The 57671-nt window shown below is 71.7% G+C and carries 44 protein-coding genes, 1 tRNA gene and 1 pseudogene (2 of these 46 running past the window's edge); 28 read left to right on the top strand and 18 right to left on the bottom strand.

Features of this window, described 5'->3' with window-relative positions; all coding sequences use genetic code 11:
* Both QOL16_RS13400 and QOL16_RS13395 read left to right on the top strand, forming a co-directional pair.
* Positions 1-1005, top strand: the 3' portion of a protein-coding gene (locus tag QOL16_RS13400; RefSeq protein ID WP_071247763.1) for a Dyp-type peroxidase. Its footprint begins 276 nt before the window's first position; 1005 of the gene's 1281 nt are visible here — the last part of the coding sequence; the start codon falls outside the window, past its left edge; its stop codon occupies positions 1003-1005.
* Between the two features lie 113 nt (positions 1006-1118).
* Positions 1119-3047 (top strand): ABC transporter ATP-binding protein, encoded by a 1929-nt coding sequence (locus tag QOL16_RS13395; RefSeq protein ID WP_253181591.1) that lies wholly within the window; start codon positions 1119-1121, stop codon positions 3045-3047.
* Positions 3048-3351: 304 nt separating this feature from the next.
* On the opposite strand, the gene QOL16_RS13390 is transcribed toward QOL16_RS13395, so the two are convergent.
* The 3 genes from QOL16_RS13390 to QOL16_RS13380 all read right to left on the bottom strand — a co-directional run bounded on the left by QOL16_RS13390 (position 3352) and on the right by QOL16_RS13380 (position 8934).
* A complete protein-coding gene (locus tag QOL16_RS13390) occupies positions 3352-5679 on the bottom strand; it encodes a bifunctional UDP-sugar hydrolase/5'-nucleotidase (protein ID WP_065961321.1) in 2328 nt (775 codons plus the stop codon).
* A 116-nt stretch (positions 5680-5795) separates the two neighbouring features.
* Complete coding sequence (locus QOL16_RS13385; protein WP_071282177.1) at positions 5796-7610, bottom strand: thiamine pyrophosphate-requiring protein; 1815 nt, start codon at positions 7608-7610, stop codon at positions 5796-5798.
* 154 nt (positions 7611-7764) lie between these two features.
* Entirely contained in the window at positions 7765-8934 is a 1170-nt protein-coding gene (locus QOL16_RS13380) for a Gfo/Idh/MocA family protein (protein ID WP_071282175.1), read from the bottom strand.
* An 81-nt stretch (positions 8935-9015) separates the two neighbouring features.
* On the opposite strand from QOL16_RS13380, the gene QOL16_RS13375 reads away from it, so the two are divergent.
* From QOL16_RS13375 to QOL16_RS13335, 9 genes and pseudogenes are all read left to right on the top strand, one after another.
* The gene (locus QOL16_RS13375; RefSeq protein WP_071247776.1) at positions 9016-10440 is read left to right on the top strand and encodes a glucose-6-phosphate dehydrogenase; all 1425 of its coding nucleotides are present in this window, start codon (positions 9016-9018) and stop codon (positions 10438-10440) included.
* A 135-nt stretch (positions 10441-10575) separates the two neighbouring features.
* A complete protein-coding gene (locus QOL16_RS13370) occupies positions 10576-11361 on the top strand; it encodes a dienelactone hydrolase family protein (protein ID WP_071282173.1) in 786 nt (261 codons plus the stop codon).
* A 110-nt stretch (positions 11362-11471) separates the two neighbouring features.
* A tRNA-Arg gene (locus QOL16_RS13365) sits at positions 11472-11544 on the top strand.
* 336 nt (positions 11545-11880) lie between these two features.
* Positions 11881-13227: pseudogene (locus tag QOL16_RS13360) on the top strand (cytosine permease); the annotation flags it as partial.
* Between the two features lie 164 nt (positions 13228-13391).
* On the top strand, positions 13392-14948 hold the full coding sequence (locus tag QOL16_RS13355; RefSeq protein ID WP_071282171.1) for a hydantoinase/oxoprolinase N-terminal domain-containing protein: 1557 nt from the start codon (positions 13392-13394) through the stop codon (positions 14946-14948).
* Entirely contained in the window at positions 14945-16177 is a 1233-nt protein-coding gene (locus tag QOL16_RS13350) for a DUF917 domain-containing protein (RefSeq protein WP_302847171.1), read from the top strand. The genes QOL16_RS13355 and QOL16_RS13350 overlap by 4 nt, the downstream gene beginning before the upstream one ends.
* Positions 16174-17286: a DUF917 domain-containing protein gene (locus tag QOL16_RS13345; RefSeq protein WP_065964259.1), complete on the top strand. Its 1113-nt coding sequence runs from the start codon at positions 16174-16176 to the stop codon at positions 17284-17286. Before QOL16_RS13350 ends, QOL16_RS13345 begins: the two co-directional genes overlap by 4 nt.
* Before the next feature lie 90 nt (positions 17287-17376).
* Positions 17377-18480 carry a DUF917 domain-containing protein gene (locus QOL16_RS13340; RefSeq protein ID WP_175473026.1) on the top strand — a complete coding sequence of 368 codons (1104 nt, stop codon included), beginning with the start codon at positions 17377-17379 and terminating at the stop codon, positions 18478-18480.
* A complete protein-coding gene (locus QOL16_RS13335) occupies positions 18477-20021 on the top strand; it encodes a helix-turn-helix domain-containing protein (protein ID WP_065964262.1) in 1545 nt (514 codons plus the stop codon). Before QOL16_RS13340 ends, QOL16_RS13335 begins: the two co-directional genes overlap by 4 nt.
* 188 nt (positions 20022-20209) lie before the next feature.
* On the opposite strand, the gene QOL16_RS13330 is transcribed toward QOL16_RS13335, so the two are convergent.
* The 5 genes from QOL16_RS13330 to QOL16_RS13310 form a co-directional block, all read right to left on the bottom strand.
* The gene (locus tag QOL16_RS13330) at positions 20210-21304 is read right to left on the bottom strand and encodes an alkene reductase (protein WP_071282084.1); all 1095 of its coding nucleotides are present in this window, start codon (positions 21302-21304) and stop codon (positions 20210-20212) included.
* A 64-nt stretch (positions 21305-21368) separates the two neighbouring features.
* Positions 21369-21581 carry a hypothetical protein gene (locus tag QOL16_RS13325; protein ID WP_175473025.1) on the bottom strand — a complete coding sequence of 71 codons (213 nt, stop codon included), beginning with the start codon at positions 21579-21581 and terminating at the stop codon, positions 21369-21371.
* Between the two features lie 82 nt (positions 21582-21663).
* Complete coding sequence (locus tag QOL16_RS13320; RefSeq protein WP_071282079.1) at positions 21664-22110, bottom strand: MarR family winged helix-turn-helix transcriptional regulator; 447 nt, start codon at positions 22108-22110, stop codon at positions 21664-21666.
* A 180-nt stretch (positions 22111-22290) separates the two neighbouring features.
* On the bottom strand, positions 22291-24987 hold the full coding sequence (locus tag QOL16_RS13315; protein WP_071282078.1) for an MMPL family transporter: 2697 nt from the start codon (positions 24985-24987) through the stop codon (positions 22291-22293).
* 73 nt (positions 24988-25060) lie between these two features.
* A complete protein-coding gene (locus QOL16_RS13310; RefSeq protein ID WP_171898822.1) occupies positions 25061-25699 on the bottom strand; it encodes a TetR/AcrR family transcriptional regulator in 639 nt (212 codons plus the stop codon).
* 175 nt (positions 25700-25874) lie between these two features.
* Between QOL16_RS13310 and QOL16_RS13305 the strand changes: the two genes are divergently transcribed.
* Both QOL16_RS13305 and bla read left to right on the top strand, forming a co-directional pair.
* Positions 25875-27398 carry a mannitol dehydrogenase family protein gene (locus QOL16_RS13305; protein WP_071282076.1) on the top strand — a complete coding sequence of 508 codons (1524 nt, stop codon included), beginning with the start codon at positions 25875-25877 and terminating at the stop codon, positions 27396-27398.
* Between the two features lie 351 nt (positions 27399-27749).
* Complete coding sequence (gene bla, locus QOL16_RS13300; protein WP_254780151.1) at positions 27750-28688, top strand: class A beta-lactamase; 939 nt, start codon at positions 27750-27752, stop codon at positions 28686-28688.
* A 69-nt stretch (positions 28689-28757) separates the two neighbouring features.
* On the opposite strand, the gene QOL16_RS13295 is transcribed toward bla, so the two are convergent.
* Positions 28758-29750 carry an alpha/beta hydrolase gene (locus QOL16_RS13295; protein ID WP_071282074.1) on the bottom strand — a complete coding sequence of 331 codons (993 nt, stop codon included), beginning with the start codon at positions 29748-29750 and terminating at the stop codon, positions 28758-28760.
* Positions 29751-29950: 200 nt separating this feature from the next.
* On the opposite strand from QOL16_RS13295, the gene QOL16_RS13290 reads away from it, so the two are divergent.
* Positions 29951-32008, top strand: coding sequence for a transglycosylase domain-containing protein (locus tag QOL16_RS13290; RefSeq protein ID WP_071282072.1), 2058 nt, complete (start codon positions 29951-29953; stop codon positions 32006-32008).
* A gap of 159 nt (positions 32009-32167) precedes the next feature.
* On the opposite strand, the gene QOL16_RS13285 is transcribed toward QOL16_RS13290, so the two are convergent.
* From QOL16_RS13285 to QOL16_RS13270, 4 genes are all read right to left on the bottom strand, one after another.
* A complete protein-coding gene (locus tag QOL16_RS13285; protein ID WP_083394859.1) occupies positions 32168-33190 on the bottom strand; it encodes an ABC transporter substrate-binding protein in 1023 nt (340 codons plus the stop codon).
* A gap of 136 nt (positions 33191-33326) precedes the next feature.
* Positions 33327-34253: an ABC transporter ATP-binding protein gene (locus tag QOL16_RS13280; protein WP_254780138.1), complete on the bottom strand. Its 927-nt coding sequence runs from the start codon at positions 34251-34253 to the stop codon at positions 33327-33329.
* Positions 34250-35335 (bottom strand): iron chelate uptake ABC transporter family permease subunit, encoded by a 1086-nt coding sequence (locus QOL16_RS13275; protein ID WP_254780136.1) that lies wholly within the window; start codon positions 35333-35335, stop codon positions 34250-34252. The genes QOL16_RS13280 and QOL16_RS13275 overlap by 4 nt, the downstream gene beginning before the upstream one ends.
* Positions 35332-36483, bottom strand: coding sequence for an iron ABC transporter permease (locus QOL16_RS13270; protein WP_254780134.1), 1152 nt, complete (start codon positions 36481-36483; stop codon positions 35332-35334). The genes QOL16_RS13275 and QOL16_RS13270 overlap by 4 nt, the downstream gene beginning before the upstream one ends.
* A 28-nt stretch (positions 36484-36511) precedes the next feature.
* Between QOL16_RS13270 and QOL16_RS13265 the strand changes: the two genes are divergently transcribed.
* Entirely contained in the window at positions 36512-37339 is an 828-nt protein-coding gene (locus tag QOL16_RS13265) for a siderophore-interacting protein (protein ID WP_071247802.1), read from the top strand.
* Between the two features lie 40 nt (positions 37340-37379).
* Positions 37380-37757 (top strand): VOC family protein, encoded by a 378-nt coding sequence (locus QOL16_RS13260; protein WP_065964282.1) that lies wholly within the window; start codon positions 37380-37382, stop codon positions 37755-37757.
* Positions 37758-37861: 104 nt separating this feature from the next.
* Here QOL16_RS13260 and QOL16_RS13255 read toward each other — a convergent pair whose 3' ends face one another.
* Genes QOL16_RS13255 through QOL16_RS13245 form a run of 3 tightly spaced genes read right to left on the bottom strand, consistent with a single transcriptional unit; the run spans position 37862 to position 41168 of the window.
* Positions 37862-38776: a carbohydrate ABC transporter permease gene (locus QOL16_RS13255; RefSeq protein WP_065964280.1), complete on the bottom strand. Its 915-nt coding sequence runs from the start codon at positions 38774-38776 to the stop codon at positions 37862-37864.
* A 1-nt stretch (position 38777) separates the two neighbouring features.
* Positions 38778-39743, bottom strand: coding sequence for a carbohydrate ABC transporter permease (locus tag QOL16_RS13250; RefSeq protein ID WP_139197509.1), 966 nt, complete (start codon positions 39741-39743; stop codon positions 38778-38780).
* Positions 39744-39797: 54 nt separating this feature from the next.
* Positions 39798-41168 (bottom strand): extracellular solute-binding protein, encoded by a 1371-nt coding sequence (locus QOL16_RS13245; RefSeq protein WP_071247804.1) that lies wholly within the window; start codon positions 41166-41168, stop codon positions 39798-39800.
* A 264-nt stretch (positions 41169-41432) separates the two neighbouring features.
* On the opposite strand from QOL16_RS13245, the gene QOL16_RS13240 reads away from it, so the two are divergent.
* The gene (locus QOL16_RS13240) at positions 41433-42935 is read left to right on the top strand and encodes an alpha-N-arabinofuranosidase (RefSeq protein WP_071282070.1); all 1503 of its coding nucleotides are present in this window, start codon (positions 41433-41435) and stop codon (positions 42933-42935) included.
* Between the two features lie 429 nt (positions 42936-43364).
* Here the strand turns inward: QOL16_RS13240 and QOL16_RS13235 are convergent, their stop codons facing one another.
* Together QOL16_RS13235 and QOL16_RS13230 are read right to left on the bottom strand one after the other, a co-directional pair.
* Positions 43365-44426, bottom strand: coding sequence for a GNAT family N-acetyltransferase (locus QOL16_RS13235; RefSeq protein ID WP_083394857.1), 1062 nt, complete (start codon positions 44424-44426; stop codon positions 43365-43367).
* Between the two features lie 155 nt (positions 44427-44581).
* Positions 44582-45568 (bottom strand): LacI family DNA-binding transcriptional regulator, encoded by a 987-nt coding sequence (locus tag QOL16_RS13230; protein WP_083230223.1) that lies wholly within the window; start codon positions 45566-45568, stop codon positions 44582-44584.
* A 258-nt stretch (positions 45569-45826) separates the two neighbouring features.
* Between QOL16_RS13230 and QOL16_RS13225 the strand changes: the two genes are divergently transcribed.
* From QOL16_RS13225 to QOL16_RS13175, 11 genes are all read left to right on the top strand, one after another.
* Positions 45827-46762, top strand: coding sequence for a carbohydrate ABC transporter permease (locus QOL16_RS13225; RefSeq protein ID WP_065962218.1), 936 nt, complete (start codon positions 45827-45829; stop codon positions 46760-46762).
* The gene (locus QOL16_RS13220) at positions 46759-47724 is read left to right on the top strand and encodes a carbohydrate ABC transporter permease (protein ID WP_071282067.1); all 966 of its coding nucleotides are present in this window, start codon (positions 46759-46761) and stop codon (positions 47722-47724) included. Before QOL16_RS13225 ends, QOL16_RS13220 begins: the two co-directional genes overlap by 4 nt.
* A 197-nt stretch (positions 47725-47921) precedes the next feature.
* Positions 47922-49256, top strand: coding sequence for a sugar ABC transporter substrate-binding protein (locus QOL16_RS13215; RefSeq protein WP_171898759.1), 1335 nt, complete (start codon positions 47922-47924; stop codon positions 49254-49256).
* 69 nt (positions 49257-49325) lie between these two features.
* A complete protein-coding gene (locus tag QOL16_RS13210) occupies positions 49326-51257 on the top strand; it encodes a beta-galactosidase family protein (protein ID WP_071282064.1) in 1932 nt (643 codons plus the stop codon).
* Positions 51258-52036: 779 nt separating this feature from the next.
* Positions 52037-53047 carry a DUF1152 domain-containing protein gene (locus QOL16_RS13205; RefSeq protein WP_071282062.1) on the top strand — a complete coding sequence of 337 codons (1011 nt, stop codon included), beginning with the start codon at positions 52037-52039 and terminating at the stop codon, positions 53045-53047.
* 334 nt (positions 53048-53381) lie between these two features.
* Positions 53382-54482, top strand: a complete 1101-nt coding sequence (locus QOL16_RS13200; protein ID WP_071282060.1) for a hypothetical protein — start codon at positions 53382-53384, stop codon at positions 54480-54482.
* Positions 54475-55152: an ATP phosphoribosyltransferase gene (gene hisG, locus QOL16_RS13195; protein ID WP_139197512.1), complete on the top strand. Its 678-nt coding sequence runs from the start codon at positions 54475-54477 to the stop codon at positions 55150-55152. The genes QOL16_RS13200 and hisG overlap by 8 nt, the downstream gene beginning before the upstream one ends.
* Complete coding sequence (locus QOL16_RS13190) at positions 55149-55880, top strand: NTP transferase domain-containing protein (protein WP_065962205.1); 732 nt, start codon at positions 55149-55151, stop codon at positions 55878-55880. Before hisG ends, QOL16_RS13190 begins: the two co-directional genes overlap by 4 nt.
* Positions 55877-57106: an MFS transporter gene (locus QOL16_RS13185; protein WP_065962202.1), complete on the top strand. Its 1230-nt coding sequence runs from the start codon at positions 55877-55879 to the stop codon at positions 57104-57106. The genes QOL16_RS13190 and QOL16_RS13185 overlap by 4 nt, the downstream gene beginning before the upstream one ends.
* Positions 57093-57635, top strand: a complete 543-nt coding sequence (locus QOL16_RS13180) for a GNAT family N-acetyltransferase (RefSeq protein WP_171898757.1) — start codon at positions 57093-57095, stop codon at positions 57633-57635. Before QOL16_RS13185 ends, QOL16_RS13180 begins: the two co-directional genes overlap by 14 nt.
* 10 nt (positions 57636-57645) lie before the next feature.
* Positions 57646-57671 carry the 5' portion of a methyltransferase gene (locus tag QOL16_RS13175; protein ID WP_071282056.1) on the top strand. 802 nt of this gene lie beyond the right edge of the window, so the window shows 26 of its 828 coding nt (coding positions 1-26); it begins with the start codon at positions 57646-57648; its stop codon lies beyond the right edge, outside the window.

The following is a 57671-nucleotide window of genomic DNA, read 5'->3' as shown; positions in this document are numbered from 1 at the left end:
GAGCTGCAGGTCCTGCTCGCCCGGTGGTCCGCGGCGATCGCGCAGCTGCAGGCCGGTCGGACGATCGGCAGCGTCGAGCCCGCGCACGGGAACGGCGTCGGCGCGGACACGGGCGAGGCGCTCGACCTCGGGCCCGCGTCGCTCACGGTCACGGTGGGGCTCGGTCCCGGCGTGTTCGACGAGCGCTTCGGCCTCGCGTCCAAGCGGCCCGCGCACCTGGCGGCGATCCCGACCCTGCCGAGCGACGCGCTCGAGGACGGCCTGACCGGCGGCGACCTGTCCCTGCAGGCCTGCGCCGACGACCCGCAGGTGGCGTACCACGCGGTGCGCGACCTGGCGCGCATGGCCCGCGGCACCGCGACCGTGCGGTGGACGGTCATCGGCTTCGGCCGCGCCTCGGCCGGGCCCACGCAGTCGACCCCGCGCAACCTGATGGGCTTCAAGGACGGCACCCGCAACGTCACCACCGACGAGGAGTACGACCGCTTCGTGTGGCTCGACGACGACGCCGGGTGGATGGCGGGCGGGAGCTACCAGGTCGTGCGGAAGATCCGGATGAACCTGGAGACGTGGGACGCCGACGTGGTGAGCGACCAGCAGCGCGTGTTCGGCCGGACCAAGGTCGAGGGGGCGCCGCTGTCCGGCGGGAGCGAGCACACGACGCCGGACTTCCACGCCGCCGCACACGGCGCCGGGTCGGACGGCGGGACCGCGATCGACCCGCGGTCCCACGTCGCGCTCGCTGCGCACGAGAACAACGGCGGCGTGAAGATCCTCCGCCGCGGCTACAACTACACGGACGGACTGAACCAGTACGGCCAGCTCGACGCCGGGCTGCTGTTCGCGGCCTACATGAACGACCCCGAGCACTTCACGCGGCTGCAGCGGAAGCTCGGCGCGTCCGACCGGTTGAACGAGTACGTGTCGCACATCGGCTCCGGGGTGTTCGCCGTCCCGCCGGCACCGCGGAAGGGGTCGTACGTGGGGGAGCAGCTGTTCCGCTGACGCTGGCCGCGGCGCTCCCCGCCCCCGACGTATCCTGACTCCCTGGTCCCCGCCACGGGGGACGACCCGCGCCCCCGGACCACCCGGGTCGGTGGCGGCCGGAAGGGGACACCATGAGCATGGAAGGCGCGGCCTGGAGCTCGCTCTACAAGATCTCCACCGCGAGGGACGGGAAGCACGGCTTCTCGCGGGAGTCCGTCCGGCGCATCATGACGTTCGCGGTGCCGTACCGGGCGAAGCTCGTGGTGTTCATCGCCCTGTCCGTCGTCGGGGCGTTCCTCGCGGTCGCGACGCCCGTGCTCGCCGGTCAGGTGGTCGACGTCATCGCCGCTCGTGGGGCGGTCGGCACGATCGTCTGGCTCGCGGTCGTGATCGCCCTGGTCGCGGTGGCCGACGCCGCCGCATCGCTCCTCACCCGCTGGTACTCGGCGCGGATCGGTGAGGGCGTCATCCTGGACCTCCGCACCGCCGTGTTCGACCACGTGCAGAAGATGCCGATCGCGTTCTTCACCCGAACGCGGACCGGTGCCCTCGTCAGCCGGCTCAACAACGACGTGATCGGCGCGCAGCAGGCGTTCAGCGGCACCCTGTCCGGCGTCGTGACGAACCTCGTGGCGCTGGTCCTCACCCTGGGCGTCATGCTCAGCACGTCGTGGCTCGTGACCGTGCTCGCCGTGGTGATGCTGCCGGTGTTCCTGGTGCCGGCCCGTCGGATGGGCAGCCGGCTCGCCGCGCTCCGACGGGAGGCCGCCGACCACAACTCCGCGATGAGCACGCAGATGACCGAGCGGTTCTCGGCGCCCGGCGCCACCCTCGTGAAGCTGTTCGGCCGTCCGGACGACGAGTCCGCGGAGTTCCGGGTCCGGGCCGCCCGCGTCCGCGACATCGGGGTCCGCACCGCGATGCTGCAGTTCGTCTTCGTCACCGCGCTCATGCTCGTCTCCGCGCTCGCGCTGGCGCTCGTGTACGGGCTCGGCGGGGCCCTCGCGCTCGGTGGGCAGCTGAACACCGGCGACGTGGTCACCCTCGCGCTCCTGCTCACCCGCCTGTACGCGCCGCTGACCAGCCTGGCGAACGCGCGCGTCGAGATCATGAGCGCGGTGGTGAGCTTCGAGCGCGTCTTCGAGGTGCTCGACCTCGAACCGCTCATCCAGGAGCGACCCGACGCCGTCGTGGTGCCGGACGGCCCGGTGTCGGTGGAGTTCGACGACGTCCGGTTCGCCTACCCGTCCGCCGACAAGGTGTCCCTCGCCTCGCTCGAGGAGGTCTCCACACTCGACACCCGGGGCGGCGACGAGGTCCTGCACGGGGTGTCGTTCCGCATCGAGCCGGGGCAGACCGTCGCACTCGTCGGGTCGTCCGGCGCCGGCAAGTCCACGATCGCCCAGCTGCTCGCGCGCCTGTACGACGTCGACAGCGGTGCGGTGCGTCTCGCCGGGACCGACGTCCGTGACGTCACCTTCGCCTCGATGCGGCACACGATGGGCATGGTGACCCAGGACGGACACCTGTTCCACGAGACCATCGGCTCGAACCTCCGGCTCGCCCGGCCCGAGGCGACCGACGACGAGGTGTGGGACGCCGTGCGCCGTGCGCGGCTCGAGACGCTCGTCCGGTCGCTGCCCGATCAGCTCGACACCATGGTCGGGGAGCGGGGCTACCGGCTGTCCGGCGGTGAGCGGCAGCGGATGACGATCGCCCGGCTCCTGCTGGCGCAGCCGCGGGTCGTCATCCTCGACGAGGCCACCGCCGCGCTCGACTCGACGTCCGAGGCCGCGGTGCAGGCGGCCCTGAGCGAGGCGCTCGACGGGCGGACGGCGATGGTGATCGCGCACCGGCTGTCGACGATCCGCAGTGCGGACCAGATCCTCGTGGTCGAGGACGGCTCGATCGTGGAACGGGGCACACACGAGGAACTCCTGGCACGTCGCGGCCGGTACGAGGAGCTGCACCGGACGCAGTTCGCGGTGCAGGCGCCGGACGTGGTCGCTGCGGGCACTGCCGGGGTGCCGGTCGACGCGGGGACGCCGACCACGCACTAGGCGCCGGGACCCGCCGCCGGGTGGGGTGAGTGGGTGCCCTCCGTCGTTTCCCTGGAGACGGAGGGCACCCGCGTCACGGAGTCCGACGAACGGAACCACCGTCCGGCCCTGGGAGGCGACCCGGCGCGACGCGTCGCGGTGCGACACGCCGAGCGTACCCCCGTCGTGGAACCGTCAGCAGTCCCGGTGCGATCCGCGGACGATCGGTGGGACGAGCCCGTCGTCCGACGGCCCCCCACACGGCGGACGGGCCGCCCCACCTGGGTGGGACGGCCCGTCCGCGATCGAGCCGGGAGGCGCGGTGTCAGTCCGCCTCGACGGTCGCCTCGTGCTGCAGGCGGCGACGACGCACCAGGACCATGGCGGTCGCCCCGGTCAGGAGCAGCAGGCCCGCGGCCACGCCGGCCGGCACCAGTTCGGCACCGGTCCACGCGAGGGACCCGGAACCGGTCCGTGGCACGGTGCCGCCGGCGGTGCCGGTGGTCCCGCCGCCGACGGTCCCGCCGGCGGTGCCGCCGCCGACCGTGCCGCCGGTGCCCGGGGCGGTCGTGCCGCCGCCACCCGGCGTGCCCGGGTCGACGACGGCCGCGACGGGGACGGTCACGGCGAGCGTGATCGTCTGGCCGTTCGGCAGGGTGACGACCAGCGGCTGGTCCGTCGTGGCGGTGGGAGCCACCGCTGCCCGGCTGACCGCACGCGCGGCGAGCGGCTGCTCGGTGCCCGGCTGGGCGGTCGCCCCGGGGACGGTGAACGTCAGGGTCGCGCGGCCCTGCTCATCCGTGGTGTCGACCACCGTGGTGTCGATCGGGGCAGACGCGAGTGTCGTTCCTCCGGCGCCCACCGAGACGGTGCCGCCCTGGTCGGCCGCGCTGCTGAAGGTCAGCGACGACAGGTCGATCCGCACCGGGTCGCCAGGGCGCAGTCCACCCTCGGGGACCCCGGAGACCCGGACGCCGACGGCGCGCTGGTCCTGTCGGACCGCGACCTTCGGGTTCGCAGTGAAGTACTCGACCTGTGCCTCGAGGTCGACCTTGCCGCTGTCCTGCTTCACGGCGGCCTCCTTGAACGCGCCGAAGTTGTCCCCGCCGGTCGCGAGGAACGAGTTGACGGTCACCTTGTAGGTCGTCCCGGCGACGATCGGCGTGCCGTTCAGCGTCATCGAGGTGATGCGCGACCCGGCGGCCGCGAGCGGGTCGTACGTGTAGGAGAAGCCCTCGGAGGTGCCGAGCTTGAGGAACGGGCGGCTCGAGGTCGACGGCTGCCACTGCTGCTCGAGCGCACGGCGGATCTGGTCGCCCGTCAGGTCGAGCACGACGAGCGTGTTCGCGAAGGACTGGACCGCGGCGGCCTGCTTGTAGGTGACGGCACCGGCGGTCATGTCCGCGCGCAGGCCACCGGGGTTCATGAACGCGATCTGCGAGCCCTGGCGCTGGGTCTGGGAACGCTGCACCTCGGCGACGAAGTTGCCGAGCGTCGACTCGCCGCCGCGGTTCTCGGAGCCGTTGGTCTGCACGGCGCGCTTCATGTCGCGGTCCACCGAGCCGAGGACCACGGCACCCAGCCGATCGGCCTCCTTCACCGCGGTGTCGACGGTGGCCGCCACGCTCGCGTCCGGGGCGAAGGTCCCCGCGTCGACGAGACGGATGTTCTCCGCCTTGGTCGGTCGGACGCTCCCGTCGGCAGCGACGGTGAGCTGCACGTGGCCGAGGTTGAAGCCGTACGAACCGGTCTGGATCACCGGACGCGTGCTGCCGTCGGCGAGTGTCACCTGGTGCACGTAGGTCTGGTGCGTGTGCGCCGACAGGATCGCCGAGACGTCCGGCGTCACTCCCCGGACGGCGCGGGCGAAGTCCGAACCGCCGGACAGGTCTGCGACGTTCGGCGACTCGGCCCCGTCGTGCACGAGGAGGACCAGGACGTCGGCCTCGTCGTTCGACTCGTCGCCGTCGGTGAGCTGCGCGGCGACCTTGTTCACCTCGGTGGTGATGTCGCCCATGCGCAAGCCCGCGATGCCGGCCGGGCTGACGAGGCCCTGCCCGACGAGGTCGACGGTCGCGCCGATGAACCCGACCCGCTTGCCGCTGATCTCCTGGATCGCGTAGGGGTCGAACGCCGGCTTCCCGGTCGCCGCGTCGAGGATGTTCGCCGAGACGTAGTCCCACTTCGCGTTGCGGGCGCCGTCCGGGCCGATGACCCGGTCGCGCAGGTCGGTCTGACCGCGGTCGAGCTCGTGGTTGCCGATCGCGCTGACGGACAGGTCCATCTGGTTGAGGACGTCGATCGTCGGCTGGTCCTGCTGGATGAAGGACTCGAACGTCGAACCACCGATGTTGTCGCCGGAGCTGACGAACGCCGACCGCGACGGGTCGGCGCCGCGGAACCGGTCCAGTGCGCCGGCGAGGACGGCCGCGCCGGCTGCGTCGCCGTCCCGCGGCGTCGGCTTGCCGGACGTCACCGAGATGGACTGGGCGATCCGACCGTGGAAGTCGTTCACGTTGTAGAGGTCGATCGTCACGTCACCGTCGGCGGCGAGGGCGGCGGACGGGGCTGACAGGGCTACGAGGACACCGGCGGTCGCGAGGGTCGCGGTACCGACCAGGCGTCGACGGCGTGGGGAGGTGTGGGTGTTCATCGGCGACGAACCTACGAAATCCCTCAGCAACACGCCAGGGGATGCCGCATCACGTCACGCGGAGTTCACACGGCACCGCCCTGGCCCGCCTCCGGGGGCCAGGGCGGTGTGCGGGGTCAGTCGCGACCGAGGGCACCCTTGACGCGCTCGGCGGCCTCGGCGGCCATCGCCTTCGCCGAGTCCTTCACCACGCTGAGCTCCTGCGGGTCGCCCTTGAGCAGGCTCTTCGCGGTGTTGATCGCGTACTCGGCGGTGATGTGCGGCGGGAGCGGCGGGACGTTGCGGCTGACGTAGGCGTCGATGAGCGTCACGCCGGGGTTCGCGAACGCACGCTCGACGGCGGCGTCGACCTCGTCGTCGCTCCGGATCGCGATGCCCGTGAAGCCGAGCAGCTCGGCGTACCCGGCGTAGTCCATCGACTCGACGTCCTGCGAGCCGGACCACATCGGGTTGCCGTCCTCGGTCCGCATCTCCCACGACACCTGCCCGAGGTCGTCGTTGTGCACGACGACGATGACGAGCTGCTGGTTCGGCCACTGCGCCATGTACTTCTTCACGGTGATGAGCTCGTTCATGCCGAGCATCTGGAACGCGCCGTCGCCGATCGTGCAGACGGCCGGTGCGTCCGGGAAGGCGAACTTGGCGGTCACGGCGTACGGCATCGCCGCGAGCATCGTCGCCAGGCGGCCGGACATGTCGCCGTGCATGCCGCGGCGGAGCCGGATGTGGTGGCCGTACCAGTCGGCGGTCGTGCCGGCGTCGCACGTCACGGTGACGCCCTCGGGCAGCCGTTCGTTCACGGCGCGGATCACCCGTCGGGGGTTCACCCCGTCGCTGTAGTGCACCTCGGCCTGGCGGTCCATCTCGGCTTCCCACTCGCGCATCTCGCCGGCGAGCTTGTCCTGCCACGCGGTGTCGGGGTCGCCGTGCAGCAGGGGGAGCACCGCCTCGAGCGTCGACCCGACGTCACCCCACAGGTTGAGCTCGGTCGGGTAGCGCAGGCCCATCATCTCCGGCCGGATGTCGACCTGGACGCCGCGCGCCTGACCGCTCTCGGGCAGGTACTCGCCGTACGGGTAGTTCGTCCCGAGGAGCACGATCGTGTCGCACTCCTTGATCTGCGTCAGGCTCGGACGCGAGCCGAGGAGCCCGACCTGCTGCGTGTGGTACGGCACGTCGGACGGCACGACGTCCTTGCCGCGCAGCGCCGTGATGATGCCGGCGCCGGTCTTCTCGGCCGCGGCGAGCACGAGGTCGGTGGCACCCCGGGCACCGGCCCCGACGAGGAAGGTGATGCGCTCGCCGGCGTTGAGGATCTCGGCGAACCGCGCGATCTCGTCCTGCGGCGGGGTGATCCGCGTCGACGGCGCGACGTCGCTCGACCGGGACACCCAGTGCTCGGCGGCGGGTGCCTCGTACGCCATCGCCTGCACGTCGTGGGGGAGGACCACGACGGCCGGCTGCTTGCGGAGCATCGCGGTGCGGAAGGCGGTGTCGACGACGACCCCGACGGCGTCCGGCGTGGCGACCGTCTCGACGTAGCAGGCGACGTCGGCGAACACGCGCTCGAGGTTCGACTCCTGCTGCGTGAACGACCCCATCGACGCCAGGCCCTGCTGCCCGACGATCGCGACGACCGGCTGGTTGTCCATCTGGGCGTCGTACAGGCCGTTGAGCAGGTGGAACGCTCCGGGGCTCGACGTCGCGACGCACACGCCGACCTCGCCGGTGAACTTCGCGTGCGCGGTCGCCATGAGCGCGGCGATCTCCTCGTGGGTCGGTCGGACGTACTCGAGCGCGCGCTCGCTGCCGTCCGCCTTGCCGAGGGCACCGTCGAACGCGCCGATGCCGTCCCCGGGGTACCCGAACACGCGGGACACGCCCCACGCCTTGATGCGGTCGATGACGAAGTCGCTCACGGTCTGGCCCATGCCCCCACCGTGCTCGCCGGTTCCTGTACGCGTTCAGCTCCCCGGTGCCCGCGGGAGGCCCGCGCGCGCCCGCGGAAGGCCCGCGGGCCCCCGCGGAAGGCCCGCGGCGCGCCCCGCGGAAGGCCCACGTCGCGTCACGCCGGTGTCCCGGGTCCTACCGGATCTGCCGCCAGGCACCCTCGGCGGCGCTGCCGACCACCGCGTCGATGACCTGCGCCGCCCGGGCCCCGTCCGCGAACGTCGGCAGTCCCTCCGGCCAGGCCGAACGGTCGCCCTCGGCGCGGACCGCGGCGTAGGTGTCGGCGACGAACGCCGCGAACGCGTCGAGGTACCCCTGCGGGTGCCCCGCCGGCACGACCGCCAGACGCCGCTGGTCCGGGAAGCCCAGGGCCGGGTCGCGGACGACGATCTGCGCGCCGCGTTCGTTGCCGAACCACGCGGACTCCGGCTGCTCCTGGTCGAACGCGGCCGACCCGAGGGTGCCGTCGACCTCGAACCAGAGCCGGTTCTTCCGCCCGGCGGCGACCTGCGAGACGACGACGTTGCCGATCCGGCCGGTGGCGGTGCGGAAGGTCGCGACCGCGGTGTCCTCGGTCGTCACCTCGGCGCGCTGCGAGGCGTCGGCGACCGGGTCCGGGTCGGGGGAACCGGAGAACGACGGCCCCGAGGCCGCCGGTCGGGTCGGGTAGACGACGTCGGTCGCGGCCGAGACGGACGCGAAGGGCTCGCCCGTGACGAACTCGACCAGGTCGCACCAGTGCGACCCGATGTCCGCGAACGCCCGGGACAGTCCGCCCGCACCGGCGTCCACTCGCCAGCTCGAGGCGTCCTCGTCGAGCATCCAGTCCTGCAGGTAGTGCCCGTGCACCGCGAGCAGCCGACCGAGCTCGCCCGCGGCGATGCGTGCGCGGATCTCCCGGACGATCGGGTGGTACCGGTACACGAACGGCACCGTGGCGACGACCCCGGCCTCGTCGGCGGCGGTGACGAGCTCGGCGGCCTGCGTGGCGTCGATCGCGAGCGGCTTCTCGCACACGACGTTGATGCCCGCACGGATGACCGCGAGCGCCTGCGGGTGGTGCTGGTCGTTGGGCGTGCAGACGTGCACGACGTCGGGACGGTCGGCGATGACGTCGTCGAGCGAGGCGTACCCGCGCGGCACGTCGAGCTGCTCCGCGACCTGGTCGGACCGCGACGGCGTCCGACCGAGGACGCCGGTGACCTCGGCGCCGGCCGCACGCGCGGCGCGGGCGTGGACCCCCGCGATCATCCCGGTGCCGACCACCGCGACGCGGATGCGTCGCCCTCCGTACCCACTGCTCATGGTGCTCCTCCGCGACGGACTCGACCCACCGTACCGACGCAGCCCGGCCACGCGCCGGAACGCGTGAGTACGTTCTGGGGCATGTCGAGCCTCCAGACCAGCCTGCTCATCCTCGGAGCCAGCGGCGACCTGTCCAAGCGCCTGCTGTTGCCGGGCCTCGCCACCCTGCTGGAGGTGAAGGAGGACTGGGACGTCCAGCTCGTCGGGGCCGGTGTCGAGGACCTCTCCGACGCCGACTGGAAGGCGCAGGTGCGGACCTCCTTCGAGAACGCGCAGGCGTCGAAGAACGAGGAGGACGAGGGCGCCCACGACGGCGGGGAGCGGCTGAGCGCGCGCCTCCGGGCGGTCGTCGACGCGTCGACCTACCGCAAGGCCGACGTCACCGACGCCGACGACCTGGAGGCGCTGCTCGCCGCGTGCCACCACGACCCCGCGATCTACTTCGCGCTCCCGCCCGCGGTCACCGAGAAGAGCTGCGCCGTGCTCAAGGACCTCGACCTGCCCGCCGGCACCCGGCTCGCGCTCGAGAAGCCCTTCGGCACCGACGCCCGCAGCGCCGAACAGCTCAACGACCTGCTGCACTCGTTCCTGCCGGAGGAGCGCATCCACCGCGTCGACCACTTCCTCGGCCGGTCGACCGTGCTGAACCTGCTCGGGCTGCGGTTCGCGAACCGCATCATCGAGCCGCTGCTGTCGTCGCAGCACGTCGCCCGCGTCGACATCGTGTACGACGAGACCCTCGGGCTCGAGGGCCGCGCGCGGTACTACGACAAGGCCGGCGCGCTCGTGGACATGATCCAGAGCCACCTGCTGCAGGTGATGGCCGTCGTCGCGATGGAGGCCCCCGCGTCCATCGACGCCGACGACCTCCGCACCCAGAAGGAGCTCGTGCTGCGGGCCGTGCGGCCGTGGGGCGGCGACGTGGTCGCGGCGGGCAAGCGCGCCCGGTACACGGCGGGCACGATCGGCGACCGGTCGCTCCCGGCCTACGTCGACGAGGACGGTGTCGACCCCTCGCTCGGCACCGAGACCCTCGCGCAGCTCACCGTCGAGGTGGCGAACTGGCGCTGGGCCGGCGTGCCGTTCACCCTGCGGTCGGGCAAGGCGCTCGCGAAGCAGCGCCGCGAGATCGTCGTGACGTTCAAGGACTCCCCGCACGTGCCGAACGGGCTGACCGGGCCCGAGCGGCCGGACAAGCTGCGCATCTGGATCGCCCCGGACGAGATGCAGCTCGAGCTCAACGTGAACGGCCCCGGCGACCCGTACACGATCGACCACACCTCGCTGTCGACGACGTTCAACCCGGGGCGGTTGAGCGCCTACGGCGAGGTCCTGGCCGGGGTGCTCGAGGGCGACGCGACCCTGTCGGTGCGCGGGGACAGCGCGGTGCAGGGGTGGAAGGTCGTCGAGCCGTTCCTGCAGGCGTGGCGCTCCGGCGAGACGCCGCTCGACGACTACGCGGCCGGGTCCGAGGGGCCGGAGGGCTGGGACAACGTCGACTGCTGACGCGGTCGGGCGGGAGGCGCGTGGCGGGCTGGTGACGCGCCTCCCGTCGTGCGCGCGGTCGGACGGGAGGCGCGGTGCGGGCCCGCACCGCGCCTCCCGTCCCGTTCCTGGTCGCGCGGCGTAACGTCGCGCACCGTGAAGACCACCGACGACGTCCTGTCCACCGTCCCCGCTCCCGCCGGCTCCGACGTCCGCGTCGAGCCCGTCCGTCACGACCACGACGGCACCGCGCTCCTCAGTGTCCTGGCGAAGGACCACGCCGTGTCCGGGCCGCGTCCCGGCGTCCTCGTCGTGCACGACTGGCACGGCGTCAACGAGCACGTCGAGGCCCGCGTCACGATGCTCGCCCGGCTCGGCTACGTCGCGTTCGGCGCCGACGTCTACGGCGAGGGCGTCCGTCCCGGCGACGACACCGCGTCCGAGGTCGCCGGCTCGTTCTACCAGGACCTGCCGCTGTTCCGCGCCCGGCTCACGGCGGGGCTCGACCGGCTGCGCGAGGACCCCGACGTCGACCACTCCCGCATCGTCGTGATGGGGTACTGCTTCGGCGGCTCCGGGGCCCTCGAGCTCGCCCGGACCGGTGCCGACCTGGTCGGTGCGGTGTCGTTCCACGGCGGCCTCATCGCGCACGACCCGTCGGACGCGTCGGCGATCCGCGCGAAGCTGCTCGTGCTGACCGGCGGTTCGGACCCGGTCGTCCCGGACAGCGCGGTCACCGCGTGGCAGGACGAGATGCGCGGCGCCCCCGAGGTCGACTGGCAGGTCGTCACCTACGCGGGCGCGATGCACGCGTTCGCCGTGCCGGGCACCGACGCCCCGGACCACGGTGCGCAGTACCAGGAGCGCGCGGACCGTCGGTCGTGGCGGGCGCTGCAGGTGTTCCTCGCCGAGGTCTTCGACGAGGAGCCGACCGTCGCCTGACCCGCGCGACACGCCGAGGGGCTGCCCCGGAGGAGCTCGATTCGCGTCCGCGCCGGACCTGTTGTAGAGTCTTCCACGGCCGCAAGGCCAGTTCGGCTGGAAAGCCGGATGCGCTCGTAGCTCAATGGATAGAGCATCTGACTACGGATCAGAAGGTTGGGGGTTCGAGTCCCTTCGAGCGCACATCACTGAAGGTCCCGTCGCACTGCGGCGGGGCCTTCGTCGTTCCCGGGCGCTCCCAACCCCGCCCCGCCCCGCGGATGGAGCAGGAAACGTCGGGTGGCGGACCTCGACCCGACGTTTCCTGCTCCATCCGCGGACGGCGGGGCGCCCGGCGGGGCGCTCGGCGGGGCAGGCGGGTGCCGGCGGGTGCCGGCGGCCGCCGACGGCGGCTGTGCACAGTGCACCGATTCACGTTCCCGTAACGACGGAGTGCACGTGCCGCCGGTCGCCGGGCGCTCACTACGGTTGCTCCAACCCGGCCGCCCCGGCCGGCACCCCTTCCCCCAGGAGCACCCGATGGCCAGTGCAGCGTCAGCACCACCAGCCCCGTCCGTCGTCGTCGACGACCACTCCCTGTCCCGCGTCCCGATGTCCGCCCGCTACGGGTGGTTCCAGGTGGCGGTGCAGCGCTTCGGGCAGATCTCCGCCCTGTCCCAGTTCCTGCTCGGTGCGACGCTCGGCTTCGGGATGGGCTTCTGGGAGGCGTTCTGGGCGATCACGCTCGGAGCCGTGATCCTCGAGGTCGTGTCCGTGTTCGTGGGCGTGATCGGCATGCGCGAGGGGCTGAACACCTCGGTCATCGCGCGGTGGACCGGGTTCGGCAAGGCCGGGTCGGCGCTCGTCGGGCTCGCGATCGGGCTGAGCCTGATCGGCTGGTTCGGCATCCAGTCCGGCGTCTCGGCAGCTGGCCTCGTCGCGATCCTGCCGGTCCTGCCCGCGTGGGCGTGGTCGCTCGTGTTCGGGCTGCTCGTCACCGCCATCGTGCTGCGCGGCTTCCACTCGATGCAGTGGCTCGCGAACGTCACCGTGCCGCTGTTCCTGGTGCTGGTCGGGTGGGCGGTCGTCGTCGAGCTGAGCAAGCACTCGCTCGCCGAGCTCGCCGCGAAGGCCCCGGCCGGTCCCGAGCTGAGCTTCGTCGCCGGCACCACGCTCGTCGCGGGCGGCTTCATCGTCGGCGCCGTCATCACGCCCGACATGACGCGCTTCAACCGCTCGGTCGGCGACGTCGTCAAGCAGACCGCGCTCGGTGTCACCCTCGGCGAGTACGTCATCGGCCTCGCTGGCGTCCTGCTCGCCCACGCCGTCGGCTCCTCGGACATCACCCGCGTGATCACGTCGAGCGTCGGCTGGGTCGGCATCCTCGTGATCCTGCTCGGCACCTTCAAGATCAACGACTGGAACATCTACAGCTCGAGCCTCGGCGTCACGAACTTCATCGACGTCGTGTTCGGCAAGAAGGTGAACCGCGGTGTCGTCACGCTCGTGCTCGGTGTCGTCGGGTCGCTGCTCGCGGCCGTCGGGTTCCTCGACGCGTTCACGCCGTTCCTCATCGTGCTCGGCGTCGTCTTCCCGCCGATCGCGGGCATCATGATCGCCGAGTACTTCGTCGTGAAGCGGTGGCGCCCCGAGCTGAGCGCGAGCGAGGGCCTGCCGCCGACGAGTCCGACGTGGGTACCGGCCACCCTGGTCATCTGGGCGGTCGCCGCCGTGGTCGGGTACTTCGTCGCCGTCGGCATCCCGTCGATCAACTCGGTGGTCATCGCCTTCGTGCTGTACGTGGTCGCGGGCAAGGCCGGCTTGGTCCGTGGCCTCGGCGTCAGCCGCACCGAGGCCGCCCCGGTCGCGGCTGCCGTCCCCGCCCCGGCGACCCGGCGACGGTGTCGCCCGCCCCGCTCCGGCACCGTCGCCCCCGGACCGGCGGTCGGCGTCCCCCCACGTCGACCGCCACCTCCGCCCGACGGCAGCCCGGCGTCCACCAGCGGCCCGCACGGCTCCGCACCACCCCGCTCCACCCCGAAGGGAACCCCATGCGCATCGGCATCGACGTCGGCGGCACGAACACGGACGCCGTCCTCATGGACGGCAGCACGGTCGCCGCGGCCGTGAAGCGGTCCACCAGCCAGGACGTCACGTCCGGGATCGTCGCCGCACTGGCCGGGCTCCGCGAGCAGCGGGCGTTCGGGTCCGAGGACATCGACGGCGTGATGATCGGCACGACGCACTTCATCAACGCCCTGATCGAGGCCCGCGGGCTCGCGCCGACCGCCGCCGTGCGCCTCGGGCTCCCGGCGACGGCCTCGCTGCCCCCGTTCACCGACTGGCCCGAGCACCTGGTCACCGCGGTGCAGGGACGGGCGTTCCTGGCGCACGGCGGCCACGAGTTCGACGGCCGGGTGATCTCGGAGCTCGACCCGGACGAGCTGAAGCGCCACGCTGCGGCGATCGGCGCCGTCGGCATCCGGTCGGTCGCGATCTCGTCGGTGTTCTCGCCGATCAACGACACGTTCGAGCAGCGCGCGCAGGAGATCCTGGCCGCGGAGCTCGGACCGGACGTCGCGTTCTCGCTGTCGAGCGAGATCGGCCGCATCGGGCTGCTCGAACGCGAGAACGCCACGATCATCAACGCCGCCCTGCGCGAGCTGGCCGACCGGATCGTCGACGGGCTGTCCGCCTCCGTCGCGTCGAGCGGCATCGACGCGCCCCTGTTCCTCAGCCAGAACGACGGCACCCTCATGGACGTCGAGTACGCCCGCCGGTACCCGGTCGCGACGTTCGCCTCCGGTCCGACGAACTCGATGCGCGGCGCCGCGGTGCTGTCCGGGTTCGACACCTGCGCGGTCGTCGACGTCGGCGGCACGACGAGCGACGTCGGCGTCCTGACCGGCGGGTTCCCGCGCGAGGCCACCGGCGAGGTCGCGGTCGCGGGCATCCGCACGAACTTCCGGATGCCCGACGTGCTGTCGATCGGCATCGGCGGCGGCTCCCGGATCCGCGAGGACGGCGCGCTCGTCGGCCCGGACTCGGTCGGCTACCGACTCACCGAGGACGGCCTCGTCTTCGGCGGCACGACGCTCACCGCCACCGACGTCGCCGTCCGCGGTGGCCGCGGCACGATCGGCGACCCGGACCGGGTCGCCGAGGTGCCCGCCGAGGTGGCCGAGCGCGCCCTCGCGGTGATCGCCGAGCGCGTGGCCGACGTCGTCGAGCGCATGCGGACCTCGTCGGCACCGCTGCCGGTGGTCGCGGTCGGGGGTGGCTCGGTGCTGCTGCCGGACACGCTGCCCGGGCTCGGCACCGTGCACCGCCCGGAGCACTACGCCGTCGCGAACGCCATCGGCGCGGCGATCGCGCAGGTCTCCGGCGAGGTCGACAAGGTCTACGCGATCATCGACGGCGGCCGTGCCACGGTGGTCGAGGAGGCGCGGCAGGAGGCGATCGACCGGGCCGTCGCCGCCGGGGCCGACCCGGCGACCGTCGCGATCGTCGACTTCGACGAGGTCCCGATCCCGTACCTGCCCGGCAACGCGACCCGCATCCGCGCGAAGGCCGTCGGCGACCTCGCACTCGGGGCCCTGGTCCGGTGAGCACGATCGCAGCGGGACCCGCGCCGACCCACGGCGCGGCACCGGCACACACCGACGATCAGGCACACACCGACGCGTCGACGCACGCCGGCGGCACGTCGGCACGCGTCGCCACGACAGCCCCCACCGTCCGCCCCCTCACGGTCGTCGACGGCGACTGCGCCGACCTCGCGCGCGGTGCCGCCGTGCTCGGCACCGGTGGCGGCGGCGACCCGTACATCGGCCGGCTCCTCGCCGAGGCCGCCGTCCGCGAGCACGGCCCGGTCACCGTCGTGCAGGTCGAGGACCTGCCGGACGACGCCGTGGTGCTCAACGTCGCGATGATCGGCGCACCGACCGTGATGGTCGAGAAGCTCCCCTCCGGCGCGCAGTTCGCCGAGGCGGTCCGCAGCCTCGCCGCCCACCTCGGCGTGACGCCCACGCACGTGGCCTGCATCGAGGTCGGCGGGGTCAACTCGACCAGCCCGATCGTCGCCGCCGCCGAGCTCGGCCTGCCCCTGGTCGACGGCGACGCGATGGGACGCGCGTTCCCGGAGGTGCAGATGGTCCTGCCGACGCTCGCCGGCGTCAGCGCCACCCCGATGGCGCTCGCCGACGAGAAGGGCAACACCGCCGTGTTCAGCACGGTCGACAACCGGTGGGCGGAACGGCTCGCCCGGACCGCGACCGTCGAGATGGGCTGCTCCGCGATCACCGCGAACTACGCGATGACCGGCGCGCAGGTCAAGGAGTCGTACGTGCGCGGCAGCCTGTCGCTGTGCGTCCGCCTCGGCGAGGCCCTGGTCGCGGCGCGCGCCGCCAACGCGGACCCGGTCGCGGCGGTCGCCGCGACCCTCGGCGGCAGCGTCGTCTTCAGCGGGAAGGTCGCCGACGTGGAACGGAAGACCGTCACCGGGTTCGCGCGCGGGACCGCCCGCGTCACGGGTTCCGGCGACGACACCGGACGGGAGGCGGTGCTCCGGTTCCAGAACGAGCACCTGCTGGTCGAGGTGGCCGGCTCGGTGCGCACCACGGCTCCCGACCTCATCGTCACCCTGGACGCCGAGACCGGCGAACCGATCACCACCGAGGGCCTCCGGTTCGGCGCGCGCGTCCGGATCGTCACGGCCCCCGCCGACCCGCGGTGGCACAGCCCGGCCGGCCTCGCGCTCGCCGGCCCGCGGTACTTCGGCTACGACACCCCGGCGGTCCGCCACGACGGCACCGTCAGCGAAGGAGAACAGCCGTGAGCTGGACCATCGACGTCGACGACCTGCCCGACCTCGCCCGCGGTGCCGCACTGCTCGGCACCGGCGGCGGCGGCGACCCGACCATCGGGATGCTCCTCGTCAAGGCCGCCATCGAGCAGCACGGTCCGGTGACGATCCTCGACCCGTCCGAGCTCGACGACGACGCGTTCGTCATCCCCACCGCGCAGATGGGCGCCCCGACGGTCGTGCTCGAACGGATCCCGGCCGGACCCGAGCCGCTCGGTGCCCTCCGCCGGCTCGAGCAGCACCTGGGCCGCACCGCGACGGCCACCATGCCGATCGAGTGCGGCGGCATCAACTCGATGATCCCGCTGCTCGTCGGCGCCACCGGTGGTCTGCCGGTCGTCGACGCCGACGGCATGGGCCGGGCGTTCCCGGAGCTGCAGATGGAGACGTTCTCGGTCTACGGTGTGCCCGGGTCGCCGCTCGCGATCAGCGACGAGAACGGCCACGGCGTCGTCATCGACACCGGGCACGACAACCGGCAGATGGAGTGGCTCGCCCGCGGTGTCACGATCCGCCTCGGCGGCGTCGCGTACATCGCCGAGTACGCCATGACCGGACGCCAGGTCCGGGAGACCGCGGTCCCGCGCACGCTCTCGCTCGCGCTGTCCGTCGGCCGCGCCGTCCGACTCGCCCGCGAGCAGCACCGCGACCCCGTCGAGGGACTCGCCGAGGCGTTCGGGCAGACGATCTACACGCACCTGCGCGAGCTGTTCGACGGCAAGGTCGTCGACGTCGAGCGTCGCACGGTGGACGGCTTCGCGAAGGGCCGCGCCGTCGTGCAGGACGCCGACGGGTCCACGCTCGAGATCGCCTTCCAGAACGAGAACCTCGTCGCCCGACGGGACGGCCGACTCGTCGCGGTGGTGCCCGACCTGATCTGCGTCCTCGACGCCGAGACCGCGGAGCCGATCACCACCGAGCGCCTGCGGTACGGGCAGCGCGTCCGCGTGGTCGGGGTCTCGACGCCCGACCTGATGCGCACGCCCGAGGCGCTCGCGGTGTTCGGTCCGTCCTGCTTCGGCCTCGAGGACGCCTTCGTTCCGGTGGAGGAGCTGCACGGCCAGCTGGCTCCGGCCGGGTGAGCGGCACCGCCGCGTCCGGACCCGGGCGACCAGGGGTGAGCGGCACCGCCGCGTCCGCACCCGGGCGACCACGGGGTGAGAGCATGGGGTGTGCACCAGGGTGACCCGCGTGACGGAGCCGTGACGGGCCTCCAGGCCGGCGACGCCGTCGACCTCGGCCGCGGCACCGCGCTGCTCGGCTGCGGGGGCGGCGGACAGGTCGACCACATGGTGCACGCGCTCCGCGTCGCGCTCGGCGCGGACACGGTCCCCGTCGTCCCGCTCGACGGGCCCGCACACTCGGTGATCGCAGTCGGACTCGTCGGGTCGACGACCGTGCTCGAGGAGAAGACGCCGAGCGGCCGCGAGCTGCCGGACGCGCTCGCCGCCGTCGAACGCTGGACCGGTCGCCGTGCGGACGCCGTCGTCGCCGCGCAGATCGGCGGGGTCACCGGACCCGCCGCCGCCCTGACCGCGCACGCCGCCGGGCTCCCGCTCGTCGATGCCGACCTGGTCGGACGCGCGACGCCGCGCATCGACCAGCTGTCGCTCTTCGTCGACCCGCTGCCCACGGTCACCGCGGCCGCCGTGACGTCCAGCGGGCTCCGCATCGTCGTCGACGCGCCGGACCCGCGCGACCTCGAGACGGTGTGGCGCGAGGCGGTGTCCCACAGCGGCGGGTGGGCCGCGTTCGCGATCGGCCCCGTCGACGCCGACCTGCTCGCCGGGCGGGCCGTGGACGGCAGCGTGACCCGTGCCGTCCGGACCGGACGAGCCGCGGGCCGGGCGCGGGACGTGGAGCACCTCGCCGCGGTGTCGGGCGGCCGGCTCGTCGCACGCGGACGCGTCCTCGACGTGCAGCGCGGCGGCGACGCGGTCTCGTTCGTGCACGGCTCGATGGCGATCCGCGACGCCGGCACCGGAGCGGTGGTGCGGGTCGAGGCCGGCAGCGAGTGGGTGCACTGCCTGGTCGACGGCGAACCGGTGGCGAGCACACCGAGCTGCATCGTCGTGGTCGACGCCCGGTCCCTCCGCCCGGTGTCGACCGACCGTGCCCGGGTGGGTGACGAGCTCGCCGTGGTCGTGCTGCCGGGCGCCCCGTGGTGGTGGGCGGAACCGCACCGCACCGACCGGGTCGCACCCCGCGCCTTCGGCATCGACGCCGATCCCGTGCCGGAGCCCGGGCAGCGGCCCGCGCGAGGGGGCGCCCGGTGATCCCGGTCGCCGAGTTCCTCCCGCTGCTGCCGTCCGGCACGGCGCTGCTCGTCGGCCCGGCGTCCGGCGCGGTGGCCGCCGTCCGTGGTGTGGTCGGCCCGCCCGAGCAGGTCGGTCGCACGCTCACCCCGGCCGACGACGCGGTCGTGCTCCTCACCCCCGTGACCCGGTTCGACGCCCGCTTCGACGTGCTGCTCCGTCGCGCGGCCACCGCCGGGGTGACCGCGCTCGTCGTCGCGGTCACCGACAGCGCGCCCGCGCCCGGACCGGGGACCGCGGCGCTCGCCGACCGGCTCGGCGTCGGCGTCGTGGTGACGCCCGACCCGTGGGCGACCTCGGTCCGGATGCACGAGTTGATCGGGTCGGGCGAGGCCCCGGCCGCCCGGGCCGCGGTTGCCGTGGCGCGCGTCGGCCTCGACGCCGGCCCCGACCTCGAGGAGCTGTTCGGCCGCCTCGAGGCGGAGCTCGGCCACGCCGTCCGCTTCCTCGACGCCTCCGGCCGACCACTGCGCGGCGCCGGGGTGGCCCCGGCGACGGCTGCCCTGCTCGCCCGGACGGTGGGCACGAGCGAGCCGGTGTGGGCGACCGCCGACCCGGACGGCGCGGAGCTCGGCGAGACCGTCGTGGCGGTCCCCGTCCCGACCGGCATCGGCCCGCGTGCCTGGCTGGCCGTCGGGCTCGACGCCCCGCTGGCCGCCGAGCGCACCACGCTCGCGACCGCCCTCCGGGTGGCGGCGGTCGCCGCGGGACACCGCCTCGTGCTCACGCGGCTCGACGACGAGCGCGACGCCCGGTACCGGATGGCGATGCTCGACGACCTCCGCGCGGCCGACGGCGCACCCGCACCGCCCCTCGTGCAGCGGACGATCGCCGCCGGGTGGCAGCTCGACGCCTGGCACGTCGGGGTCCGGCTCGTCGCGCGGCAGCCGGTCGACGCGGTGGCCCTCCGGCGCGAGGTCGAGGTCGCGTTCGCGGCGACGGGCCTCGACGTCACGGTGGTCGAGCAGGCCGACGGCTGGGCGCTCTGGCGGTCCTCGACCGAGGAGCCCGACCGGGCCGGGGTCGCCGCGGTCGCCACCGCGGTCCGCACCGCACAGCGGGCACTGCGGGGCGCCGTCGACACGAACGCGGGCGTCGGCAGTGTGCACGCCGGCGCCGGCGGCCTGGTCCGGACGCTCGGCGAGGCCGGGGACGCCGTCCGCCTGGCCGCCGCGCGCCCCGAGTCGGGGTACTTCGTGCACGTCGACCGGCTCGGGCTGGCGCAGCTGCTGCTCGCGTGGACGCAGACCGACACGTTCCTGCCGGCCGCCGAGCAGCTGCTCGCACCGCTCGAACGCGGTGGGGGAGCGCTCCGGGCGACGCTCGCCGCCTACCTCGACGCCGAGTCCTCGGTCGCCGAGACCGCCGCGGTGCTCGGCGTGCACCGGAACACCGTGGCCGACCGGGTCGCGCGGGTCGAGCGGCTGCTCGGCGTGGACCTCGGCGACCCGGAGACGCGTCTGGCGCTGCACCTGGCCACGCGCGCGCTCGGCGGGGCCTGACCCGCGGGCCGCCCGGGGGCCCGCCCCGCGGATGGAGCAGGAAACGTCGGGTGGCCGGGCGCGACCCGACGGTTCCTGCTCCATCCGCGGAGGGCGCGGGTGTCGGCGCCGGGAGCGGGACCGCAGACGGACGGGAGGCGCGGTGCCAGCCGGCACCGCGCCTCCCGTCCGTGGGGTGGTCGCGTCGACTACGCGGCGCGCTCCTGCAGCTCGGCCAGCGTCGGGTAGTCCGTGTAGCCCTCGGCCGTGGCGCCGTAGAAGAGCTCGGGGCGCGGCTCGTTGAGCTCCGCGTCCTGCTCCCAGCGCTCGGCGAGGTCCGGGTTGGCGATCGCCGCGCGGCCCACGGCGACGGCGTCCGCGAGGTCCTGGTCGAGCAGCGTGATCGCCTCGTCGCGGGACGTCATCGACGAGAAGCCCGAGTTCGCGATGAACGGGGCACCGGCGGTCCGGCGGACGTGCTGGACGAGGTCGCTGCCCGGCTCGGCGTGCAGGACGTCCACGAACGCGAGGCCGAGCGGGGCGAGGCCCTCGGCGACGGCCGTGTAGGTGGCGCGCACGTCGTCGGCGTCCTCCTCGAGGACACCCTGGATGTTGTGCTCCGGGGACAGGCGGATGCCGACGCGCTCGGCGCCGACGGCCTCGGCGACGGCCGTGGTGACCTCGACCGCGAAGCGTGCGCGGTTCTCGGGCGACCCGCCGTACACGTCGGTGCGGGTGTTCGACACGGGGGAGAGGAACTCGTGCACGAGGTACCCGTTCGCACCGTGCACCTCGACGCCGTCGAGGCCGGCGGCGATCGCGTTGCGGGCGGCGCGGGCGAACTGCTGCACGGCCTCGCGGACCTCGTCGGTGGTCAGCTCGTGCGGGACGGGCATGTCGGCCTTGCTGCCGTCGGCGAGGTGGGTCTGGCCGGGCGCGGCGACCGCGGACGGGCCGACGATGCGCGGGGTGCCGGAGATGTCGGTGTGCGAGACGCGGCCACCGTGCATGAGCTGCATGACGATGGTGCCGCCCCGCTCGTGCACGGCGTCGGCGACGCGGCGCCAGCCGGCGACCTGCTCGTCGGTCTCGATGCCGGGCTGGCCGGGGTACGAGCGACCCTCCTGCACGGGCCAGGTGCCCTCGGTGATGATCATGCCGAGGCCGGCGCGCTGCGCGTAGTGCTCGACGAGGAGGTCGTTCGGGACGCCCTGGGCTCCGGCGCGGGTCCGGGTGAGCGGGGCCATCACGATGCGGTTGTTCAGGTGGAGTGCGCCGAGGTCGGCGGGTTCGAAGAGCTTCACGGAACCGTTGAACCACGTGTTGCCCCGAGCAATTCCGCGTCCGGCGGACACGTTCGGCGGATGCTCAGCGGACGGGGCACACCAGGGTGCTCGACCGGACCTGGCCCTCGGGGCGGATCACGGTGTGCTGCGAGAGCGGCTGGTGGCAGATCGGGCAGGGCCGGTCGACCGTGCGGTCGTCGACGCCCTCGTCGCGCCCGGCGCCGATCTGCGAGGGGCCCATCTTCTCGATGAGCGTGCGGTTCCAGCGGTCGTACCAGCTGCCGAAGCGACCCACGGTCCGTCCTTTCGTTCGTACACCAATCATTGTGGCACGAAGTGTTCCGCGCGTCGAGGGCCCCGCACTGGCGGCCGACCCCTCAGTCGAGCGCGTCGACCCGCCCGAGCAGCTCGGCGAGGTCGTCCTTCAGGCGTTCGAGGCGTGCGAGCGGCCACCCGAGCCGGTCGGCGACGGCGAGCGGCACGTCCCGGGCGCGGGCGCGGAGCGCGCGGCCCGCGGTGGTCAGGGACACCTCGAGCTGCCGTTCGTCGGCGGTGCTGCGGGCACGGCGGACGTAGCCGGAGGCCTCGAGGCGCTTGAGCAGCGGGCTGAGGGTCGCCGAGTCGAGGCGGAGCTCGCGGGCGATCTCGCGCACGGACCGGGGGTCGTGCTCCCAGAGCGCGAGCATGACGAGGTACTGCGGGTGCGTCAGGCCGAGCGGGTCGAGCAGGTCGCGGTACAGGCCGATCACGCTCCGGCTCGTCGCGGCCAGGGCGAAGCAGAGCTGCCGGTCGAGGGCGAGGGGGTCGACGTCGGTCGCGGTCATGTCGTCAGGGTACTTCGTGGGCGAACGATCCGTCGAGGGGAGACGGGTCGCGTGGCTGGCGCACGCACGGGAGGCCCGGTGCCGGTCTCGTGGACCGGCACCGGGCCTCCAGGGTGGTCGCGTCGGGACGCGAGCGAGGGTCGCGACCGGCTCGTCGCATCGGGACGCGACCGGCCGTGCCTAGGCGCGGTGCGTCGGGGTGTGCCCCTCGTGCGGGCCCGCGTCGGGTGCCACGTCCGCGGCGTGCGACCCGTGGTGGCCCTCCGCGTGCGTCCCGCCGCCGTCCGGAGCGACCGGTGCGGCGTGTGCACCGTGGCGCGGGCCGTGCTGGTCGTCCGTGCCGTGCTGGGCGCCGCTGCCGTCGCCCGGGTGCGACCGCTCGAGCTTCGCGCCCTCGACGTCGACGTCCGGCAGGATCCGGTCGAGCCACTTCGGGATCCACCAGGCGCTCTTCCCGAGCAGGTGCATGACCGCGGGGATGAGCAGCATCCGGACCACGAAGGCGTCGATGAGGACACCGAACGCGAGCCCGAAGCCGATCGGCTTGATGGTCGAGGAGTCCGAGAAGATGAAGCCCGCGAACACCGAGATCATGATGATCGCGGCCGCCGTGACCACCGCGCGTCCGGCGTGCAGACCGCGCTGGACCGCCACCTTCGCCGAGGCGCCGTGGGCGTACGCCTCGCGCATGCCCGACACCAGGAACAGCTGGTAGTCCATCGCCAGACCGAACAGGATGCCGATCTCGATGATGGGCAGGAAGCTCAGGATCGGCGCGGGGTCGTGCACCCCGAACACCGAGCCGAGCCAGCCGAACTGGTAGATCGCGGTCAGACCACCGAACGACGCGAGCACCGACAGGATGAAGCCGGCCGTCGCGGTGATCGGGACGAGGAACGACCGGAACACCAGGATGAGGATGAGCAGCGACAGGCCGACCACCACCACGAGGTAGAGCGGCAGCACGTTCGCGAGCTTCTCGGACACGTCGATGTTCGCCGACGCGTTGCCCGCGACGCCGAGCGTAACCCGGCCGTCGTCGGTCCGGACGGTCTGCTGGCGGAGGTCCCTCACGAGGTCCTCGGTCGAGACGCTGTCGGGGCCGCCGGACGGCTTCACCTGGAAGGCGATGATGTCGCGGGCCTTCGAGGCGCCGATCGGCAGGACCGCCTCGACGTCGTCGTTCTTCGCGAGCGCCTGGCCGATCGTGACCTCGGTCGCGGTGACGTCGTCCTTGCTGATCGCCTTCGGCAGGTCGGCGACGACGAGCAGCGGACCGTTCTGGCCGGCGCCGAACTCGTCGTCGAGCGCCTTGTAGGCCTTGTACTGGCTGGACTCGACCGACTCGGACGCACCGGTCGGCAGGCCGAGGCGCATCTGCGTCGCGGGCAGCGCGATCGTGCCGAGCACGGCGACGCCGGCGACGAGCGTGACGACCGCGCGCCAGGTCGACATCGGCTTGTTCGGCACCCGGATCGCACCCGTGCTGCCGATCTGGTCGCGCTCCTTCCGCCGGAGGATCCGCATGCCGATGAGCGACAACAGCGCCGGGGTGAAGGACGTGGCGATGAGGATCGCGAACAGGACCGCGACCGCGCCGACCGTGCCCATCAGACCGAGGAACGGGATGCCCGTGATGTTCAGCGCGAGCAGGGCGACGATGACGGTCGTGCCGGCGAACACCACGGCGTTGCCGGAGGTGCCGTTCGCCAGGCCGATGGACTCGTGCACGCCCATGCCGGTCTTCAGCTGCGTGCGGTGCCGGTTGAGGATGAAGAGCGAGTAGTCGATGCCGACCGCCAGGCCCAGCATCACCCCCAGGACCGGCGTGACCGAGATGAACTCGACCAGGCTCGAGAACGACAGCGAGGCGAGGGTCGCGACGCCGACGCCGAGCACCGCGGAGACGAGCGGGATCGCCGCGCCGATCACGGTGCGGAGCATGAGCAGGAGCACGAGCGCCGCGATGACGACGCCGATGATCTCGCCCGGACCGAGGATCGACGGCACGCCCTGCGCGATGTCGTTCGAGACGTACACCGCGACGCCGTCGATCTTCGCGTCGTCGGCACGGTCGGAGATCGCCTGCTTGGTCGCCTGGGGGACCTCGTAGGTCGACGTCGTGAACTGCACGGTGCCGATCGCGGCCGAGTCGTTCGACGACACGAACCGGATGCCCTTCGACAGGTCGAGCAGGTCGGACCCCTGCTCGAGCTGCTGCTCGCTGGCGTCGAGCTTCTGCTCGGCGGCCTGGATCTGCTGCTCACCCGAGGTGATCTGCTGCTGCTGCGCGTCGATCTGGGCCTGCGCCTGCTCGAGCTGCGCCTGGGCCGCTGCGCCCGCCGCACTGCCGGCCGCCGCGGCGGCACCGGCGGACTGCGCCTGTGCCTTCTGCTGGTCGAGCTGCTGCTGCGCCTGCTGCAGCTGCTGCTTGCCCGCGTCGAGCTGCGCCGTCTGCTGCGTGATCTGCGCTCGGCCGTCGGTGATCTGCTGCCGGCCGTCGGTGATCTTCTGGCGCTGCTCGTCGAGCTGCTGCTGGACCGTGAACCCGTCGCGCACCCCCTTGACGCCGTCGAGGTCCTCGAGTCCCTTCAGGAAGGACCCGACGTCCGCCTTCTGCTCGTCCGTGAAGGCCTTGCCGTCGGTCGTCTCGAACACGAGCGTGCCGTTGCCGCCGTTCGCCGACGGGAACTTGTCGGCGAGCTGGTCCTGGACCTGGCTCGTCTTGGTGTTCGGGATCGTGATCGACGACGAGATCGTGCCGGCGAACAGGCTGTAGGTGAGTCCCGCGATGCCCATGAGGACGATCCAGGTGATGATCACCAGCCAGTGGCGTCGTGCGGCGAACCGTCCGAGACGGTAGAGGAGACCGGCCATGCGGTTGCCCCGTTCCTTTCGTGTCAGGTGCTGTGGAGGTGCGGGGTGCGCCGGTGGACCCCGGGGGGAGGTGTCAGTCGACGGCCATGTAGCCGGAGCGGACGCTGTGCACGAGTCTGCTCAGCAGTGCGTCCCAGGCGCCCAGGCTGTGGGGTGTCAGGTCGGGGCCGTCGGTCGTGAGCCAGTGGTCGGCGATCACGACGATGCCGCTCATCAGGGAGTCGACCAGGAGGGCCGTGTCGAGGGGGTCGGCGCCGGGGTGCCGCCGGGCGACCTCGTCGCGCAGCCGGTCGGTGACCCGCGAGAACGCCGTCTGCGTGAGCACCGCGGCCTTCGGGTCCTCCTTCCCGGGCTCGCCGATGATCCGGTACATGCCGGAGATCGCCGGTGCCAGGTCGGCCCCGCGCGCCGCGGACTCGAGCTCGTCGAACATCGACGCCCGGCTCCCGTCGCCGACCGGGGTCCGCGCCATGTCGGCGAGGAAGCGGTCGATGATCACGGAGAGTTCCTCCTCGCACACGGCGAGCAGGACCTCGTCGAGCGAGGCGAAGTGGTTGAACACCGTCCGGCGGGCGACGTCGGCCCGCTCGGCGAGGTCGTCGACGCTGAACCCACGGCCTCCGCGTGCGTCGATCAGGTCGCGCGCGGCCTGCACGATCGCGGCGCGGTGCTTCGCCTTGAGGGCAGCGCGGCGGTCGGTCGAGGTGGTCACGAGTGGAGACACTAGGTGCATCGATGCACTCGGTGCAACGAATGGGAGCACTCCCTCAGGTTCGTCCCCCGGGACTCCCAGCCGTGAACCGCTGTGCAGCACGGACGTTCCGGGTGGCAGACTGATCCGTGTCCGCCGCAGCCGGTGGACCACCGCCGCGTACGAAGGAGTACCGATGCCCGTCCGCCTGTCGCCCGACACCCTCGACCAGGTCGCCGCCCTCGGCCTGCCCGTCCCGACGTACGACCGCGACGACGTCGTGCCCGGGATCGTGCACTTCGGCGTCGGCGGCTTCCACCGGGCGCACCAGGCGATGGTCGTCGACCGGCTGCTGGAGCAGGGCGAGGCCCGCGAGTACGGCATCTGCGGAGTCGGCGTGCTCGACCAGGACCGCCGGATGGCCGATGTCATGCGGGAGCAGGGCGGGCTGTACACGCTGGTCCTGCAGCACCCGGACGGGTCCCGCGAGGCACGCGTGGTCGGCAGCATCGTCGAGTACCTGCTCGCGGTGGACGACCCCGAGGCGGTGCTCGAACGGATGGCTGCACCCACCACGCGCATCGTCAGCCTGACGGTGACCGAGGGCGGGTACAACACCGACCGCGTCACCGGAGCGTTCGTCGCCGATGACCCAGGCGTCGTCGCAGACCTCGCCGGGGACACCCCGCCGCGCACCGTCTTCGGCCTCGTCACCGAGGCGCTGCGTCGTCGCCGTGACCGCGGGATCGAGCCCTTCACGGTGATGTCCTGCGACAACGTGCAGGGCAACGGACACGTCGCCCGCGCGGTGTTCACCGCGTTCGCCCGGCTGCAGGACCCGGCGTTCGGCGACTGGGTGGACGAGCACGTCGCCTTCCCGAACTCGATGGTCGACCGGATCACCCCGGGCACGACCGACGCCGACCGTGCCGTGGTGCGCGACGAGCTCGGCATCGACGACGCGTGGCCGGTCGTCGCCGAGCCGTTCTTCCAGTGGGTGCTCGAGGACGACCACCCCGCCGGTCGCCCGCCCTTCGAGCAGGCAGACGTGCAGGTCGTCGACGACGTCGAGCCGTACGAGCTCATGAAGCTCCGGCTGCTCAACGCCAGCCACCAGGCCCTGTGCTACTTCGGGTACCTGTCCGGGTACCGCTCCGCGCACGAGGCGACACAGGACCCGGCGATCGCGACGTTCCTCCGCCGGTACATGGCCGAGGAGGGCGCGCCGACGCTCCGCCCGGTCCCCGGCATCGACCTCGACGCCTACGAGGCGACGCTCCTCGACCGGTTCCGCAACCCCGAGGTGCGGGACACCCTGGCCCGCCTGTGCGCCGAGTCGAGCGACCGCATCCCGACGTGGCTGCTCCCGGTCGTCCGCGAGAACCTGGCGGCCGGCAGGCCCGTGACGCTGTCCGCCGCCGTGGTCGCGTCGTGGGCCAGGTACGCCGAGGGCACCGACGAGTCCGGCGAGCCGATCACGGTCGTCGACCGGCTGGCCGAGGACCTGCAGCGCACGGCGGCGACCCAGCGGGAGCACCGCACGGCCTTCATCGAGAACCGGGCGGTGTTCGGCGACCTCGTGGACGACGAGCGCTTCGTCGCCGCGTACCTGGACGCCCTGGACGGGCTGCTCACCGACGGCGCGCACGCGACGGTGCGCCGACTGGCCGGTGCCGGGGCCGGGGCCGGGGCCGGTGCCGGGGCCGGGCCAGGGGACTGAGGGCGACCGCGGCTGCGGTCGCTCACCGCAGGCGGCTCGTCCGCCAGGTGCGGGCGCGGCGGGCGGGCCGTCCGTCCGGCGCGGACGGTTCGCGCCGGGTCCGCCCCGCAGTGGTCGCGGGACGGCCGGGAGGCGGGGCCCACCCCCGTCCCCAGGCGTGCGTCCGACGGTCCCCGCGTCCAGGTCGGTCCCGACCCGGTCCGGCATGCTCGGCCCGTGCAGACGACGACGGCGCGGCCGACCCGCGCGCCGAGGACGGCGCGGCCGACCCGCGCGCCGAGGACGGCGCGGCCGACCCGCGCGACGAGGACGGCGCGGCCGGGTCGCCCGGCGCGCGCGACCCTGCTCGCGGTGTCCGCCGTGGCGGGGCTGCTGGCGCTCGCCGGGTGCAGCCCCGGCGGCCCTACGGCCGCACCCCGGTCGTCCGTGGCGCCGAGCGCGTCGACCACGGGCGCGCCCTCCTCGACGCCCGCTCCGGTGCCCACGGCCGACGCCGCCACCCGGCAGGCCTTCGCCGCGCTCGAGGCCCGCTCGGGTGCCCGGGTCGGTGTGGTCGCGCTCGACACCGGCGACGGGCACGCGATCGGGTACCACGCCGACGAGCGGTTCGCCTTCGCCTCGACGAACAAGGTGTTCATCGCCGCGGCCGTCCTCGACGCCGCGACCGGGTCGGACCTCGACGAGGTCGTGCACTACGACCGGGGCGACCTGCTGTCGTACGCCCCGGTGACGCGCCCCGCGGTGGACACCGGGCTGACCGTGCGGCAGCTCGTCGACGCCGCGGTCCGGTCCTCCGACAACACCGCGGCCAACCTGCTCGTCGAACGCCTCGGCGGCGTGGAGGCGGTGTCGCGCTGGCTCCGCAGCACCGGGGACGACGTGACGGACGTGTCCCGCACCGAGCCCGACCTCAACACCGCCGTGCCGGGCGACCGGCGGGACACCACGACCCCGGCGCAGTCCGCCACCGACCTGCGCGCGGTGCTGCTCGGGGACGTCCTCGACGCCGACGACCGGGCGCTGCTGCTCGGCTCGATGCGCGGGACGACGACCGGTGACGGCACGATCCGGGCCGGGGTCGACCCCGCGTGGACGGTGGCGGACAAGACCGGGACGGCGTCGTACGGCGTCCGGAACGACGTCGCGGTCGTCACGCCGCCCGGGCGGGACCCGATCGTGCTCGTCGTGATGACGTCACACCCGGCGCCGGACGCCGAGCCGTCCGACGCGCTCGTCGCCGAGGCCACCCGGACGGCGGTCGAGCGGCTCGGGGCCACGACCGGCGGCTGACCGGGACAGCGACCGGACTGGTCAGCAGCCGGACCGGCCGGCAGCTGCTCCGGCCCACAGCCGGACCCGTCAGCGGGGGAGCGAGGCCGACCAGCGGGCGACCGCGTCGTACGCCTGCTCGCGGACGGCAGGCTCGGACAGCACGACGTCGTGCAGGGCGCCGTGCAGACGACGGACGGTCACCTCGGCCCCGAGCGACAGTGCCCGTCGGGCGACCACGTCCACGTTGATCGCGACGTCCGCCCGGGCCATGCCGTCGTCCCAGCGTGGCTGGAGCATGCTCCGGTCGCTCAGCAGCACGAGCGTCGGGACGCCGATGCCGAGTCCCCGCTCGACCTGCTCCTGCCCGGCGAACACGGCGGCGAGCCAGTTCGGGTGGAGCGGGAAGCCGCGGTCCGGGCGCCACTGCTGGTCGTACGTCCACGAGCCCTCGCCCGCGGCCGAGACGGTGCGGGTGTAGAAGCCGGGGTCGACCGCCGGCAGCGGCGCGAGCGGGTTCCGCCGGGCGCCGAGCCTGATCACCGGTGCCACGAGGGCCCGGCCGACCGCGCTCGCCTGGAACTCGAGCCACGGACTGTTCAGGACCAGCCCGTCGACGAGCTCCGGGTGCCGGGCGACCCAGAGCGACAGTGTCAGCCCGCCGGTCGAGTGGCCCATCGGCACGAGCCGCCGTCGGGGTCCACCGCGGTGTTCGGCGGCGATCGCGTCGAGCGCGGCCCCGATGTCCTCGTCGTACACCGCGAGGTCGTCGACGTTGCCGGGGGTCTGGTGCGGACGCAGGCTCCGCCCGTACTTGCGCAGGTCGAGCGCGTGGAAGCGTGCCCCGAGCCGTTCGATGCGTTCGGCGAGTTCGACCTGGAAGAAGTAGTCCGACCATCCGTGCACGTAGAGCACGTCGACGCCGTGCAGCGGCCCGCGGGCGTGCAGGAGCAGGTCGTTCGGGGACCGTCGACGCCGGACGAGGGTGGCGACCACGGGTCCCTCGGCGTCCTCGCCGAGCGGCAGCTCGAGCTGCTCGAAGGGCGGGCCGAGGACGTCCTCGCGCCAGCGCCCCGTCTCCATGCCCCGAGGCTAGCCTCCGCCGCCGGTCCGGACCGGGCACGAGCGGGTCACGGACGCATCACGCGGACACCGCGGTCGGTAACGATCCGTGCCGACCCGGGCCTTTCCCAGCCCGCACCCCGTGTCCACCCCGGGAACGCGGGGTGATCGTCCGAGGAGCGCTGCGAGGGTCACCACGGACTCGACCGAGGGGGAGACACATGACGATGCGACGGGTGACCGGGGCCGCGGCCGGCTTCGTGGGCGGCAGCGTGCTGGCCGGACTGCTGGTGGGAGTCGGCGTGACGCCGGTGCTCGCGGTCGCCGGGATCGGGACGACGAGCGCGATCGACGTCTTCGACTCGATGCCCGAGTACATCGAGATCGGTGACCTGCCGACCCGCAACGAGGTCTGGGCGTACCGCGGCGGACAGCCCGTGCACCTGGCCGACGTGTGGGACCAGAACCGGCAGGAGGTCGGGCTCGACCGGATCAGCGACACCGTCGAGCACGCCGCGATCGACGGCGAGGACAAGCGGTTCCGCGAGACCGGCGGCGTCGACGCCACGAGCCTGGTCCGGTCGCTCGTCAGCGTGGTGGCCTCGGGCGGCGAGGGCGGCTCCGGCGGGTCGACGCTGACGATGCAGCTCGTCCGGAACATCAAGATCCAGGCGGCCAGCGAACTGCCGACCCAGGAGGAGCGCGACGCCGCGACGAAGGAGGCGACGAAGCGGTCGCTCGACCGCAAGCTCGGCGAGGTCAAGCTCGCGATCGGTCTGGCGAAGCGGCACACGAAGGACGAGATCCTGGCCGCGTACCTCAACATTGCCTACTTCGGCGACCAGACGTACGGCGTGCAGTCCGCGTCGCAGCACTACTACGGCAAGGACGCCGCCGACCTCAGCCCGGCCGAGGCGGCGTCGCTCGTCGCGATCGTGCAGTGGCCGGAGGAACGCGACCTGTCGACCCCGGAGCACCACGCGGCGAACCAGGCCCGCCGCGACGTCATCCTGCGGTCGATGCACCAGCAGGGACACCTCGACGACGCCGGGCTGCAGGCCGCGCTCGCCTCGACGCCGGCCGACTACGTCCGGCTCACCCCGTCGCGGCAGGGCTGCGAGTCCGCGGTCCGCGGGGCCGAGTACCTCTGCGCGTACGCGGTCGAGGTCGCGAAGGCGCTGCCGCAGCTCGGCGCGGACGACGCCGCCCGGGCGGACGCCTGGCGGAAGGGCGGACTGCGCGTGCAGACGACGCTCGACCTCGACCTCAACGACCGGCACAAGGAGCTGCTGGACCGGTACGACGGCGCCGCTCGCGCGCAGTTCGCCCTCGGCGCCACGTTCGACACCGTCGAGGCCGGTACCGGGCGCGTGCTCACGATGGCGCAGAACACCGACTACGACCGTTCCTCGACGGCCCCGCCGACGGCGACTTCGCTGAACTTCGCGACCGACGAGGCGAACGGCGGCTCGACGGGCTTCCAGGTCGGGTCGACGTACAAGATGTTCACGCTGCTCGCCTGGCTGGCCGACGGCCGGAGCCCCGACGCGGTCGTCGACGGCACCCGGCAGGCCCGGTCCTCGTGGACGCAGTGCGGCAAGCGCGTCACCACGAAGGCCTGGAACCCGAAGAACGACTCGGCGGGCCAGACCGGGCCGTACTCGGTGCGTTCGGCCACGGCCCAGTCGGTCAACGCGGCCTACGCCGACATGGCGTCGAAGCTCGACCTGTGCGACATCCGCGACGTGGCGACCCGGCTCGGCGTGCACCCCGCGACCGGCGGCGAACTGCCGGCGAACCCGGCCGCGGTGCTCGGGACGACGAGCATCGCACCGCTCACCGTGGCCGCGGCGTACGCCGGCATCGCGAACGGCGGCGTGTACTGCGCCCCGGTCGTCGTCGACCAGGTGACCGGCCGCGACGGGAAGGCCCTCGGCGGACAGCCGCGCGCCTGCTCCCGAGCGGTGTCCGCGTCGACGGCGGCGACGGCGTTCGACGTGATGCGCGGCGCCTTCCGGGGCGGGACCGCGGACGGCGGGCAGACGCCGGACGGTACGACGCTGTTCGGGAAGACCGGCACGACCGACGCCGCCGACCAGATCTGGCTCGTCGGCGGCAGTGAGCGCGCCGTCACGGCCTACTGGCAGGGGAACACCGACGGCGGCAAGGCGAACCTCCGGCGGTACGCGAACGGACAGGGCGGGAACTACGCCGGTGCGCGAGCGGCCGTCTGGCGGCAGGCGCAGACCGCGGTGAACGCCGCCCTGCCCGTCCGCTGACGCCCGGGGCCCTCGCCCCTCGTCGATGGAGCAGACGATGACGGGTCGCACGGCGCGACCCGACGTCGTCTGCTCCATCGGGGCGGTGGTGGCGACCCCGCGGACGACGGGAGGCGCGGTGCCAGCCGGCACCGCGCCTCCCGTCCGGCTCCGCCCGGGCTACGAGACCTTCTTGCTCTCCGTGAGCCAGCCCGCGAGCTTCGTCATGTAGTCGGCCTGCGACGCGTAGTCGAGGGCCGGGAACGTCCAGCTGTGCACCTGGCCGGCCCTGAGCGCCGGGTTGTCGGCGAACGTCGGCTGCTTCTCGAGGTCCGCCACCTGGTACCCCTGCTGGGAGAGCAGCAGGACGTCGCCGGTGATCTGACCGGCGTTCTCCCACGAGTAGATGCCCCAGTAGAAGCCCTTCGGCTTCGGGTCGACGAAGTCGACACCGAACGACGAGTACATCTGCAGCGTCGGCTCGTCGGACGGGCGGGTGACGTAGGCGCCGTCGCCGTCGGCGTACATCGAGACGACGGACACGTCGCTCGCCTTCGCGGCCTTCTCGAGCTCGTCCTCCGCGGCGTCGAAGCGCTTCTCGGCGGCCTCGACCTTCGACTCGGGCGCACCGAGCGACTCGGCGAGGTCGGCGATCTCCTCGATGACGTCCTCGCCCTTGCCGCCCCACTCGACCGTCGCGACGGGAGCGATGGCCTCGACCTGCTGCTGCTGCTCCTTGTCCTTGAAGCCGTACGCGGGCTGCGTCTTGTCCAGCGTGCCCTTCTCGTCGGTCGGGTACACCGAGGTGACGACGAGGTCGGGCTTCAGGGCCGCGAGCTCCTCGAGGTCGATGTCGCCGTAGGCGTCGCCGAGCTGCGTGATGCCCTTCGTGTCGAGCCCCGCGAAGCGCTTGTCCTTCGCCATCGTGAGCTGCCCGAACGTGCCGACCGGGCGCACGCCGTACTCGATGAACGAGATCGCGATGTCGTTCAGGACGACCACGCGCTTCGGGGTGTGGTCGGTCTTCACGGTGGCGCCGGTGGCGTCCCGGTACGACCACGGACCGCTCGCTGCGGAACCCTTCGCCGCACCCCCGGAGGAGTCGGCACCGTCCGATGCGGAGCAGCCGGAGAGCAGGAGGGCCGAGACGGCCACGGAGGTCACGAGGGCGGCGCGCACGGAGCCGCGGCGGAGGATCTTCACGTTAGGGGAGCCTAACCTAACTCTGTGGGTTCCGCCAGGTGCGGGGCTGCCCGGGGCCGCACGCGCGCCGCGCGCTGCCGCACGCGCTGCCGCACTCGTGCGAGCGCCGGCGCTGCCGCGCGCGTCCCACCCCTGCTCAGTGGTGCTCGTCGGCCTCGGGCACGATCATCGGCGCCCCGGTGACCGGGTCCGGCACCACCCGGGCGTGCAGCCCGAACGCCCGCTCGAGCACCGCGGGCGTGAGGACCTCCTGCGGCGTCCCGTCCGCGACCGCCCCGCCGTCGTGCAGCACCACGAGCCGGTCCGAGTAGCGCGCGGCGAGCGTCAGGTCGTGCAGCACCATGACGACCGTCGAGCCCTGCTCCCGGTTCAGCCGCCGCACGAGCCGCAGGACGTCGAGCTGGTGCGCGAGGTCGAGGTAGGTCGTCGGCTCGTCGAGCAGGAGGGTCTCGGCCTGCTGCGCGACGACCAGGGCGATCCACGCGCGCTGCCGCTGTCCACCGGACAGGCTCGCGACGTCGCGGTGCGCGACCTCGGTGAGCCCGGTGGCGGCGATCGCCCGCTCGGCGACGTCGGCGTCCTCCGCGGTCCACGGTCGCGCCCAGGCCTGGTGCGGGTTGCGGCCGCGCATGACGAGGTCGAGCACGCTCGTGCCGGCCGGCGCGACGGGGGACTGCGGCAGGATCGCGAGCCGACGTGCGACGGAGCGGGTCGGTTCCCGACGGATCGGGGTGCCGTCGAGCATGACCTCGCCGGACTGCGGCTTCAGCACGCGCCCGAAGGCCTTGAGCAGCGTCGACTTCCCGCAGCCGTTCGCACCGAGGAACGTCGTGACGGTCCCGCGCTCGATCCGCAGGTCCAGGTCGCGCAGGACCGGCTCGCGGTCGTAGCCGACGGACAGGCCGCGTGCCTCGAGCACGGGGACCCCGCCGGGAGGCGCGGTGCGGGTCGGTGCGTCGGCGTGCGTCGACGGGGTGGTCGCGTCGGCGCCGGGGGCGGCCGGGTGGCCCCGTCCGTCGGCTCCGGTCGCCGTGGACGGGTCGGTCGCGCTGCGTGCGGTCATCGGGACATCTCCTTGCGGTGCCGGACGAGGAGCCAGATCAGGTAGGGGGCGCCGACGACGGTCGTGACGATGCCGACGGGCACCTGCCAGGGGAACGCGGAGCGGGCGAGCAGGTCGGCCCCGAGCACGAGGACGGCACCGAGGGCCCCGGCGAGCAGCAGCGGCGGGCGGTTCGTGCCCGCGAGGCGCAGCGCGACCTGGGGCACGACGAACGCCACGAACCCGATCGGCCCGGCGGCGGCGACCGCGGCGGCGGTGAGCACGACGGCGAGCACGATGACGAGCAGCCGGTGCCGCTGCACCCCGAGCCCGACGCCGGTGGCGACCTCGTCCCCGAGCTGACCGGTGCCGAGGGCCGCACTCGTGGCGAGGGCGAGCGGCACCGCGACGGCGGCGACCACGAGCAGCGGCCACACCGCCGACCACGAGGTGCTCGACAGGCTGCCGACGAGCCACTGCGAGGCCGCGGTCGCGATCGTGATCTTCGCGCGGACGAGCAGGTAGCTCGTGACCGCGTCGAGCGTCGCGCTCACACCGATGCCGACGAGGACGAGCCGGTAGCTCTGCACCCCGCCGCGCCACCCGAAGCCGTACACGGCCGCGGCGGCGACGAGCGCACCGATCGTCGCCGCGACCGGGATGCCGCCGCCGAGGACGATCGAGGACACCGAGTACGACCCGCCGCCGAGCACGATCGCGGCGACCGCGCCGACGCTCGCGCCCGCGGTGACGCCGATGATGTCCGGGGTGCCGAGCGGGTTGCGCGTGACGGTCTGCGTCAGGGCTCCGGCGACGCCGAGCACGAGGCCGACGAGGGCGCCGGTGAGCACGCGGGGCAGGCGCAGGGTCGTGACGATGAAGCCCTCGGGGCCGTCCTCGGCGCCGAGCAGCGCGCGGACGACGGTGGCGGGGGCGATCCAGGTGCTGCCGATCGCGACGCCGAGGACCACGAGGACGAGGGCCGCCACGAGCGCACCGACCGTGTACCAGAGCACCCGGGGGCGCCAGGCGAGCCCGACCGGACCGACGCGCACGCCGCGGCGGCCGGGGACGACCTCGGGGCTGCGGGTCGTGGCGTTCACAGCGACACCAGCGATCGACGGCGGGCGACGGCGACGAAGACCGGTCCGCCGATGACGGCGAGGACGATGCCGACCTCGACCTCGGAGAACCCGCCGACCAGCCGCCCGACCACGTCGGCGACGAGCACGAGGGCCGCGCCGACGAGGGCGCTCACCGGCAGGGTCCAGCGGTGCCCGGTGCCGACCAGCGCGCGGGCGACGTGCGGGACGGTGAGGCCGACGAAGCCGATCGGCCCGGCGGCGGCGGTCGACCCCGCGGCGAGGAGCGTGATGCCGCCGAGGCCGACGAGCCGCGCGACGAGCACGTTCTCGCCGAGGCCCCTGGCCAGCTCCGCACCGAGCCCGAGGGCGTCGAGCGACCGGACGTTCGCCACCGCGAGGGCGAGTCCGACGAGGAGGAACGGGGCGGCGGCGGCCAGGACGTCGAGCTGCCGGGCCGCGAGCGAGCCGACCACCCACAGGCGGTACGCGTCGAGCGACTGCTGGTCGGTGAGCACGATGAAGGACGTCACGGCGCCGAGCAGCGCCGACACCGCGGCGCCGGCCAGTGCGAGTGGAACGGGGCTCGCGGTGCCGCTGCCGGCGATCGTGACCGAGAAGACGACGACGCTCGCGACGACCGCACCCGCGAGGGCGAACCACACGGTCGCGCCCGTGCTCGTCACCCCGAAGACGTAGACCCCGAGCACGACCGCCAGGCCGGCACCGGACGAGACGCCGAACAGCCCGGGGTCGGCGAGCGGGTTGCGGGTGTGCCCCTGCATGAGCAGACCGGCGATCCCGAGTGCGGCTCCCACCGCGGCCCCGATCAGGGTGCGGGGGATGCGTGACCCCCAGACGACGGCCTCGGTCGTGCTCGACCCGGTGCGGGTCAGCCCCGCGAGGACCTGGTCGACCCCGAGCCGGTTGCTGCCGAAGAGCAGGCTCGCGACGGCGGCCAGCAGCAGGACGACGACCAGGGCCGCGACGACCGCGACCCGGCGTCGGACCGCGGCACGGTGCACCCCGAGGGCCGCGACGCCGGTGCCGCCGACCCGCGCTGCGCCGGGAGCCGCCGCGCCGGGCGTCCGGGGGCCCGGAGCCGCCGCCGGGGACGCCGGACGGCGGTCCGCCGGGGTCGGCGTCGTCAGGGGATCGGGGGCTGGCACGCGGACCAGCTTAGGGTAGCCTTGCCTCATGGCGAAGACCCCGCGGCTCCTCCCCGAGAACCCCGCCCTGTTCCGGGCCCGCGTCGTCCGGAGCGTCCGCCACACCCCGTCGATCCAGCGCGTGACCGTCACCGGAGCCGACCTGCACGCCTTCCCGTTCCTCGGCTTCGACCACTGGTTCCGCCTGTTCGTGCCCCGCCCCGACCAGGACGGCTTCCGCATGCCGGACCTCGACGGGCGCCGCTGGTGGCCGTCGTTCCTCGCGATCCCCGAGGCCGTCCGACCGCACTGCGCGAACTACACGGTCGCGGCCTTCCGCCCCGACGCGGCCGAGCTCGACGTCGACTTCGTGGTGCACTGCGACCGTGACGGCGAGCCCGAGGGCCGCGCCGCGATCTGGGCCAGCGCCGCCCGACCCGGCGACGAGCTCGCGCTCCTCGACCAGGGCTGCATCTTCGACTGCCCGCCCGACACGAGCGAGGTCGTCATCGCCGCCGAGGAGACCGGCCTGCCCGGCGTCGTCGGCATCGCCGCGTCGCTGCCGCGCGACACGGTCGGCCGCATCATCCAGGAGGTCCCGACCGCCGGCGACGTGCGCGAGCTCGACGCGCCGGCCGGCGTCGTCGTGACCTGGATCGTCCGCGACGAGACCGAGCACGACGTCCCGGGGCACGCGGCGCTCGCCGAACTCCAGCGGCACGTCCCCTCCGACGACCGCGGGTACGCCTTCGTCGTGGGGGAGTCCCGCCTGGCCACCGAGGGGCGTCGGCACCTGCACCGGGCCGGGCTGCCCAAGGACCGCATCACGTTCTCGGGGTTCTGGAAGCACGACGCCCGGCAGGTCGTCCCCGCCTGAGCTCCGGTCGACCGCGTCCCGCGACGAGTACGGTCGCGGCATGAGCAGCCGACTGAGCGAACTGGTGCTGAACTGTCACGACCCCGAGGAGCTGTCGCGCTTCTGGTGCGCCGTGCTGGGCTACGTCGAACTCGGCAAGGACGAGGACGGCATCGAGATCGGGCCCGAGTCCGGGTTCGGGGGAGCGGCCCCGACGATCATCCTGTCGAAGGTCGAGCACGCGAAGGCGCAGCCCCTCCGCCTGCACATCGACGTCTCGCCCGTCGACCGCGACCAGGACGCCGAGCTGGAACGCCTGCTCGGCCTCGGTGCGCGGCCGGCCGACATCGGGCAGACCGGCGAGGAGTCGTGGCACGTCCTGCAGGACCCCGAGGGCAACGAGTTCTGCCTGCTGCGCAGGCGCCTCGACCCGCTCTGAGACCCGCGCCGCCGGCGCGACCGCACGTCGTGGACGCGACCGGACGACGGACGGGAGGCGCGGTGCCAGCCGGCACCGCGCCTCCCGTCCGTCCCGGGGTCGCGTCAGCCCTTGAGGCCGGACCCCGTCACGCCCTCGACGATCTGCCGCTGGAAGATCAGGTAGAGGATGATGAGCGGCAGCGCCGCCAGGATCGCCCCGGCCTGGATGTCCGCGTAGCGCTGACCGAAGCTGCCCTGGACCGTGGCGAGCCCGACCGGGATCGTCATGAGGTCCGGGTTCGACAGCACGAACAGCGGCAGCAGCAGGTTGTTCCACACCCCGACGAACGTCAGGATCGCCACGGCGGCGATGACCGGACGCGACAGCGGCAGGATGACCGACCAGTAGATCTTCCACATGCCCGCACCGTCGATGCGCGCGGCCTCCTCGAGCTCCTTCGGGATGCCGTCGAAGAACTGCTTGAAGATGAACACCGCGATCACGGCGGGTACCTGCGGGAAGATCACCGACCAGTAGGTGTTCAGCAGGTTGACCGCGTTGAGCTCCTGGAAGATCGGGATGATCAGGACCTGCGTCGGGATCATGATGCCCAGGATGATGAGCAGGAACGCGACGTTGCGGCCGCGGAACGCCAGGCGGGACAGCGCGAACGCCGCCATCGAGGCGAACAGCACCGTCAGCGCCGTGGTGAACAAGCTCGTGATCCCGCTGGCGAGGTACCAGTTCCAGATGTCCCCGGCCTGGAACAGCGACGCGTAGGAGTGCAGCGTCGGGTTCCAGTTCGACAGGATCGAGTTCGCGCCCAGTGCGGCGACGCCGTTGTCGGACAGCGAGGTCTTCAGCGCGAACAGGCTCGGGATGAGCCAGATGATCGCGAAGACGGTCAGGATGATGCCCGACGCGATCGTGAAGCCGCGTCCGCTGACGCCGATCTTCGCGGCGCTCGTCGGGGCGGCCGACGAGACGCCGGACCGGTACTTCGGGCGGCCGGTCGTGATGCTCTCGGTGGCGGTCATGTCAGGCACCGATCTCTCGCTTGGCGGCAGCGCGCTCGACGAGCTGCCGGATGACCGCGATCGCGACGATCACGATGAACAGGAGCACCGAGGCGGCCGATGCCGCACCGAGGCGGTTGTCGGTGAAGCCGACGCCCGTGATGAGCTGCAGCGAGACCTGGGTCGAGATGCCCGGGCCGCCGTTCGTCATCAGGTAGACCTGGTCGAAGATCTTCAGGCTCGCGATGATCTGGAGCAGGATCACCAGGGTCGTCGTGCGGCCGAGCAGCGGCAGCGTGATCGACTTGATCTGCTGCCAGTTCGAGGCGCCGTCGACGGCCGCGGCCTCGTACAGCTCACGGGGGATCTCCTGCAGGCCGGCCAGGTACAGCACGAAGTTGAACCCGAGCGTCCACCAGATCGTGGCGATCGCGACGCCGATCATCGCGGTGTTCGGGCTGGACAGCATCCCGGAGCCCGGGGTCATCCCGATCGCGGTCTGCAGGCTCGCCCACAGGCCGGTCGACGGCGTGAAGATGAACACCCAGATGAGCGAGATCGTCGCCGACGGCAGGATGAACGGCAGGAAGAACGCCAGGCGGAAGAACCACTGGCCGCGGTTCATCCGGTTCGTCAGCACGGCGAACACGAACGCCAGGATGACGAGCGGCGGCGTCGTGTACAGCGTGAACTGCAGGGTGTGCCAGAGCGACGACCAGAAGTCGGCGCGTCCGAGCATCTCGGCGTAGTTCGCGAACCCGGCGAAGCTGCCGAGCCCGGTGCGGACGGTCGAGGTGTTGAAGAAGCTGGTGACGATCATCCAGACCGTCGGCCCCAGCAGGAAGGCCAGGTAGAAGAGTCCGAACGGGGCGAGGAACAGCCAGCCGGAGCGGCCCTGCCCGCGGTTCGTCGAGTTGACGCGGGAGCGGGTCCGGCCGGTGATCGACGCGGCGTCGGCGGGACGGGTGAGAACGGGTGCAGCGGTCACGTCATCGTGCCTCTCGTGCGGGGGCCACAGGGATCGAGGGGGTCGCGGGCCGCATCACAGCGGGCTCGGGGTGTCGAGGTAGGTCTGGAGTTGCCCCTTGATGGCACTGAGCGCGCTGGCCGGGGTGGAGCTGCCCTGCTGCACGAGGGCGAGCTGGGCGCCGACGATGCCTTCGAACGTGGAGCCGGACCCGCCGTACCAGGCGGGGTCGTCGAACACGGCGGTCTCGGCGGCCGACGCGTAGTTCGACTGCGGCTTGAGGTCCTTGTAGGCGGTGCTGTCGAACGTCGGCATGTAGGCGGGGACGTGCCCGCCCTCGGCCCAGGTGAGGCTCTGCTCGAGCATCTGCTTGATGAAGAGCAGGTGCGCCTTGCGCTGCTCGGGCGTGCGGTCCTTCTTCGGCAGGATGAACGTGTGCGAGTCGGCCTGGGTGGCCGGCTTGTCGAACAGCTGCGGGATCGGCACCATGCCGAACTTCAGCCCCTTGATGGACTGGGCGGTGCTGATCTCCCACTCGCCCTGCATGAAGAACCCGGCCTTGCCGTCGAACATCAGCGACTGCGCCGTGGCGTAGTCGAGCGCCTTGTTCATCCAGCCGTTCTGCACCCACTTCTGGGTCATCTCGGTGACCTTGGTGTAGGCGTCCTCGTTGACGGTGAGCTTCGCGCCGCCGTCGCTGATGAACGGCGTCGCGCCCTCGATCTGGTTGTACATCGTCCAGAAGAACCGCCACGGGGTCGCGGTCTCGGGCACCACGTTCGCGACGTTGAGCGCGGTGCCGCCGGTGACCTTCGCGACCGCGGCGAGCGCGGCCTCGAAGGCCTCGAGCCCGTTCAGGTCCTTGAGCTCGCCGTCCGCGCCGATCAGGCCCGCCTTCTGGCACACGTCAACGTTGTAGAACAGCACGAAGGGGTGCGTGTCGAGCGGGACGCAGATGTTCTTGCCGTCGGTCTTCTGGGCCGACCACGCCTTCTGGTTGAAGTCGCTCGCGCTGAGGCCGACGCTCGCGAGGTCCTCGGACGTGATGGCGTCGAGCAGCCCGCCGTCCCAGAGCGGCTTCGCCCGGGTGAGGTGCGCGATCGCGACGTCCGGCGGCTTGTTCCCGACGGTGGCCAGTGTCACCTTCGAGTAGTACGGGTTGCCCCAGGCGAACGTCGTGGCCTGCAGCGAGGACGAACCGCCGTGCTGCTTCGCGTAGCCGGCCTCCATCGCCTGCATGCGGAGACCGTCACCGCCGCCGAACAGGTTCCAGAAGACGAGCGTCTCCGGGTTGAGCGGGGCGCCGGCGATCCCCGCGGCGAGGGGACTGGCGCAGGCGGCGAGGGGGAGCACCGCTGCTCCCGCTGCGGCACCGGCGAGGAGGCTGCGCCGTGTGAAGGCGCCGCCGCGTGGGGGCGGGGTGGGTACAACGGATCGGATCGGCATGGCATCACTCCATCGGGACGGGCCGAGCGGAGCAGGGTCGGTGCTCCGTGAGCGCTCACACTAGTGCTGGGTCGGACGTCGCGCCAGCCTTTTCGTGAACGTCACGACGACCGTGCGCGTCCCCTTCCGTGTCCGGCCCCGAGCCGCTAGCGTCGTCCGTGTCGTGAGCGCTCACGCAGGCCGACGGACGCCGATCGGACCTCCCCACGCGTGACCCGCTCCCGCCACGTGCAGCACCAGCCCCCAGCAGATCGAAGGAGATCCATGCCTCGCACTCACCTCGTCCTCGACAGCGCGTTCACCGTGGGGCCGGTGCGCCGTCGGCTGTTCGGCGGGTTCGTCGAGCACCTCGGTCGTCACGTCTACGACGGCATCCACGAGCCCGCGCACGAGACCGCCGACGAGCACGGCTTCCGGAAGGACGTCGTCGAGCTCGTCAAGGAGCTCGGCGTCTCGGCCATCCGCTACCCGGGCGGCAACTTCGTGTCGGGCTACAAGTGGGAGGACGGCGTCGGCCCGGTCGAGCAGCGCCCCCGTCGCCTCGACCTCGCGTGGCACTCCACCGAGACGAACGAGGTCGGCCTGCACGAGTTCCAGCACTGGCTCGACCAGGTCGGTTCCGAGCTCATGCTCGCCGTGAACCTCGGCACGCGCGGGACGCAGGAGGCCATCGAGCTCCTCGAGTACGCGAACATCGACGCCGGTACCGCGCTGAGCGAGTACCGCCGCTCGAACGGCCGTCATGAGCCCTTCGCCATCAAGATGTGGTGCCTCGGCAACGAGATGGACGGCCCGTGGCAGCTCGGCCACAAGAACGCCGAGGACTACGGCAAGCTCGCCGCGATGACCGCGAAGGCCATGCGGCAGATCCAGCCCGACCTCGAGCTCGTCGCGTGCGGGTCCTCCGGGGCGTCGATGCCGACGTTCGGCGAGTGGGAGCGCACGGTCCTCGAGCACACCTACGACGACGTCGACTACATCTCGGCGCACGCCTACTACGAGGAGGACGACGACATGTCCTCGTTCCTGGCCTCGGGCGTGAACATGGACCACTTCATCGACACGGTCACGACCGCCGCCGACCACGTCAAGGCGCACAAGAAGTCCGACAAGCGGATCGACATCTCGTTCGACGAGTGGAACGTCTGGTCGATCAAGCGCTGGGAGGCGCAGCAGAAGACCTTCGAACTGCAGGACTGGCCGGTCGCCCCGCGCCTCCTCGAGGACGTCTACACGGTCGCCGACGCGGTCGTCGTCGGTGGGCTGCTCATCTCGCTGCTCCGCCACGCCGACCGCGTCGCGTCGGCGAGCCTCGCGCAGCTCGTCAACGTGATCGGCCCGATCATGACCGAGCCCGGTGGTCCGGCCTGGCGCCAGACGACGTTCTTCCCGTTCTCGCTGACCTCGCGTCTGGCGAACGGCACGTCGCTGCAGGTCAAGGCCTCCGGTGACACCGTCGACGGCGGCAAGTACGGCGAGGTCCCCGTCGTCGACTCGGCCGCGACGGTCGAGGACGGCACGGCCGCGGTGTTCCTCGTGAACCGCAGCCAGACCGAGTCCACCACGGTCACGATCGACCTCGCCGGCATCGGCGTCGAGGGTGACGTGCACGCCGAGGGCGTGTGGGACGACGACGTGCACGCGGTCAACGACCTCGGGAACCGCGAGCGGGTCGCACTGCGCACGAACGAGACGGTCCGTCGCGAGGGCGACACCGTCACGATCGAGCTGCCGCCGGTCTCCTGGACCGCGGTGTCGATCGGCTGACCCCACCGTGCCCGGTCCGCCCGGGCACGGTGCACAGGTGCCTCGGCGAGCGCCACGGTGAGCGTCGAGTGAGCACGGAGGGCGTCGGTCCGCGCGAGCGGGCCGGCGCCCTTCCGCTGTGCGCGCAGGCCGATCGCGGTCTGAGCGTCCGCTGGGCGCAGTCCGGACTTGACCCGGGCGTCCGCCGGAGGCATCCTCGCAACGGCAGCGTCGCAGTGGAGGATCAGGTCCCGGCGGCGCGGCGGGTGCCGGGGTCCGTGTTCGGGTCACGCCCGGTGCTCGGTGGCCGCGGTCCGTCGCACGGACCGCGGCCACCCGTCCCGGCCCTCCCGGCCCTCCCGGCCCTCCCGGTCCGGTCGTCCCGGTCGTCCGGCCCGCTCGGTCCGGACGCCCGCCGCTCCGACGTCCCCGCCGTGCGCGACCCCGACGTCACCGCGCCGCGCGGGCCCGCTCCCGGATCGCCGTGACGACCTCGGTCTTCGCGTCGGCGTACGCGTTCGTGTCGTCCCACGTGCGCTCCACGAGCGCGCGCTTCACCGCCTCGTACCGCTGCCGGTCGTCGGGGTCGCGGCGCAGCTGGTCGCGCAGGAGCAGGTAGTCCTCGATCGCCGTCGCGCCGCGGTCGTAGACGTGCACGTGGGTGTCGCGGGTCGGCGTCCGGACGAGCCGGTGGCCCGGTTCGCGGACGCGCAGCTCGTACCCGGCGTCGAGCAGGGGGCGCAGCCAGGCGTCCTCGTCGGTGACGTCCGGGACCGCGACGACGATGTCGACGATCGGCTTGGCGGCCAGCCCGGGGACCGCCGTCGACCCGATGTGCTCGACCTGGACCGGCAGGTCCGCGAGCGCCGCGGTGATCCGGTCGCGGTGCTCCCGGTAGCGGTCGGCCCACGCCGGGTCGTGCTCGTGCATGCCGACCGTGAGCGGCTCGGGTCCGCCGACGATGTCGACCGTGTCGACGTCCGGTGCGTGGCGCGCGCCGGTGCGGATCCACCAGCGCTGGAGCCGGTGGTCGTCGGGGCCGGGGACCTCGTCCTGCAGGCGGCCGCCGGCGCGCTGGATCGTGCGGCGGGATGCGGGGTTCGCGGCGTCGCAGGTGACCAGGAGCTCGGGCATGCCGCGCTCGGCGGCCAGCACGACGACCCGGGCGAGTGCCTCGGCGGCCAGGCCCCGACCGCGGGCGGAGGGACGGACGCCGTAGCCGACGTGGCCACCGGTCTCGCGGAGGAAGTCGTTCAGTTCGTGCCGGAGGGCGATGCTGCCGAGGTACTCGTCGCCCTCGACGAGCCAGCGGTACGTGCACGTCACGTGGTTCGGGCTCGCGGGCGTGGTCTCCTCGTCGAGGAGCTGCCCGACCCACTCGTCGAAGCCCGCGCGGTCGGTCAGGGCGTCGGCGTCGCGGATGCCGGCACCGTCCTGGTGGGCGCCGTCCCACTCGTCGAGGGCGCGGCGGAACGACGGGAAGTACCGGGTGGCGGGGGCGACGAGTTCCATCCGACGAGCCTAGGGGACGGGTGGCGCCGACCGCCCCCGCGGCGGTGCCGATCGGCCCCGCGCCGTTGCCGGCTTGCCCCGCGCCGGCGCCGCTCAGCCCTGCGGCGGTGCCGCTCAGCCCCGCGGCCGAGCCGCTCGCCCCGCGGCGGCACCGCTCAGCCCTGCGGCGGTGCCGTGCTCGCGCGTTCGACCAGCCGGACCGGCACCAGGTCGGTCTCGCCCCGCACCGGGACGCCGTCGATCTGGTCGAGCAGGTTCGCGACCGCGCGCCGCCCGACCTCGTCGAAGGACTGGTGCACGGTGGTGAGCGGCGGCCAGAACGAGTCGGCCTCGGGGGAGTCGTCGAACCCCACGACGCTCAACGACGACGGGACGGCGCGACCCCGTTCGTGCGCCGCACGCAGGACCCCGAGCGCGGTCTGGTCGTTCGCGGCGAACACCGCGGTCACCTCGGGTCGGTCGGCGATCTCGAGGCCCGCCCGGTAGCCGTGCTCGGTCGTCCAGCCGCCGTGGAACACCGGCGGGACCGGACGGCCGGCACGTTCGAGCGTGTCCTGCCACGCGGCGAGCCGGCGGGCGGCGGAGTACGACGAGGTCGGCCCGGCGACGTGCCAGACGGTCTCGTGCCCGAGGTCGAGCAGGTGCTGCGTGGCCTGCCGGGCGCCGTCGGCCTGGTCGGTGTCGATCGAGGGGTGGTCGGTGGTGCCGGTGGAGTCGACGACGACCATCGGCACGCCGTCGGGCAGCACGACCTCGGCAGTGTCGATGATGTGCGACTCGATGATGATCACGACGCCGTCGACGGCCTGTTCGTGCAGGCGCGAGAAGGCCGAGCGGACGCCCTCCTCGGTGCGCGACGCCATCGGCAGCAGCGTGATGGTGAAGTCCGCCGCGACGGCCGCCTCGGCGATCGCCTCGAGCGTGCGCATGTTGCCGAAGGACGCGAGCGAGAACATGATCACGCCGATGGTGCGGAAGCGTCCGGAGCGCAGGGCCCGGGCGGCGCGGTTCGGCCGGTAGCCGAGTTCGTCCATCGCCCGCTGCACGCGGTCGCGGGTGTCCGGGCTGACGTTGTCGAAGCCCCGCGCGACGCGGGACACGGTCTGCATCGACACACCGGCGGCCTCGGCCACGGCGGCCATCGACGGCGCACGGCGGCCAGCCGTCAGGTCGGTCGACACGGGCGCTCCTCGGGGCTGGTGGGGCGGGGCAGTGACGGGTGCGGACGGGGTTCCGTGCCGACCCGCGACGGCGCAGGACTCCCGAACGGTAGCGCATGTTGACGTTGCCATGCTACGGTTCCGACGTTCGATGTTGACGTCAACATCGACGTCCCCCGACCACGGACCGAGCAGCACCGGACCCGGTCGGCACACGAACGCACCAGACGAGGGAGTCACATGAGCACGCTCGCAGCGCGTCCGGCCGAGGCGGCCTCCGCCCCGCGGCCGACCGCTCGCCGCCCCAAGCCCCGGGGGCGGTTCACCGGCTGGCTCTTCGTCGGCCCCTTCGTCGTGGTCCTCGTGGCCATGCTCATCGTCCCGATCGGCTACGCGCTCTGGCTCAGTCTGTTCCGCGACCAGCTCATCGGCGGCAACCAGTTCGTCTGGTTCGCCAACTACGTGCAGCTGTTCCAGGACGCCAAGTTCTGGTCCGGCCTCGGCCGCGTCGCGCTGTTCCTCGTCGTGCAGGTCCCGATCATGCTCGGCCTCGCGCTCGTCGCCGCCCTCGCGCTCGACAGTGCCCGCCTGTGGGGGACCGGCTTCTTCCGCATCGCGGTGTTCCTGCCCTACGCGGTCCCCGGTGTCGTCGCGGCGCTCATCTGGGGCTTCATCTACGGCAACCAGTTCGGTCTGACCGGTGCCGCCAACCAGGCCATGGGCATCGACCTGCTGCAGCCGTTCAGCCCGGACTGGGTGCTCACCTCGATCGGCAACGTCGTGACGTGGGAGTTCCTGGGCTACAACATGCTCATCTTCTACGCCGCGCTCCGCACGGTGCCGGGTGAGCTGTACGAGGCCGCCGAGCTCGACGGTGCCGGCCCGATGCGCACGGTGTTCTCGATCAAGATCCCCGCGCTCCGCGGCCCGATGGTGATCGCGACGATCTTCTCGATCATCGGCAGCTTCCAGCTCTTCAACGAGCCGAACCTGCTGAAGACCCTGGCCCCGAACGTCATCGGCAGCGCCTTCACCCCGAACATGTACGCCTACTCGCTGTCCTTCAGCGGCCAGCAGTTCAACTACTCCGCCACGGTCGCCATCGTCATGGGCGTCATCACCGCCGTGATCGCCTACGTCGTCCAGGTCCGCGGAACCCGCCAGGAGAACCGATGAGCACCCTGCAGCACCCCGCCGGCCCGGCGACCGTCACCGAGGCGACCACGACGCAGCGCGACCCGCGCACCGTGACGAGCCGCGCCTCCCGGAAGGCCCGCAAGCCCGTCGACGGACGCAAGGTGAAGCGCTCCGGCCTGCTGACCGCGGTCATGGTGGTCTTCGTCGTCTACTCGTTCGCGCCGCTGTTCTACCTGCTCGTGAACAGCACGAAGACGCAGTCGTCGCTCCTGTCGACCTTCGGCCTGTGGTTCGGCGGCGACTTCACCCTCTGGCAGAACATCGTCGACACGCTGACCTACGACGACGGCATCTTCGTCCAGTGGCTCGGCAACACGCTGCTGTACGTCGTCGTCGGCGCCGGCGGTGCGACCCTGCTCGCGACGGTCGCCGGGTACGGCATGGCGAAGTTCCAGTTCCCCGGCCGCCGCGCGGTGTTCGCGGTCGTCCTCGGCGCGATCGCGGTGCCCGGTACCGCCCTCGCCGTCCCGACCTTCCTGCTGTTCTCGCAGTTCGGCCTGACGAACACCCCGTGGGCGATCATCCTGCCGTCGCTGATCAGCCCGTTCGGCATGTACCTGATCTGGACCTACGCGATCGACGCGATCCCGACCGAGCTCATCGAGGCCGCCCGCATGGACGGCGCCGGCGAGTTCCGGATCTTCTTCACCATCGCGCTCAAGCTCCTCGCCCCGGGCGTCGTGACGGTCCTGCTGTTCGCGGTCGTCGCGACCTGGAACAACTACTTCCTGCCGCTCATCATGCTGAGCGACCCGAAGTGGTACCCGCTGACCGTCGGCCTGAACCAGTGGAACGCGCAGGCCACCGGCTCCGGCGCGCAGCCGATCTACAACCTCGTCGTCACCGGATCGCTCCTCACGATCATCCCGATCGTGGTCGCGTTCCTCTTCCTGCAGCGCTTCTGGCAGTCCGGCCTCGCGGCCGGGTCCGTCAAGGCCTGATCCCGCCACCCGGCTGCCGGTCCACCTCGGACCGTCGGCCGGGAGGCACGGTGCCGGTCCGCCCCGGACCGCACCGCAGCACCACCGCACGACCCGGCGCCGGCCGGCGTCCGCACCGCCCGCGGTGCGGCCGGTCCGGCACCGGCGCACCACCTGCACCACGGAACATCCCCGATCACGAAGAAGTGGAAGGCACCATGCACAAGCGCATCCGGCGCGGGTTCAGCGCCCTCGCCATCGGCGTCACCGCCGCCATCGCCCTCGCGGCCTGCGCCTCCGGTGGCTCGTCCGCCGGCGGCTCGTCCGGCGACATCGACAAGGCACTCAAGGACGGCGGCACGCTGACGTACTGGTCCTGGACCCCCTCGGCCAAGGACCAGGTCGCCGCGTTCGAGAAGCAGTACCCCAAGGTGAAGGTCAAGATCGTCAACGCCGGCACCGGTGCCGACCAGTACACGAAGCTGCAGAACACGATCAAGGCCGGCTCGGGCGCCCCCGACGTCGCGCAGGTCGAGTACTACGCCCTGCCGCAGTTCGCGCTGTCGGACTCGCTCGTCGACCTCAAGTCGTACGGCTTCGACAAGCTCGAGAGCAAGTTCTCGAAGGGCACCTGGAGCAACGTCGCGATGGACGGCAAGGTCTACGGCCTGCCGCAGGACTCCGGCCCCATGGCGCTGTTCTACAACGAGAAGGTCTTCGACCAGTACGGCATCGCCGTGCCGAAGACGTGGGACGAGTACGTCGCCGCGGCGAAGAAGCTGCACGAGGCCGACCCGTCGAAGTACATCGCGGCGGACTCCGGCGACGCCGGCTTCACCACGAGCATGATCGCCCAGGCCGGCGGCACCCCCTTCACCACGAAGGGCGACCAGGTCACGATCAACCTCGAGGACGCCGGCACCAAGAAGTGGACCAAGACCTGGGACCAGCTCGTCGAGCAGGGGCTCCTGTCGAAGACCACCGGCTGGACCGACGACTGGTACAAGCAGCTCGGCAACGGCCAGATCGCCACGATGATCACCGGCGCCTGGATGCCCGGCAACCTGATGGCCAGCGTCCCCGAGTCGAAGGGTGACTGGCGCGTCGCCCCGATGCCGACGTACGACGGCGGCCAGGCACAGACCGCGAGCAACGGCGGCAGCGCCGAGGCGGTCATGAAGCAGTCGAAGAACCCGGCCCTCGCCGCGGGCTTCCTGAAGTGGCTCAACTCGTCCAAGGAGTCGACGAAGGTCTTCATGGAGTCCGGCGGCTTCCCGTCGACCACCGCCGACCTCGACTCCAGCGCGTTCCTGCAGGAGAAGCCGGAGTACTTCGGCGGCCAGGAGATCAACAAGGTGCTCGTCGACGCGTCGAAGACCTCGGCCACCGACTTCACCTACCTGCCCTACCAGGTGTACGCGAACAGCGTCTACGCGGACACCGTCGGCCAGTCGTACGAGAACGGCACCTCGCTCGAGAGCGGGCTCGAGGCCTGGCAGAAGGCCCTCGTGAAGTACGGCAACGACCAGGGCTTCACGGTCACCAGCAAGTAAGACGTCCCACCACCACCTCGGGGCCGTGCGGATCTTCCGCACGGCCCCGATCCCTGAGAGGGTCACACCATGCGCTTCGCCATCGGCGACACCGACTTCCTGCTCGACGGCGAGCCGCACCGGGTGCTCTCCGGCGCGATCCACTACTTCCGCGTCCACCCCGACCTGTGGCAGGACCGGATCCGCAAGGCCCGGCTCATGGGCCTCAACACGATCGAGACCTACGTCGCGTGGAACGCCCACGCGCCGCGTCCCGGTGAGTTCGACCTGACCGGCGGACTCGACCTCGGGCGGTTCCTCGACCTCGTCGCCGCCGAGGGCATGCACGCCATCGTCCGCCCCGGCCCGTACATCTGCGCCGAGTGGTCGAACGGCGGCCTGCCGTACTGGCTCTTCGCGGACGGCACCGTGGGTGTGCGCCGCGACGAGCCCGGCTTCCTGGCCGCCGTGCGGCAGTACCTGGAGCAGCTCGCCCCCGTGCTCGTCCCGCGGCAGGTCGACCAGGGCGGGCCGATCGTGCTCGTGCAGGTCGAGAACGAGTACGGCGCGTACGGCTCCGACCCCGTGTACCTGACGAAGCTCGAGCAGATGCACCGCGACGTCGGGCTGACCGTGCCGTTCACGAGCGTCGACCAGCCGATGGGCACCATGCTCGAGGACGGGTCGCTGCCGTCGCTGCACAAGACCGGGTCCTTCGGCTCGCGGTCCACCGAGCGGCTCGCCCGCCTGCGCCAGGCCCAGCCCACCGGTCCGCTCATGTGCTCGGAGTTCTGGGACGGCTGGTTCGACAGCTGGGGCGAGCACCACCACACCACGCCCGCGTCCGCGAGCGCCGAAGACCTCGACGTCCTGCTGGCCGCCGGCGGCTCCGTGAACATCTACATGTTCCACGGGGGCACGAACTTCGGCTTCACGAACGGCGCGAACGACAAGGGCGTCTACCGGCCGATCGCGACGTCGTACGACTACGACGCACCGCTCGACGAAGCCGGTCGCCCCACCGACAAGTTCCACGCGTTCCGCGCGGTGATCGAGCGCTACGCGCCCGTCCCGCCGCTGCCCGCCTCGATGCAGCCGGGCGGGTCCGGTCACCTGGACGAGGACGCGCCCGCCGCGCTGGCATCCGGAGCAGCTGGCTCCGCGCCGGGTGCGTCGGCACCGGTCGCGTCGGCACCGGGTGCGTCGGCACCGGTCGCGTCGGCACCGGGTGCGTCCGGCACCGGCCGGGAGGCGCGCCCCGCGCCCGCCGCGGACGTCGCCGTCCGCCTCGACCGGGTCGCGTCGCTGCGCTCCCTGCTACCCGCGCTCACCGACTGGTCGACGCACGACGAGCCGCCGACCTTCGACGCGCTCGGGGCGGCCAGCGGCTTCGTGCTGTACCGCGCCGAGGTCGACCTGCCGGACGGCGGCGTCCTCACCGTCGGCACCGAGGTCCGCGACCGTGCGGTCGTCTCCGTCGACGGCGTCGTGGTCGGCGTGCTCGAACGCGAGCACCACGACCGGGCCGTCGCGCTCCCGCCGGTCACCGGCACGCTCGAGCTCCTCGTCGAGGACCAGGGGCGGGTCGACTACGGCCCCCGCATCGGCGAGCCGAAGGGCCTGGTCGGCGGGGTCGCCGTCGACGGGGTCCCGGTCGCCCGGTGGACCGCGTCACCGCTCGCCCTCGACCCGATCGCCCCCGCCGCGCTGTCGCTGCTCGCCGAGGCGGTCCCGACGGACGGCGACGTGCTCGCCGGGCCGGTGTTCGCCGCAGGGTCGTTCGAGCTCGCGGAGCCGGGGGACCGGTACCTGTCGCTCGACGGCTTCCGGAAGGGCGTCGCCTGGGTCAACGGGTTCTGCCTCGGCCGGTACTGGTCGCGCGGGCCGCAGCGGACCCTCGCCGTGCCGGGTCCGGTGCTGCGGGCCGGCCGCAACGAGGTCGTCGTGTTCGAGGTGCACGCGTCGGCCGCACGCCGGGTGTGCCTGCTCACCGAGCCCGACCTCGGCCACACCGAGGCGTAGCGCGAGCGTAGGCCGACGCCCGGGGGCAACCAAGCGCTGTACTCCGGGTGTAGCTGCCTGCGCGGTTCGCGTGATCGGCACAGCCCGAAGGGTTCAGCCGGACCTGCTCTCCCATCGAGGCCAATCTCACAACACCTTCGCCGGCGTCCAACGTCCTCTCCTCTCGGACCGAGACGGGGCTTGCCGGCAGAACCACGGGGAACGACTCGACGTGTACGAGCGTCTCGGAGGACCTGTTAGACCACTGTTCTGGCGGTGTGCACCAGGCAGCTTTTGACGGTCGTCCAGGCTCGACACATCCTCCGATTCCGCGTCGATCCCGACCGCGGCTCGAGTCGCTCGACGTCAACCGAAGGGAACCCTGAGTTCTGCGTCTCGAATCGACTCCATGGCGCCGTTCGACTCGACCGAGCCGGGCGGAAGCACTCAGACCGGCCAGGTCGTGGAGAACGAAGGATGACGTCCGCCGATGGACGCCACACGGCTGCCGCCACCTCCCCTCGACAAACGCGCTGTCCGTGGGCAGCCACGACCACGAACCGAGATGTGGCATGTGACGTACTACGATAGTAGGGTGAGACTGCCGCTACAGCGTGGCGCGAGTGGAGAAGGGGGGTGATTCGCCGTGGAAACGAAGAACGCTCTTGAAGCGCTGATCGAGGAGATCGAGTCGATCGACATCGCACAGCTTCCCGAGGACAACTTGATGAGCTGGTGAATTCACGGCTCGCTCCCCTCCACGACACGGGGAGCGAGCCGCCCTACCACTGGGGAGAACAGTGACCGTGTACATGGCCGCCGGAGGGCCGGGCGATCTCATCGTCGCTGCCGCCCTTTCTGAGGTGAGTCCGATCGACAGTTTTGTCACGTTCGCTTGGCGTCGTGACGCTCTGTCTGCCGGCTACAGCCCATGGTCGGCACTGCATGGGGTAGACCGAGCGGCTCATGGCCGGGTCGACCCTGAGACGTTCACCATCGACGGCAGGTGGGATCAGGTGCGCACTCTGGCCCAGAACCTACCCGGGAGCTTGCACCTGCTCGATGTCGACGACTTGTCCTGGTCCGCCGGCGTGTTGAACGCGTTGGTCTCGAAGGACGTCCACGAGCGCGTGGTTCTGGTCGATGCGGGGGGAGACATACTGGGCGAGGCTTCTCATGAGGGCTTGACGAGTCCCTTGCTCGAAGCACTTGCAATTCGTCTCGTGATCGACGCCGACCAGATCCGGGCCGCTGATGTGATCGTGGCCGGCCCGGGGGTCGACAACGAGCTGACTCAGGTAGAGATCACCGTCCGCCTGTCCGAGATGCCGCACGAAGACTGCCGTATCGATGCGGGGGCACCGAAGCTCCTGGACGTGTTCGACGCCGTCGACTCCGAAGCGAGCAGGCTTTGGCTCAGCGCCCTTTCGGGTCGCCGCGGCCGAGTGTGGTGCGATGGGCGAGGGCGGCCAGTGCACCTCAACTTTTTCGCCGCCCGAGCTGTTCGTCTACCGCTGACAGCGTTGACCCGAAATCCTGGGCTCGCGGTGCGCCCCGCCGCCAGGGGGATTCGGGATGCCAATGTCGATCTCGTCGACAGCGGGTACGTCGATGAGATGCGTGCAAACGCATCTCGCCTTTCCGTCCTACCGATCCAGGCCCGGCGAGAAGCGGTCGACGATTGCCGTGTAGGTGATTTCGTCACCAACCGGTTCCAGCAACGTTACGGGAGGCAGTTGTTGACGGTGCGAAGTGTTGGCGACGGTCTTCTGTCGAGGATCGAGGCGATCGGCAGTGATCGTGCAGTCTGAGGCGATGGAAGTGCGGCTGACCTTCGATGAGCTGGAGGGTGTTGCATCTCGAGCAAGACGCGACTCCAAGCCCCCGTACGTCCGAGTCCGGCTTCCAGGCGGCGCTCTCGCCGTTGCAACGGCGCCCCCGCCGAACTGGCAGTCGCGCTTCGAACTGCGAGGGCGTGCTTCTCGGGCCGAGCGAGGGTACTTGCTTGCCGGCCACGGCGACGGCTTGCATCTCCTGCTCGGCGATTCGTGTCTGTGTGGCGCGCGCGTCTCGGTGGGCACGGACAGCGCGGCTGACGGCTGCAGAGCAGGCGGGGCGTGCCGAAAATCGCGAGCGGTGCGCTGCGTGAAGTTTGCGGCGAACATGCGAGGCGACGTGTGTTTCCTCCTTTCTTGCAACAGCGCAAACCTCGCAGCCCAGCTCGGCTCGCCGGGCCTGAGTCTCGCGTGGACGCTCCTTGAAGCTGGCTTCTCGAAGGTGGTTGCTTCGACGAGGCAGGTGATCGTCAACCGAAGGCAGATCGCTGTCATCGAGGACAGCTGGATGGCCGGTGACTCGGTCGAGAAGATCGTCCAGAACTTGAACGATCTACCGGAGGTGGATGGCGCGTACGTCCTCCTGGTGCCCGCTGGGGGGGACGAGGCCGAAGAACACCCGGACGCCTCGTCGAACCTGCCACGGTCCTTCCCGACGAGAGCGCCGTCTCAGGTGAAGCGATTACGGGCCATCGAAGAAGTCATCCTGGCCGCCGTTGCGCACGTGGGCGCCAACAGCGCGCTTGGCCGACGACTTGCGGAGCAGGGGAGGTTGATATCCGGGCTCGCGACACTGGAGACGAGAGCATACTTCTCCGCAGCGACGCCGCAGGCCGACCTGCGCGATCGCATTCATCGCGCGATCAGGACTGGCTGGGAGCACTGCGTCGAAGAGGGCCTACTCGGGTCAGGATCGGGTCACGGAGACGTTCTCCAGAAAGCGATGATCGGTAGAGCGCGGCTCGCACCGAGCAGCTCGACACATTCCGGACGATTCTGCGCCATGTGTTCGGGGACGGTCTGGCAAACGACGAGCGGTGTGGCGCAGCGCTGGTTGATCTCTTGGTGCAGCGGTTGCGGCGTCAAGCGGGCTTCCGCCCAGGGCGATGGTCCCGCGACCTTCTTGGATGTGGACAGACCTGTACTGGCTGGTGGACGTCACTTGGTGCGCCTACCGATGTCCGACGAGACGACATCGGGGACTGTCTTCGTACAAGTTCGCGACAAGTCGAGGAGAGTTCCGGTCGTCGAACAGAGCGAACGTTTCGAAGAGCGGCCGAGTGATGTGTTGTTCGCAGTGCCCGGCGACGCAGGGCCTGACATCGGCTCGGTGCGAGTGGTCATCTTCGGTACCGATCGCCTGGCGTACTTGCGCGAGGTGTTCGAGATAGAAAGAAGTGTGGATGAGTGAAGCGAGATCGTTCCTTGATCTGCCACGCGTCGAGCGAAGAGAGGCTCTACGATTCGGGGTGCCGAACCAGGGCAGGTTGCGTGCGGAAGTGCGGGAGGCTCTCGACTGGAAGGGATGGGGCTCCGACAGTAGGAGTCTCACTTTCCGTGCAGACGGAATCCTGGTCGTCCTCGCCAGATCCACGGACCTTCCGAGGTTAGTAGCGAGCGGCGCCCTGGATGCGTGCGTCTCCGCGCACGACTACGTCGTCGAGTCGGGGACAGCGTCGCAGTTGCGCATGGTGAAGGACCTCGGCATCCAGCGCACGAAGTTGTGCGTTGTGCGGCGTGACGACGATGAAGAGCTCGAGGATGTCACCCGATCTCTCACCGTCGTCAGCCAGTACCCGAACATCGCCAGCGACTGGATCCGACGTCACCCCCTGCGCCGTCGTATGACGCTCGTTCCGATCGACGGAGCGGCCGAGGTGTTCGTCAGTCTGGGTATGGCCGACCTAGCAATCGATGCAGTCATGACCGGCCTGAGCCTCGAGGCGAACGGTATGCGGATCGCTGAGTGCTTGTTCGAGAGTTCGGGACGGATCTACCGGTCCCGGCGGATTGCGAAAGATGCCCGGGCACTGCAGTTGCTCACCGGTGTGACGGCGCGTATGGATTCGGCGCTCCGGTGAGGGCCATCATCCTGGCGGGCGGTCTCGGCACCCGGGTCTCGTCGCCCGGTCCGAAGGCGCTCGTCCAGGTCGCAGGAAGAGCGTTGCTCGAGTGGGTGCTTGAGGAGACTGAAGGATTGGAAACCACGATCCTGGTCCGTGACGATGCGCTGACTGCCTTCGAGCACGAGCCTTGGCTCCGCGGAGTGCGTATCTCCGTAGCGAAGGCAGATACGCCCGCTCGATCGATCGCGCGTGAAGTTTCGGTCGGCGAGATCGTCGTGGTGCTGCATACAGACGAATTGTGTCTGGGCTCGGCAGGAGCGAGATGCTACTCAGCGATCGCGGAACGGTTCAACTTGCCGGTGGTCGGCTCCTCGGCGGCTCGCCTCACAGAGACAATTCGACTGGGGTTGAGTCGGTCGGCTGAAGTCGTCCTGGAAGACGACGAGCGCTTCCCGCCGGGGGAGTTCGACCCCCTCATGATGGACATCGGGGCTGGGGAAGCGAAGTGGGCGCGGAGGAGCGACGCGCCCCAGGGAGTGCAGGCGCGGTACATCGGGCGCTACGCCTTCAGGACATCGGAGGCGCTCCTCGCCAACCTCAGCGTCGGACGGAGTGTTCTCGGGGCGATCTTGGCTTCCTCCGCCCGCTTCGTCGCTGCTGACCTGCCGAAGACCTATCAGGACTGCGGCACCGACGCCCTGTTGCGGCTCGCCGACGAGCAGATCGGGGTTGCCAGCACGTGAATCAGTTCGCACTGCTGCGCCGCAACAGGGCGTTCTCGCGGTTCTGGTTGAGTCAGGTGACGGGGCTGATGGGTGCGTCGCTCATGACCGTGGTCGCGAGTCTCGCGGTGCTGGAGCACGGCGGCGACGCCTCGAGCGTCGCGGAGATACTCGCTGCTCGCGCGATCGGTCTCTTCCTTGGTTATCTCGTGCTCGGGGGATTGAGTGTGCATCTCGAGCCACGGAACCTCATGATCTGGGCCGACTTACTGCGGGTTCTGACCACTCTTCTCGTGGCTGTTGGGATATCGACGGGCTGCTTCCCGGTCGCGGTCGCGGCCGTTCTGGTCACTGGCTTGGCCGAGGCAGTGTTCTCCCCGTCTGCACGGGCGCTCCTGATTGCGATCGTCGCGAGCGACGATCTCGCTTCAGCGAACAGCCTGTCCTCTCTTGCACGGAGCTCCACCATGATCGCGGGACCCGCACTCGCAGCTCTCCTCCTGCTCATCGTGGCACCCGTGTGGGGGATTCTCCTGAACTGCGCGGCTTTCGGGATGAGCGCACTATTCCTCGGCCGGCTGCTGTACGTCGGCGGGACGGACAAGCGGCCAGCCTTGACTCCACGAACCTATGCGCGAAGCCTTCGCGAGGGTGCGGCTGCTCTGTTGTGCACCAGCTGGCTGTGGCGGTACGCGACGGCCGGGGCTCTGCAGACGGTTCTGGCGGTCGGGGCATGGACGGTGCTCGGGCCAGTACTCGTGCGAGACGCGTGGGGAGCGAGTGCGTTCGGGGCGGTGCTCGGTGCCTTCGCGATCGGCGGCCTGATCGGTGCCTTGTCCGCACCGGTTCTGGCGCGGGGACGGGCAGCGGTCCGCGCAAGCCTGTTCGTAGCCCTCTTCGGGGTCGCTTTGTTGGGTGTAGCTCAAGAGCGCCTCGCGATCTGTCTCCTGGGGTGCTGCATCGGCGGGGCGAGTCTCGAGCTGGGAAAAGTGCTCTTCGACACGGTGCTGCAGACAAACATTCCTGCAGAGTTGCTCGGTCGGACCAGCGCTCTGCTGATGCTCCCCTCGACATTCCTCCTCCCGCTTTCGTACCTCGTCGTAGGTGGGCTGTCCGAGCGCATCGGTCCGGCACCGGTGATCAGAGCAGCGGCTGTGTCCGCAGCGATGTGCATGGTTGTCTTCGCGATGCAAAGAACCACGAGATTGATGGAGGTCAAGGATGAAAGCGCAAGTGCTCCCAGCTGAGGAGATCGACGCCGGTGACGGGATCTCCCTCACGCCTCTCCGTGCCGAGGACGCCGATGATTGTTTCCTGGCCTGTCAGGACGAGACGGTGAATCGCTGGATTCCGTTGCCTTCGCCGTACACGCGGGCTATCGCTCGTAGCTGGTGCGAAGGGGGTGCTGAGGCCTATCGGCTCAGCGGTTCCGGGGTTCAGTTCGCGATTCGCTTGTACGGGTCCTTCGTCGGTTGTATGTCGCTGAAGAACCCGAATTGGAGGGAAGGCATCGTAGAGGTCAGCTACTGGTTGGCTGAGAACGAGCGGGGGAAGGGCATCACCGGCCGTGCGGTCGCGGCCTTGTCGAACTACGCGTTCTCGGTCGGCTTCGATCGGGTCGAGCTGCGTGTGGCGCAGGGTAACTCGGCGTCAGCCCGTGTAGCTCAGAAAGCAGGTTTCCGAGAAGAGGGTCTGCTGCGCTCTGCGGGAGTCCTTCGTTCTGGCCGCACGGACATGCGGCTCTTCTCATTGCTCATGACCGATGTGTTCAAGTGAGGAGAGGCGGATGTTCGACATCGAGATCGAGTTGAC

The sequence above is a fragment of the Curtobacterium sp. MCBA15_004 genome (assembly GCF_001865055.2).
GTDB lineage: Bacteria > Actinomycetota > Actinomycetes > Actinomycetales > Microbacteriaceae > Curtobacterium.
This window is presented reverse-complemented; position numbering and strand designations above follow the sequence as displayed.

Bases quoted from the DNA above. Each gene is read 5' to 3' on its own strand.
- QOL16_RS13395 (WP_253181591.1), top strand. From the start codon at position 1,119: ATGAGCATGGAAGGCGCGGCCTGGAGCTCGCTCTACAAGATCTCCACC.
- QOL16_RS13390 (WP_065961321.1), bottom strand. From the start codon at position 5,679: ATGAACACCCACACCTCCCCACGCCGTCGACGCCTGGTCGGTACCGCG.
- QOL16_RS13385 (WP_071282177.1), bottom strand. From the start codon at position 7,610: ATGGGCCAGACCGTGAGCGACTTCGTCATCGACCGCATCAAGGCGTGG.
- QOL16_RS13380 (WP_071282175.1), bottom strand. From the start codon at position 8,934: ATGAGCAGTGGGTACGGAGGGCGACGCATCCGCGTCGCGGTGGTCGGC.
- QOL16_RS13375 (WP_071247776.1), top strand. From the start codon at position 9,016: ATGTCGAGCCTCCAGACCAGCCTGCTCATCCTCGGAGCCAGCGGCGAC.
- QOL16_RS13355 (WP_071282171.1), top strand. From the start codon at position 13,392: ATGCGCATCGGCATCGACGTCGGCGGCACGAACACGGACGCCGTCCTC.
- QOL16_RS13320 (WP_071282079.1), bottom strand. From the start codon at position 22,110: ATGACCGCGACCGACGTCGACCCCCTCGCCCTCGACCGGCAGCTCTGC.
- QOL16_RS13315 (WP_071282078.1), bottom strand. From the start codon at position 24,987: ATGGCCGGTCTCCTCTACCGTCTCGGACGGTTCGCCGCACGACGCCAC.
- QOL16_RS13305 (WP_071282076.1), top strand. From the start codon at position 25,875: ATGCCCGTCCGCCTGTCGCCCGACACCCTCGACCAGGTCGCCGCCCTC.
- QOL16_RS13295 (WP_071282074.1), bottom strand. From the start codon at position 29,750: ATGGAGACGGGGCGCTGGCGCGAGGACGTCCTCGGCCCGCCCTTCGAG.
- QOL16_RS13290 (WP_071282072.1), top strand. From the start codon at position 29,951: ATGACGATGCGACGGGTGACCGGGGCCGCGGCCGGCTTCGTGGGCGGC.
- QOL16_RS13280 (WP_254780138.1), bottom strand. From the start codon at position 34,253: ATGACCGCACGCAGCGCGACCGACCCGTCCACGGCGACCGGAGCCGAC.
- QOL16_RS13265 (WP_071247802.1), top strand. From the start codon at position 36,512: ATGGCGAAGACCCCGCGGCTCCTCCCCGAGAACCCCGCCCTGTTCCGG.
- QOL16_RS13260 (WP_065964282.1), top strand. From the start codon at position 37,380: ATGAGCAGCCGACTGAGCGAACTGGTGCTGAACTGTCACGACCCCGAG.
- QOL16_RS13255 (WP_065964280.1), bottom strand. From the start codon at position 38,776: ATGACCGCCACCGAGAGCATCACGACCGGCCGCCCGAAGTACCGGTCC.
- QOL16_RS13245 (WP_071247804.1), bottom strand. From the start codon at position 41,168: ATGCCGATCCGATCCGTTGTACCCACCCCGCCCCCACGCGGCGGCGCC.
- QOL16_RS13240 (WP_071282070.1), top strand. From the start codon at position 41,433: ATGCCTCGCACTCACCTCGTCCTCGACAGCGCGTTCACCGTGGGGCCG.
- QOL16_RS13235 (WP_083394857.1), bottom strand. From the start codon at position 44,426: ATGGAACTCGTCGCCCCCGCCACCCGGTACTTCCCGTCGTTCCGCCGC.
- QOL16_RS13230 (WP_083230223.1), bottom strand. From the start codon at position 45,568: ATGGCCGCCGTGGCCGAGGCCGCCGGTGTGTCGATGCAGACCGTGTCC.
- QOL16_RS13225 (WP_065962218.1), top strand. From the start codon at position 45,827: ATGAGCACGCTCGCAGCGCGTCCGGCCGAGGCGGCCTCCGCCCCGCGG.
- QOL16_RS13220 (WP_071282067.1), top strand. From the start codon at position 46,759: ATGAGCACCCTGCAGCACCCCGCCGGCCCGGCGACCGTCACCGAGGCG.
- QOL16_RS13215 (WP_171898759.1), top strand. From the start codon at position 47,922: ATGCACAAGCGCATCCGGCGCGGGTTCAGCGCCCTCGCCATCGGCGTC.
- QOL16_RS13210 (WP_071282064.1), top strand. From the start codon at position 49,326: ATGCGCTTCGCCATCGGCGACACCGACTTCCTGCTCGACGGCGAGCCG.
- hisG (WP_139197512.1), top strand. From the start codon at position 54,475: ATGAGTGAAGCGAGATCGTTCCTTGATCTGCCACGCGTCGAGCGAAGA.